General features: G+C 43.6%; 50 protein-coding genes and 2 pseudogenes (1 of these 52 only partly in view). 27 read left to right on the top strand and 25 right to left on the bottom strand.

Annotated features, from left to right (window positions below; genetic code table 11):
• The 12 genes from LYNGBM3L_RS03685 to LYNGBM3L_RS39595 all read left to right on the top strand — a co-directional run.
• Nucleotides 1-404, top strand: partial view of a glycosyltransferase gene (locus LYNGBM3L_RS03685; protein WP_008179253.1) — the 3' end only. It extends 808 nt beyond the left edge of the window; only the last 404 of its 1,212 coding nucleotides appear in the window; its start codon lies off the left edge, out of view; its stop codon occupies nt 402-404.
• A gap of 50 nt (nt 405-454) precedes the next feature.
• On the top strand, nt 455-1,369 hold the full coding sequence (locus LYNGBM3L_RS03680; RefSeq protein WP_008179252.1) for a hypothetical protein: 915 nt from the start codon (nt 455-457) through the stop codon (nt 1,367-1,369).
• 317 nt (nt 1,370-1,686) lie between these two features.
• On the top strand, nt 1,687-2,535 hold the full coding sequence (locus LYNGBM3L_RS03675; RefSeq protein WP_008179250.1) for a class I SAM-dependent methyltransferase: 849 nt from the start codon (nt 1,687-1,689) through the stop codon (nt 2,533-2,535).
• On the top strand, nt 2,532-3,782 hold the full coding sequence (locus tag LYNGBM3L_RS03670; protein ID WP_008179248.1) for a glycosyltransferase family 4 protein: 1,251 nt from the start codon (nt 2,532-2,534) through the stop codon (nt 3,780-3,782). The genes LYNGBM3L_RS03675 and LYNGBM3L_RS03670 overlap by 4 nt, the downstream gene beginning before the upstream one ends.
• Nucleotides 3,783-4,044: 262 nt before the next feature.
• Nucleotides 4,045-5,280 (top strand): O-antigen ligase family protein, encoded by a 1,236-nt coding sequence (locus LYNGBM3L_RS03665; protein ID WP_008179246.1) that lies wholly within the window; start codon nt 4,045-4,047, stop codon nt 5,278-5,280.
• Between the two features lie 259 nt (nt 5,281-5,539).
• Nucleotides 5,540-6,559 carry a glycosyltransferase family 2 protein gene (locus LYNGBM3L_RS03660; RefSeq protein ID WP_008179244.1) on the top strand — a complete coding sequence of 340 codons (1,020 nt, stop codon included), beginning with the start codon at nt 5,540-5,542 and terminating at the stop codon, nt 6,557-6,559.
• 168 nt (nt 6,560-6,727) lie between these two features.
• Nucleotides 6,728-7,915 carry a glycosyltransferase family 4 protein gene (locus tag LYNGBM3L_RS03655; protein WP_008179242.1) on the top strand — a complete coding sequence of 396 codons (1,188 nt, stop codon included), beginning with the start codon at nt 6,728-6,730 and terminating at the stop codon, nt 7,913-7,915.
• Nucleotides 7,916-8,088: 173 nt separating this feature from the next.
• Nucleotides 8,089-9,384, top strand: a complete 1,296-nt coding sequence (locus LYNGBM3L_RS33610; protein WP_008179240.1) for a glycosyltransferase family 4 protein — start codon at nt 8,089-8,091, stop codon at nt 9,382-9,384.
• A 182-nt stretch (nt 9,385-9,566) separates the two neighbouring features.
• Nucleotides 9,567-10,727 carry a glycosyltransferase family 4 protein gene (locus LYNGBM3L_RS03645; RefSeq protein ID WP_008179237.1) on the top strand — a complete coding sequence of 387 codons (1,161 nt, stop codon included), beginning with the start codon at nt 9,567-9,569 and terminating at the stop codon, nt 10,725-10,727.
• Nucleotides 10,728-10,795: 68 nt separating this feature from the next.
• Nucleotides 10,796-10,903 carry a four helix bundle protein gene (locus LYNGBM3L_RS48340; protein WP_008179236.1) on the top strand — a complete coding sequence of 36 codons (108 nt, stop codon included), beginning with the start codon at nt 10,796-10,798 and terminating at the stop codon, nt 10,901-10,903.
• A gap of 1,137 nt (nt 10,904-12,040) precedes the next feature.
• Nucleotides 12,041-12,940, top strand: coding sequence for a phytanoyl-CoA dioxygenase family protein (locus LYNGBM3L_RS03640; RefSeq protein ID WP_008179234.1), 900 nt, complete (start codon nt 12,041-12,043; stop codon nt 12,938-12,940).
• 29 nt (nt 12,941-12,969) lie between these two features.
• Nucleotides 12,970-13,221: a hypothetical protein gene (locus LYNGBM3L_RS39595; RefSeq protein WP_131826982.1), complete on the top strand. Its 252-nt coding sequence runs from the start codon at nt 12,970-12,972 to the stop codon at nt 13,219-13,221.
• 552 nt (nt 13,222-13,773) lie between these two features.
• On the opposite strand, the gene LYNGBM3L_RS39590 is transcribed toward LYNGBM3L_RS39595, so the two are convergent.
• Nucleotides 13,774-14,013 (bottom strand): hypothetical protein, encoded by a 240-nt coding sequence (locus LYNGBM3L_RS39590; RefSeq protein WP_131826983.1) that lies wholly within the window; start codon nt 14,011-14,013, stop codon nt 13,774-13,776.
• A gap of 15 nt (nt 14,014-14,028) precedes the next feature.
• Here LYNGBM3L_RS39590 and mraY point away from each other — a divergent pair, with 15 nt between their 5' ends.
• Nucleotides 14,029-15,138, top strand: coding sequence for a phospho-N-acetylmuramoyl-pentapeptide-transferase (gene mraY / locus LYNGBM3L_RS03630; protein ID WP_008179230.1), 1,110 nt, complete (start codon nt 14,029-14,031; stop codon nt 15,136-15,138).
• A gap of 649 nt (nt 15,139-15,787) precedes the next feature.
• On the opposite strand, the gene LYNGBM3L_RS03625 is transcribed toward mraY, so the two are convergent.
• The 3 genes and pseudogenes from LYNGBM3L_RS03625 to LYNGBM3L_RS03620 all read right to left on the bottom strand — a co-directional run.
• The gene (locus LYNGBM3L_RS03625; protein WP_008179228.1) at nt 15,788-16,042 is read right to left on the bottom strand and encodes a hypothetical protein; all 255 of its coding nucleotides are present in this window, start codon (nt 16,040-16,042) and stop codon (nt 15,788-15,790) included.
• A 136-nt stretch (nt 16,043-16,178) separates the two neighbouring features.
• A complete protein-coding gene (locus LYNGBM3L_RS39585) occupies nt 16,179-16,514 on the bottom strand; it encodes a hypothetical protein (RefSeq protein WP_131826985.1) in 336 nt (111 codons plus the stop codon).
• 526 nt (nt 16,515-17,040) lie between these two features.
• Nucleotides 17,041-18,013, bottom strand: a pseudogene (locus LYNGBM3L_RS03620) (transposase family protein); the annotation flags it as partial.
• 212 nt (nt 18,014-18,225) lie between these two features.
• Here LYNGBM3L_RS03620 and LYNGBM3L_RS45410 point away from each other — a divergent pair.
• Nucleotides 18,226-18,399: a hypothetical protein gene (locus LYNGBM3L_RS45410; RefSeq protein ID WP_008179224.1), complete on the top strand. Its 174-nt coding sequence runs from the start codon at nt 18,226-18,228 to the stop codon at nt 18,397-18,399.
• A gap of 56 nt (nt 18,400-18,455) precedes the next feature.
• On the opposite strand, the gene LYNGBM3L_RS39580 is transcribed toward LYNGBM3L_RS45410, so the two are convergent.
• A complete protein-coding gene (locus LYNGBM3L_RS39580) occupies nt 18,456-18,659 on the bottom strand; it encodes a hypothetical protein (RefSeq protein ID WP_008179222.1) in 204 nt (67 codons plus the stop codon).
• A gap of 229 nt (nt 18,660-18,888) precedes the next feature.
• On the opposite strand from LYNGBM3L_RS39580, the gene LYNGBM3L_RS03615 reads away from it, so the two are divergent.
• From LYNGBM3L_RS03615 to cbiM, 3 genes are all read left to right on the top strand, one after another.
• Complete coding sequence (locus LYNGBM3L_RS03615) at nt 18,889-19,698, top strand: hypothetical protein (RefSeq protein WP_008179220.1); 810 nt, start codon at nt 18,889-18,891, stop codon at nt 19,696-19,698.
• A gap of 261 nt (nt 19,699-19,959) precedes the next feature.
• Nucleotides 19,960-20,454 (top strand): carboxypeptidase-like regulatory domain-containing protein, encoded by a 495-nt coding sequence (locus LYNGBM3L_RS03610; protein WP_008179218.1) that lies wholly within the window; start codon nt 19,960-19,962, stop codon nt 20,452-20,454.
• Nucleotides 20,441-21,118 carry a cobalt transporter CbiM gene (gene cbiM, locus LYNGBM3L_RS03605; RefSeq protein ID WP_008179215.1) on the top strand — a complete coding sequence of 226 codons (678 nt, stop codon included), beginning with the start codon at nt 20,441-20,443 and terminating at the stop codon, nt 21,116-21,118. The genes LYNGBM3L_RS03610 and cbiM overlap by 14 nt, the downstream gene beginning before the upstream one ends.
• 75 nt (nt 21,119-21,193) lie before the next feature.
• Here cbiM and psaK read toward each other — a convergent pair whose 3' ends face one another.
• Nucleotides 21,194-21,484, bottom strand: a complete 291-nt coding sequence (gene psaK, locus LYNGBM3L_RS03600; protein WP_008179213.1) for a photosystem I reaction center subunit PsaK — start codon at nt 21,482-21,484, stop codon at nt 21,194-21,196.
• A 482-nt stretch (nt 21,485-21,966) separates the two neighbouring features.
• Here psaK and LYNGBM3L_RS03595 point away from each other — a divergent pair, with 482 nt between their 5' ends.
• Both LYNGBM3L_RS03595 and LYNGBM3L_RS03590 read left to right on the top strand, forming a co-directional pair.
• Nucleotides 21,967-22,308 (top strand): TMEM165/GDT1 family protein, encoded by a 342-nt coding sequence (locus LYNGBM3L_RS03595; RefSeq protein WP_324293447.1) that lies wholly within the window; start codon nt 21,967-21,969, stop codon nt 22,306-22,308.
• A gap of 147 nt (nt 22,309-22,455) precedes the next feature.
• The gene (locus LYNGBM3L_RS03590; RefSeq protein ID WP_008179209.1) at nt 22,456-22,743 is read left to right on the top strand and encodes a TMEM165/GDT1 family protein; all 288 of its coding nucleotides are present in this window, start codon (nt 22,456-22,458) and stop codon (nt 22,741-22,743) included.
• Between the two features lie 96 nt (nt 22,744-22,839).
• Here the strand turns inward: LYNGBM3L_RS03590 and LYNGBM3L_RS03585 are convergent, their stop codons facing one another.
• From LYNGBM3L_RS03585 to LYNGBM3L_RS48335, 3 genes are all read right to left on the bottom strand, one after another.
• Nucleotides 22,840-23,355 carry a DUF4149 domain-containing protein gene (locus LYNGBM3L_RS03585; protein WP_008179207.1) on the bottom strand — a complete coding sequence of 172 codons (516 nt, stop codon included), beginning with the start codon at nt 23,353-23,355 and terminating at the stop codon, nt 22,840-22,842.
• A 173-nt stretch (nt 23,356-23,528) separates the two neighbouring features.
• A complete protein-coding gene (locus LYNGBM3L_RS03580; protein ID WP_008179206.1) occupies nt 23,529-24,716 on the bottom strand; it encodes a 1-acyl-sn-glycerol-3-phosphate acyltransferase in 1,188 nt (395 codons plus the stop codon).
• 29 nt (nt 24,717-24,745) lie between these two features.
• The gene (locus LYNGBM3L_RS48335; RefSeq protein WP_267871979.1) at nt 24,746-24,871 is read right to left on the bottom strand and encodes a hypothetical protein; all 126 of its coding nucleotides are present in this window, start codon (nt 24,869-24,871) and stop codon (nt 24,746-24,748) included.
• An 83-nt stretch (nt 24,872-24,954) separates the two neighbouring features.
• On the opposite strand from LYNGBM3L_RS48335, the gene LYNGBM3L_RS03575 reads away from it, so the two are divergent.
• Together LYNGBM3L_RS03575 and LYNGBM3L_RS03570 are read left to right on the top strand one after the other, a co-directional pair.
• Nucleotides 24,955-25,620: a DUF2808 domain-containing protein gene (locus LYNGBM3L_RS03575; protein ID WP_008179204.1), complete on the top strand. Its 666-nt coding sequence runs from the start codon at nt 24,955-24,957 to the stop codon at nt 25,618-25,620.
• A gap of 149 nt (nt 25,621-25,769) precedes the next feature.
• On the top strand, nt 25,770-26,567 hold the full coding sequence (locus tag LYNGBM3L_RS03570; RefSeq protein ID WP_008179202.1) for a PhzF family phenazine biosynthesis protein: 798 nt from the start codon (nt 25,770-25,772) through the stop codon (nt 26,565-26,567).
• A gap of 240 nt (nt 26,568-26,807) precedes the next feature.
• Here LYNGBM3L_RS03570 and LYNGBM3L_RS03565 read toward each other — a convergent pair whose 3' ends face one another.
• Both LYNGBM3L_RS03565 and LYNGBM3L_RS03560 read right to left on the bottom strand, forming a co-directional pair.
• On the bottom strand, nt 26,808-28,121 hold the full coding sequence (locus LYNGBM3L_RS03565) for a quinone-dependent dihydroorotate dehydrogenase (protein ID WP_438941755.1): 1,314 nt from the start codon (nt 28,119-28,121) through the stop codon (nt 26,808-26,810).
• 317 nt (nt 28,122-28,438) lie between these two features.
• A complete protein-coding gene (locus LYNGBM3L_RS03560) occupies nt 28,439-28,912 on the bottom strand; it encodes a Fur family transcriptional regulator (RefSeq protein ID WP_008179196.1) in 474 nt (157 codons plus the stop codon).
• Between the two features lie 252 nt (nt 28,913-29,164).
• Here LYNGBM3L_RS03560 and LYNGBM3L_RS42720 point away from each other — a divergent pair, with 252 nt between their 5' ends.
• Together LYNGBM3L_RS42720 and LYNGBM3L_RS03550 are read left to right on the top strand one after the other, a co-directional pair.
• Nucleotides 29,165-29,332, top strand: a complete 168-nt coding sequence (locus LYNGBM3L_RS42720) for a hypothetical protein (RefSeq protein WP_154659664.1) — start codon at nt 29,165-29,167, stop codon at nt 29,330-29,332.
• Between the two features lie 1,061 nt (nt 29,333-30,393).
• Entirely contained in the window at nt 30,394-32,709 is a 2,316-nt protein-coding gene (locus LYNGBM3L_RS03550) for a DUF8189 domain-containing protein (protein WP_202799147.1), read from the top strand.
• Nucleotides 32,710-32,899: 190 nt separating this feature from the next.
• Here LYNGBM3L_RS03550 and LYNGBM3L_RS03545 read toward each other — a convergent pair whose 3' ends face one another.
• The 4 genes from LYNGBM3L_RS03545 to LYNGBM3L_RS44870 form a co-directional block, all read right to left on the bottom strand.
• Nucleotides 32,900-37,276: an nSTAND1 domain-containing NTPase gene (locus LYNGBM3L_RS03545; RefSeq protein WP_008179186.1), complete on the bottom strand. Its 4,377-nt coding sequence runs from the start codon at nt 37,274-37,276 to the stop codon at nt 32,900-32,902.
• Nucleotides 37,277-37,282: 6 nt separating this feature from the next.
• Nucleotides 37,283-37,441, bottom strand: coding sequence for a hypothetical protein (locus tag LYNGBM3L_RS44875; protein ID WP_161603124.1), 159 nt, complete (start codon nt 37,439-37,441; stop codon nt 37,283-37,285).
• 500 nt (nt 37,442-37,941) lie between these two features.
• On the bottom strand, nt 37,942-38,217 hold the full coding sequence (locus LYNGBM3L_RS42715) for a hypothetical protein (RefSeq protein ID WP_154659663.1): 276 nt from the start codon (nt 38,215-38,217) through the stop codon (nt 37,942-37,944).
• Between the two features lie 420 nt (nt 38,218-38,637).
• Nucleotides 38,638-38,844 (bottom strand): hypothetical protein, encoded by a 207-nt coding sequence (locus LYNGBM3L_RS44870; protein ID WP_008179178.1) that lies wholly within the window; start codon nt 38,842-38,844, stop codon nt 38,638-38,640.
• Between the two features lie 308 nt (nt 38,845-39,152).
• Here LYNGBM3L_RS44870 and LYNGBM3L_RS03530 point away from each other — a divergent pair, with 308 nt between their 5' ends.
• From LYNGBM3L_RS03530 to LYNGBM3L_RS03515, 4 genes are all read left to right on the top strand, one after another.
• On the top strand, nt 39,153-44,420 hold the full coding sequence (locus LYNGBM3L_RS03530; RefSeq protein ID WP_202799146.1) for an ATP-binding sensor histidine kinase: 5,268 nt from the start codon (nt 39,153-39,155) through the stop codon (nt 44,418-44,420).
• A 100-nt stretch (nt 44,421-44,520) separates the two neighbouring features.
• Entirely contained in the window at nt 44,521-45,624 is a 1,104-nt protein-coding gene (locus LYNGBM3L_RS03525; protein WP_008179171.1) for a hybrid sensor histidine kinase/response regulator, read from the top strand.
• 598 nt (nt 45,625-46,222) lie between these two features.
• Nucleotides 46,223-46,690 carry a universal stress protein gene (locus LYNGBM3L_RS03520; protein ID WP_008179165.1) on the top strand — a complete coding sequence of 156 codons (468 nt, stop codon included), beginning with the start codon at nt 46,223-46,225 and terminating at the stop codon, nt 46,688-46,690.
• A 247-nt stretch (nt 46,691-46,937) separates the two neighbouring features.
• Entirely contained in the window at nt 46,938-48,731 is a 1,794-nt protein-coding gene (locus tag LYNGBM3L_RS03515; protein ID WP_008179163.1) for a sodium:solute symporter family transporter, read from the top strand.
• A gap of 117 nt (nt 48,732-48,848) precedes the next feature.
• Here LYNGBM3L_RS03515 and LYNGBM3L_RS03510 read toward each other — a convergent pair.
• From LYNGBM3L_RS03510 to LYNGBM3L_RS03470, 10 genes and pseudogenes are all read right to left on the bottom strand, one after another.
• A pseudogene (locus tag LYNGBM3L_RS03510) lies at nt 48,849-49,223 on the bottom strand (peptidase M48); the annotation flags it as partial.
• Nucleotides 49,224-49,328: 105 nt separating this feature from the next.
• Nucleotides 49,329-50,525, bottom strand: a complete 1,197-nt coding sequence (locus LYNGBM3L_RS03505; protein ID WP_008179160.1) for an RNA-guided endonuclease InsQ/TnpB family protein — start codon at nt 50,523-50,525, stop codon at nt 49,329-49,331.
• Between the two features lie 49 nt (nt 50,526-50,574).
• Nucleotides 50,575-51,222, bottom strand: a complete 648-nt coding sequence (locus LYNGBM3L_RS03500; RefSeq protein WP_008179158.1) for a hypothetical protein — start codon at nt 51,220-51,222, stop codon at nt 50,575-50,577.
• 549 nt (nt 51,223-51,771) lie between these two features.
• Nucleotides 51,772-52,119, bottom strand: a complete 348-nt coding sequence (locus LYNGBM3L_RS03495) for a cupin domain-containing protein (protein WP_008179156.1) — start codon at nt 52,117-52,119, stop codon at nt 51,772-51,774.
• 8 nt (nt 52,120-52,127) lie between these two features.
• On the bottom strand, nt 52,128-53,114 hold the full coding sequence (locus tag LYNGBM3L_RS03490) for an endonuclease/exonuclease/phosphatase family protein (protein ID WP_008179155.1): 987 nt from the start codon (nt 53,112-53,114) through the stop codon (nt 52,128-52,130).
• A gap of 228 nt (nt 53,115-53,342) precedes the next feature.
• Complete coding sequence (locus LYNGBM3L_RS03485) at nt 53,343-54,854, bottom strand: GUN4 domain-containing protein (RefSeq protein WP_008179151.1); 1,512 nt, start codon at nt 54,852-54,854, stop codon at nt 53,343-53,345.
• A gap of 286 nt (nt 54,855-55,140) precedes the next feature.
• Nucleotides 55,141-56,034, bottom strand: a complete 894-nt coding sequence (locus LYNGBM3L_RS03480) for a phosphodiester glycosidase family protein (protein ID WP_008179149.1) — start codon at nt 56,032-56,034, stop codon at nt 55,141-55,143.
• Between the two features lie 100 nt (nt 56,035-56,134).
• Nucleotides 56,135-56,617, bottom strand: coding sequence for a VOC family protein (locus LYNGBM3L_RS03475; protein WP_008179147.1), 483 nt, complete (start codon nt 56,615-56,617; stop codon nt 56,135-56,137).
• Nucleotides 56,577-56,738: a hypothetical protein gene (locus LYNGBM3L_RS42710; protein ID WP_154659662.1), complete on the bottom strand. Its 162-nt coding sequence runs from the start codon at nt 56,736-56,738 to the stop codon at nt 56,577-56,579. Before LYNGBM3L_RS42710 ends, LYNGBM3L_RS03475 begins: the two co-directional genes overlap by 41 nt.
• A gap of 29 nt (nt 56,739-56,767) precedes the next feature.
• The gene (locus tag LYNGBM3L_RS03470; protein WP_008179144.1) at nt 56,768-57,586 is read right to left on the bottom strand and encodes a uroporphyrinogen-III synthase; all 819 of its coding nucleotides are present in this window, start codon (nt 57,584-57,586) and stop codon (nt 56,768-56,770) included.
• Nucleotides 57,587-57,671 lie beyond the last annotated feature (85 nt).

The following is a 57,671-nucleotide window of genomic DNA, read 5'->3' as shown; positions in this document are numbered from 1 at the left end:
GACTCCAGACTATTCTTAACTTAAAGTTACCTAACTGCTTTTTTTATTTTGAGCGTATTCCTGATGAAGCAAAATTTAACGCTTTAGTTAGTAATTGCGATATCTTATTTGCTGCCTATAATAACTTCCCCCACAGTAGCAATATCCTGACTAAAGCAGCAGTCTTTGAAAAACCTGTGATTGTGAGCAGCAACTTTTGTATGGCAGAGAGAGTTCGCAAATTTAAATTGGGTTTAAGTATCAATGAGGGGGATGTGCTGCAATGTATTTATGCTATCGGTCGCCTCTGTAGTCAACTGGAAAAATATAACCAAGAAGTGCAACCGGATTTTCAGGGTTATAGACGTCTTCACTCTACTGATCAGCTCATAGAGAAACTTCAGACTATTTTAAATAGTATTTAACAGGTCGCTATTGAAAACTAATAATTTCTAGATTAATTCTATAGATCGAGATGAAAACTCCAGTTGCGTTCATAATCTTCAAACGACCAGATACTACTGAGAGAGTATTTGAGGTAATTCGCCAAGCCAAACCTCCCAAACTTTTAGTCATTGCTGATGGACCTCGTGCCGATCGACCAGGTGAAGCAGAAAAGTGTGCTGCAGCTCGTGCAATTATTGAGCGCGTCGATTGGGATTGTGAGGTTTTGGAAAACTACTCTGATGTAAACATGGGCTGCTGTCAGAGAGTGTCAAGTGGCATAGACTGGGTTTTTAACACCGTTGAAGAAGCAATTATTCTTGAAGATGATTGTCTTCCACATCCCGATTTTTTTCCATTTTGTGAAAATCTCTTAGAGAGATATCGAGATGATGAGCGAATCATGCTCATTAGTGGTAGTAACTTTCTAGGTCAATGGAACTCTGATATTCAGAGTTATCATTTCTCATATTATACTGCAACTTGGGGTTGGGCTTCTTGGCGAAGGGCATGGAACTATTATGATATTAATATGAGTCTTTGGTCAAATCCTGAGATCAAAAATCGGATCAGGGATGTCTTGGCAAATAAAGAGCATTACAAAGCACTTAAAAAATCTTTTGAATATACACTAAACGGTAAGTATGATACTTGGGATTACCGATGGACTTTTGCAATACTTGCCCAGTCTGGATTATCAGTTGTTCCTGCTGTAAACCTGATTTCAAATATTGGTTTTGGTGAAGATGCAACTCATACCTTATCAACGGATAACGAACTAGCAAAACTTAAAACACTAAGTCTTAACTTTCCGATCCAATATAACAATTTTACAGCGGTAGATCGAGATTATGATAAAAACTATTACGAAAATTTTATTAAACGCTCGAAAATTAAAAAAATACAAAAAATATTAAAAAAGTTTTATAACCTAGGCAAAACTTGATGTCGCTGACAGCATTAAAATAAAGTTGAATTAACAATTATTTTCAAAAAAAGTTAATTCATTATATTTTTTGAAAATAATTTATTAGTTAATATTAAACTATAACTTGGTATGACAAATAAAAAATCCTGTTGAAAAGCATGATATCATTTTTTATTTATAGCATTGACAAATAAATCATCATTGGGGTTGATGATTTATGATAACACCAACTAATATTCAGATTGTTTTGATAAAGTCGTATCCAAACAATCCTTTGCCAAGAGGTCTTATGAACCAATAGTTATCTTGAGTGATGTGATTTTTATGGTAAGTATATGTTCAAACTAATAAATATAGGTTGTGGCTCTACATATTCTAATCATCCTGCGTGGACGAACGTTGATTTAGCACCACAATCATCCCATATTGATAATCATGATATCAGGAAAAATTTGCCCTACCCTGATGCTTATTTTGATGCTTGCTATAGTTCTCATGTAATAGAACACCTCAAGCAGCATGAAGCTGATCAACTTATGGCTGAGTGTTGGCGTGTTCTTAAGCCACGGGGAATAATTAGGGCAGTTGTCCCTGATCTAGAATCAATAGCTAGAAATTATATCTCTACTCTAGAACAGGTTGAGTCTGGTCTTACGGAAGCAGAGGCTAACTATGACTGGATAATGTTAGAACTTTATGACCAGACAGTTCGCCACGTTAAAGGTGGTGAAATGGCTAGTTATCTAGCTGACTCTAATCTTACTAATAAAGAGTTTATAGTATCTCGTATCGGTAGCAATGCCGATCTATTTTTGGATAAAAACTCTGAAAAACAATCATTGATAGAGCGACTAGCATCTAAGGATGCCTATTGGTTTTACAAAACCTTTAGAAGCTTTAATCTCAGAAATAGTATTGCCAAATATCTAGTGACTCTGATCGCAGGCAATGAAGCACGACGGGCATTTGAAGTAGGGTTGTTTCGGAATTCAGGTGAAATTCATTATTGGATGTATGACCGCTTTTCTTTACGACGACTGCTTGAGCGCTCAGGATTTGTGGAGGTGCGCGTTTGTAGTGCTGATTCAAGCCGTATTCAAGATTTTAATAGCTACGGTCTAGATATGGTTGATGGCAAAGTGCGTAAACCTGATTCACTATTCATGGAAGGTATTAAACCATGAAGACTCTAATTGTTAGTAGTTTCGATATATCTGGTGGAGCTGCTCGTGCTGCCTATCGATTACATCAGGGCTTGCAAAGCATTAATTTAGATTCCCAAATCCTAGTGCAGGAAAAATTTAGTCATGATCAAACAGTAATTGGACCGACAATCAAGTTGAAAGAGGGCCTAGCCAGGATGAGATGGACGTTTGGCGCTTTACCTCAAAAGCTTTACCCTCAACGGGAAGATACCACGTTTACTACCCAGTGGCTTCCCGATGCAGTTGTCCCCAAAGTTGCCCGACTTCAGCCCGATATTATTAATCTCCATTGGATTTGTGCTGGCTATGTGCAAATTGAAACCATTGCGAAACTAAAGCGACCGATTGTTTGGACTCTTCATGATATGTGGCCATTCACAGGGGGATGTCACTACAATCACGATTGCGATCGCTATACAGCCTCCTGTGGTGCTTGTCCTCAACTTCACAGCAGCAAAGACTGGGATTTATCCCGTTGGGTATGGCAGCGCAAAGCCAAGGCTTGGAGAAATCTTGACCTGACAGTTGTCGCCCTTAGCTCATGGTTAGCCAAATGTGCCAGTGCCAGTTCCCTTTTCCAGGATCTGCCCATTGAGCTAATTCCCAATGGGATTGATACTCAAAAGTACAGACCCATCCATCAGCAGGTAGCGCGAGAATTACTTAGTTTGCCCCAGGATAAGCAACTTATTCTGTTTGGAGCAGTAAATGCCACTAGTGACAAACGAAAAGGGTTTCAATTGTTACAACCAGCGCTGCAAGAGCTGAGCCAATCCGGGTGGCGAGATCAACTAGAGTTGGTTATTTTTGGTGACTCTCAGCCAGACAATCCACCTGAGTTTGGTTTTAAGACTCACTACTTAGGTACATTGAGCGATGATCTCTCCCTAGCACTAGTCTATGCAGCAGCAGATGTATTTGTTGCCCCTTCCCTTCAAGATAACTTGCCAAACACAGTGATGGAAGCGATCGCCTGTGGAACTCCTTGCGTCGCCTTCAACATTGGCGGGATGCCCGATCTGATTGAGCACCAGAAAAACGGCTATTTAGCCCAACCTTACAAAATTGAGGCTCTGGCTCAAGGAATTGCTTGGGTGCTAGAGAACACAGAGCGACATCAAAAACTATCCTACCGCGCCCGCGAGAAGGTAGAAAAAGAATTTACCTTGGAAATTCAAGCAAGACGCTACTTATCTCTTTTTAATGAAATTTTATCGGGGGTATAATTATAGCAGTTCTCAGGACGAGTGAGGGACATTACTTATCCCTTTAAGGCAATAGGCAATAGGCATGCTAGCAATAGTAAAGAGGGTTTTAAGCGATGCAGCGCGGTCTTGGGGGTTCCCCCCATCAGCGACTGCATCAAGACAGGGAATCAGTGTCAAAGAAGACTGTACCTCATAACTGCGAGCAACGCTATATAACTAATATGAGAGATATTATTCCTGAGATAACTAGGGCTATAAAAGTCGTATTAATAGATAGTTTATGGTGAATTTAAAAAGGTTATCGCCTAATCAATTAATAACTTTTTTTTTGCTAAAGTTAGAACCTTTTCTGATTGGCATCTGCTTATTTTCTGGCATGTTTCTTGACATACCAGGCTCTATACTTACGCTTTTAAAACTTGCTAGCTATCTAATCTTGTTTTTTTTACTTATTTGGCGATGGAAAAGAGTTGCATATGTTTTTACAAAGGATATACCTTTACTATGCTTAGTGGGGACTGCTGTGTGGTCGATTGCATGGTCTGCCGTTCCCGGTATTCCAGCATTACTTAGAGCTGTGTTACGTGCAACTGCCCTCGGAGGATACTTAGCAGCTCGCTATAACCCTAAGGAGCAAATGCGTCTTCTGGCATGGGTGCTAGGCATAGTGGCGATTCTAAGCTTATTGGTCACTCTAGGTAATGGCTTCGGGGGAGCTCCCGCTCAGGGTATCCTTAGGCATAAAAATCATTTGGCTCGTCTGATGTCCCTAAATGCCATAATGTCTTTATTGACCGCCCTCAACCACCGGAAATATCGCTGGGTAGGGTGGGCTGGATTTAGCTTGTCTGTTTTGATGCTCCTGCTTTCTCAAGGAAAATCAGCGTTGGTAATCTTTTTAGTTATGATTACCCTCCTGCCCCTTCACAAGTTTGTAAAACAGCACTATAAGTTACAAACTTTTCTTTACATGGTCTCAGCTCTACTGGCTTTTGTTGCATCTATATTAATTTTATGGAACCTGGAATTCATAGTAGTTGATACTCTAGGCAAAGATCTTGAATTTAACGGGCGTTTACCTATTTGGACTTTGTTATTTGAGAGAATTTTAGAACGACCTTGGTTAGGTTACGGTTTTGAGGGATTCTGGTCTTCCGACGCCGGTTACTCTGTAATCAACTCTACATGGCTTGCCCATGGAGGACATGGTCATTCTCATAGTGGTTATCTTGAGTTAGCTCTGCAACTTGGATTTTTAGGTGTTTTACTTTTTGTGGTTAGTTTATTGACGGCATTATTTAGGATAATTAAATTACTAAGCTTAAGGAAAAAAATAGAATTTTTATGGATGTTTCTCTACCTAATATTTTTCAGTATTGCTAACTTTAGCCTAGAACCATCAATTCTTGTCGAGGACATATTGTGGACTGTATACGTATCAACCGCTCTTTCCGCAGGTGTTTACCAGAGTCGAATTGTCAAAAATCGCCACTTAATGAAAGCTGCCCAAGTCTGATCTAGCATTTTTAGTTGAGATGTGAAACTAGATTTGATGGGTAAAGGGAACAGGGAGTAGGGAGCAGGGAGTAGGGAGCAGGGAGTAGGGAGTAGGGGAAATAAAATTGACTGTACCTCATAAGTACGATAAACGCTATCTACTAACTAAGTATTAAGTTTAATGAGATAATTTTAAATGCTATATCATTAAACTTATCCTGATAATTAAAAGTTTATTTTATTAATTTATTTCATTAATTTAAACGGGATAGTAAGCCATGACAAATTCAGAGCAAAGTACCATTTGTGAACAAGAAGCCCCTCACTTAGCCAAACTTCCGACCATTTCGATAGTTGTTCCTAACTATAATAGCGGAGCAACTATCGGTGCAACGTTGCAAAGCTTAATCGATCAGAACTATCCCAAGCTGGAAATCATTGTAGTGGATGGCGGCTCCACTGACAACAGTGTGGAGGTAATTAAGCAGTTTGAACCATACATTACCTGGTGGGTTAGTGAGAAGGACAATGGTCAATCTAATGCCATTAATAAAGGTTTTGCTAAGTGTAATGGTGATATCGTTAATTGGCTGTGCAGTGACGACCTCCTAGCACCAGATGCCTTGCACACAGTGGGCAAATACTTTGCCGAGTCACCTGATATTGATGTCCTAGTTGGTCGCAGCCAAATTGAATATAGGACTGAAAATTTAGGTCAACCACTCAAGGGAGCTAATTTTTGGATGAGCCTGTTTGGGCGAGTCTTGCCCTTAGGATTAGGCTCACGACCTATGATCAAGGATGCAGAAAACCAGATCTACATCAAAGCTCCTACACTCAAACAAATTGACTTAATCGCTGTTGCTTGTCCAATTCACCAACCTAGCTGCTTTTATCGGCGCAAGCTGCTTGATCGACCTCAACCTTTAAATGAAAGTTATGAGTACACCATGGATATTGAGCTATTTAATTATTTCTACTCCTGTGGTGTGCGCTGGCGCGTTATCGACGAGGTGCTAAGCATTGCTCCAGTAAGTGGTGATAATAAAACCAGCATTGCTGGTGTAAAAGCCACTTATGAATTAGAGCAGATATACAAAACTTACACCAAAGAATGGATCCCTCTAACCTATTGGCATAGACGACTACGTTATCCCTTGGAGGGTTTTATCAAACGTCATCGTGGCGGTATTTGGTTATACATAGTCGGACCAGTATGGGTTGCACTCACACTACTATTAGCTCCATTTTATGGTGTTGAAAAAGTTTGGGCACTCAGGTGGACAAAGTGGATTTGATTACCGATTTAACTACCTATTTAACCCTATAGCCTTGGTGAGGGCCTTAAAGTCAGGATTTACCCAAAACTGGACTTGAAACTCTATAGGTAGTAGGAGCACACGGCGTGTAACCATACAAGTAGAGTTACTGCAGCAGTCCTGAAAGTATTAAAATTATGAAAAATTATGATTAACTATCCGTCTTTACACATAATTAAAGACACAAGTCAAGACACAAGTCAAGACACAAATCAAGACAAAACTTTAGAACTTAAAACACAAAATCCTGTTTCTGTCGTGGCATGGCAGGTATTAATGTTAGGTGACAACCTTCAGATCAAGGGTGGTATCGCATCAGTGCAGAAACTTATTCTTCGTAATGCACCCTCTCACGTTCAAATTCAGCACATTCCTACTACCTGTACTGATGGGGAAAACGGATCAATTACTCGTAAGATCTTAGCTTTTGGGAAAGCTCTAGGCAAGTTGCTGTGGAAGTTATCAAGAAAAAAAGCTGATCTTATTCACGTGCATTTTTGTCAAAGGGGTAGCACGCTCCGGAAAATGATTTTGATGCTCGTTGCACTAGCGTTTGATGTCCCTGTAGTTTTGCACGCCCATGGTAGCGAGTATAAGTTGTTTTACACTGGGCTGCCTCAATGGGCTAAACGAATAATTAGCTCGCTGTTTCGACAATCTGCTTACTTGATTGTTCTATCACAGAGCTGGAAAAACTTTTACCAGTCTAGTTTCGGACTAAAAGCAGAACAGGTTGTAATCCTTCCTAACCCAGTAGAGTTCCCCTCGAAAATTCCAGAGCGCACAAGCTGCAACCAGATAATGTTGGTTTTTTTGGGACAAATCGGTCAACGCAAAGGAGTATTTGATCTGATCCGGGCATTTGCCTCCCTCCCTCCTGAACATAAAACCTGCTCAAAATTAATATTAGCAGGGGATGGAGAAGTAGAACAAGCCTGTCAATTAGTTGAGAGTCTGGATTTAGGAGACTATATCAAAGTCCCTGGCGGGATAGACTCAGGGCAACGGGATGCTCTTTTAGCAAAAGCTAACATATTTGTCTTGCCGTCTTACAACGAAGGTCTGCCGATGGCATTGCTGGAAGCAATGGGTTGGGGCTTACCTGTGATCACCACACCAGTAGGGGGGATACCCGAGGTAGTTACTCACGCAGAGAATGGACTAATCATAAATCCAGGGGATATTGAACAGCTATCAGATACCTTGAAGTCTCTGATTGAAAATAAGTCTTTGAGAATTTCCTTAGGAGCTAAAGCAAGAACGAGTGTTGTTCCCCTAGATGTCAAAAATTATTGGACTTCTATGAGCGAGGTCTATCGTTCAGTCTTAAAATAAAAACATAAATATATACATTAATATATATTTATAGGTATGTAGTTTGATGACTTCAGGCTTCTTCTGTCTAAAACTTACCTGGCTCAGATGTTGATAACAACAACTGCTCTAGATATCTAACCGATCTGGGTACAGCTCAGAAAATTAATTACCATTTTCGGAAAATATTTAAGATGAAAATACTGATATCTGCTTTCAATTGCAATCCTGAAAAAGGTTCTGAGGATGAACTTGGTTGGTCGTGGGTTCTTCAACTCTCACAGATGGGGCATGAAGTCTGGGTGATTACTGAAGCCAACAATCAGCCCAGTATTGAGCAATTCATCTCTAAAAACTCCCTCAATAATTTGAATTTTTATTACCATAATTTACCAGTTTTTTCCTTTAATAGGTGGATATTTAAAGGAAATAAATTTGGGATTATTGCTATGCGTATCACCGTTGAAATTCTTTTGTTCCACTGGCAGTGGGGTGCGTATCAGACTGCCAAATTATTGACCCAGCAAGTGGCATTTGATTGTGTGCATCATGTCACAAATAGCTGTGTGCGACGTTATAGCTTCATGGGTTTTCTAGGACTCCCTTTCATTTTGGGTCCACTAGCTGGTGGACTAAGAACACCTTGGCGTTTCAGGAAAAGCTACCCCTTGATGGGCAAAATCCTTGATTTTGGTCGTGACCTAGCCAATAGCTGGATTCAGTTTAATCCCCTGATGCACTTGACCTTTACTAAGGCATCAAAAATCTATCTTGACTCCGAGCAAACACGGTCGCTTATTCCAAAATTTTATCGCCATAAATCTGAAGTTATTTTTAATGTGCCTCCCTGTAGGATGACTACTATCCCTGAGGGAATTCAACGAAAGTCAACCGAAACAGAAACTTTCCGGGTTCTGTTTGTAGGACGGTTGTTGTTTTGGAAAGGTTTACATCTAGGGCTAAAAGCCTTTGCGCAGCTGCTCGATAAGATCCCGAATGCCCGTTTAACAGCCCTTGGCAGAGGTCCAGAAGAAAAGTGGCTGCAAGGACTCACCGAGCAGTTGGGAATCCAGAATGCTGTAGACTGGATATCTTGGATAGATCAGAAAGAATTGATTTCAGCCTATCTACACCATAATGTTTTTTTATTCCCAAGTCTCCATGAAACTTCCGGTACAGTTGTCATAGAAGCTTTGTCCTATGGCTTACCTGTAGTTTGCCTCGATTTAGGAGGACCAGGAGTGATAGTGGATGAAACCTGTGGACGGGTGATAAAAACGGATGGGTTGACGGAAGAAGCTATGATTCAGAGGCTTAGTGATGCCTTAGTAGAACTAGCAGAAAACTCAGAATTGCGACAGCAGTTGAGTGAAAGGGCATGGGCGCAACCAACTAAATTTGAATTTAAGAATGTTGTGGAACAAATATATAGCTCTTCGGTACTTGTTGAGAAAACCTTGAAGGAAGCACCCCTAGATGATAAAAGTTGATCAACTTTTTAAGTTATTAACAATACAATTATATTTTACATCACTTCGGCATCTATCATTAAAAGTATATTTAATGATTAGTTTTACTGATTTGATTAAGGAACTAAATTTTAATGACTTCATTTTCTAAAGTATTAATAATCGTCGAAAATCTACCTGTACCCTTTGACCGAAGGGTATGGATGGAAGCCACTAGCTTACAGAAAGCTGGCTATCAAGTTACTACAATTTCTCCCAAAGGGAATGGGTTTGACAAAGATTATGAAGTCATTGAAGGGATTCATATTTATCGCCATCCCCTACCACCGGAAGAAAGCTCCGTTACTGGCTATATTCGAGAGTACAGCTGGGCTATAAATTGGCAATTTCGCTTAGCTTGCCAAGTATGGCGAGAGCAGGGTTTTGACATTATCCACATTTGCAATCCCCCAGATTTAATCTTCCTAGTGGCGGGATGGTTTAAATTGTTTCGGGGCGTAAAAGTAATCTTCGATCACCACGATCTGGCTCCGGAGATGTACATCGCCAAGTATGGACGAAAAGATATCTTCTATCATGGTCTACGCTGGGCTGAGCGCTTAACTTATGCTACAGCAGACATGGTGATTTCAACCAACGAATCCCATCGCAAGGTCGCCCTTACCCGAGGGGGGAAGAAACCAGAGCAAGTATTTGTAGTGCGCAGTGGACCTGATCTGGCACGGTTTCGGATTATGCCCTCAAACCCGAGTTACCGCAGAGGTCGTCAATATCTGGTAGGTTATATGGGAGTGATGGGGGAACCAGAGGGCATTGACTATCTTCTGAGGGCAGTACGTTACATCGTGCAGGAAAAGAAGCGCCAAGATATTCACTTCATGCTCATTGGCAGTGGCCCTGCTGCTGAAACCCTCAAGGCTTTATCTAAAGAGCTTGACCTGACTGATTTTGTAGAATTCACAGGATTTCAGACCGGGGAAGCACTTTTAGAGCGGCTTTCCAGTTGCGATGTATGCGTGGAACCGTCTCCCACATCGGCTTACAACGAAAACTGTACTATGAATAAAATCTTGGAGTACATGGCCTTAGGCAAACCTATTGTTCAGTTTGACCTCCGAGAGGGAAGACGCTCTGCAGAGAATGCATCTGTTTATGCTACGCCTAATGACGAGCTGGAGTTTGCTGAGAAAATTCTGGAACTGCTCAATTCTCCTGAACTCAGAGAAAAAATGGGAGCAGAAGGTAGACGCAGGATGGAAGAGATGCTGGAGTGGCGTCATCAAGCCCCTAAACTTTTGGATGCTTATGGGAAAGTTTCCTTACCTTTGTCAGGGATTAGTATTAACTTAGGCACTAGGTATTAGGCTTGAGGCTTTAAGTATTAGGTAAGCATTCAGCAGTCAGCAGTCAGCAGTCAGCTTAATGCTTACGTTTGTCAGAAGCCGAACTAGCCCGTTTTCTTCAAATTGCTATGGGTTCAGCCAGTGAACTTGAATATCACCTGTTACTGGCAGAAGGTAAGCATTCAGCTATCAGCTAATGCGCTACCTCCCAGGGTCGAAGCCTTTGCCACGCACCCTACTTGAGGTGCTTATGCGCTACAGATGGTGCTACTTGAGGTGCTATCAGCTAATGCGCTACCTCCCAGGGTCGAAGCCTGTGCCACGCACGCGACTTGAGGTGCTTATGCGCTATGGGTACGGTTGAGGAGGAAAGCGTTAAGAATAAAAGAGGTAAGCATTAGTTTAATTTGAGCAAAGTCCCAGGGTCGAAGCCTGTGCCACAAAGCACCTCAAGTAGCGTGCGCCGATGCGCAATGCGCAATGGACTTTTCTGGTGACTTTCAATTATCATTAATCTCGAACTATTAAATTATATCGTTTGGGCCATGCGCACGCTACGGGAACGAGCTTTATTTTAAGCTGACCGCTGACCCCTGACGGCTGAATGCTTACGGCTGAAGATCTTAACTTAACTCTTAGCCAAAGACTATGAATCCCATCGCAGCAGAGGTATAGCGCTACGTGCCAGGCATGCTAGCATGCTAGCATGCTAGCAATAGCTGATTATAATAGCTTTTGCTGCTTTTATAAATGTCCTAACCTTAATGCGTAGTGCTATAACTCAGATTAAACTTTTGCTTACCTCTTTTATTCAAAGGTGCGCTTTCCGCATCTAATTATTAAATTCGCCACGGGTCGCACCTAAAAGCACCGATTGCGCTACTTGAGGTGCTGCGCGAACAGTAGCGTGCCCATAGCGCATAAGCACCTCAAGTAGCGTGGCCATTCGCGTAGCGTGGCCATAGGCCAAGGCCTTTGGCTGATAGTCGAAGCCTGTGCCACACTACTTGAGGTACTTTTGAATAAAATAAGCTGACTGCTGACTGCTGACTGCTGAATGCTGACCCTGATGCTAGGAATTGGGAATTGGTAGTTTACGATTACCCATTACCAAATAAAAAATATTTGGGAAATGATTAACCGGACTTTATAGTCGATGATAGGCTAGATATTTTATAGTCATAAGAGATAGTTATAAACTTAGCTTATTATAAACTTTTCACCGCAATATAAACTTCAAAATATTGATTTATTAAAATGCAATTATTCAGTATTAACCTATACATTTGATTATGGTATTCTATCAATTTAAGTAGAACTATGTTAGTGATTTTATGATTTTGATTGGTAATTCTTTGGGAAAAAAGACCAAACGTTTACCGGGAAAAATTAAGAGAGAGTCTTTCCGCATACCGATGCTACATAATTTCTACTATGGGGACTATCTCCTCCGACGAGAAAACCATTATAATTCCCTTCCTGCCCTAGCACCAGTAGATTTACCATTGTTGAATTATCTAAACAGACAAGGAACGTTTGTTACTTCTTTAGAAGAGTTAGGAATTTACTCTAAGGAACTGATAGATAATGCTGAGGATATATTACCAAAATTACGGGCATTGCCCATACCGAAAACTCAGTCTTATATAAACTATCGCGAAGAGCTAATTAGTTACCCACAAATTTTCAAGTGGGGACTTAACGAACGATTGCTTGATATTGTAGAAAATTACCTTGGTGTTCCAGTGTTCTTTGTTGGTGTAACCCTTCAAAGGAATATTGCCGATGGAAAACCAGTACATGTCAGGCAATGGCACGTAGATCCAGAAGACTATCGCATGGTGAAAATCATTATCTACTTGAATGATGTGGGGTTAGATGGTGGCCCTTTTGAATATATTCCCAGAAATTTAACCTCATCATTAGCTCAAACCCTGAACTACAATTATTACAGTTCTGGTTTTGTCTCGGATAAAGACATGGCAAGGATTGCGCCTAAATCTATCTGGAACCCTTGCTCAGGACCCTACGGCACAGTAATTTTTACTGACACACGCAGCATTTTCCATCGTCTGAAACCACCTACTGGATCAGAGCGATACTCAATGACTTTTGGCTACACTTCTAGACGACCGATCACAACCTTTGAGAGAATGATCTTCTCTAAAAACCAGTTGCAAGCCATTGCCAGCGGGCTAAGCCAACGACAACAAGATTGTCTCTTTTTAGATTAAAGCTGTGATCATCACAGTGGAGTTGCGCCATGATTAACCCAGCTGTTCGTAAGCATTCAGGGGTCAGCCGTCAGCCGTCAGCGGTCAGCCGTCAGCGGTCAGCCGTCAGCGGTCAGCCGTCAGCCAAAGGCTCACGCTACGCGAACAGCTTTGTGGAAATAACTCAGAGTGAAGTACCCCAACCTGCAACGCTCTCGGTTGGGGCTTCCAATTCTCAACTCAAATCAGGGACGGTCTTATTCGTCAAAAGGGTTTCCCGCGCGCGTCCCCGACGCCTCTAAAAGCCGCGCTAATATTGGTCTTACTCAGCGTCCACAGGCAGACATCCGCCTTCTAAGGACGTATAACTTTCACGACAGACTTACCTTGGAATTACAGCACTATGACTAACCAGCTGGGGCAAGTCTCTTCCCTGAGCTCCGCTAGTACTTTTATACCTTTTGGCCTAAAACTGATTGGATATTAGACCGTTTGCAAGGTAGCCTTTTAGTCGGTCAGGCGGGTCAGCAACCATAATTATTATAGCATGATTCGTCAAGATTTGTCACAACTTGTCGTTTCGCTATCCATCCCCAACCTGAACGTTCGCGTAGCCTGGCCAAAGGCCAGGTTGGGGAATTCCGCGAATCTTGTTAAACAAATGGTTAGCTGTTTTATTCAAAAGCTGAAAGCTGAAAGCTGATACGCGACACGCTGATAGCACCTCAAGTAGCACCATCTGTAGCCCATAAGCTGTTGGCGTAGCCTGCGCGTAGCCCATTAGCTGATACGCGACACGCTGATACGCGACACGCTGATAACTGAATGCTAACTGAATGCTTACGAGCTGACCATCACCATCTGTAGTGTTTCTGATCTCCCCAGACCTTGGTAGTGATCCGGTCATGGCGTGATGCGGTGATCCGGTCATCCTGTGATCCGGTCATAGCTTGATCATCTCGTAAATTTTCAAAAATCAGTCCTACCCTGAGCGATCGCAGACCTTTGATGTTAGGATTTGACTCGTAACCGTAAATTATACGGATATAAGCAAAGATACAGGGAATTGTATCTTTGTGAGGAGTGTTCAACAAAGGAATAAGAGGCTTGTGGTAGATTCTAAACGATTGTCTGGGCAGTTGTTCAACTTAACGGGAACTAAACTCCTATATATTCTATCAATCGGCTTAACTCTGGGTGCATTAATTCTGGATGGGACAGCAGCTCGCTCCCTGATCGCAGGTAACTCCATCACCATACCCCTGTTGATCTGTGCTCTGGTCACTACTGGGATTGGATATCGAGCAGTCCCCTTTCTACAAGCACTCAAAATGGGTCAGATTATTCGTCAAGAGGGTCCCCAATCCCATTTACAGAAAGCGGGTACCCCCACCATGGGTGGCATATTTTTTGTGCCGGTAGCGGTGGTGATTGCCCTGGTGTGGTCAGGATTATTCCTCCCACAGCAGGATTTTACCCCAGTCCTAGCGGTATCCCTAGCCACCCTTGGCTATCTGTTAATCGGCTGGGTGGACGATTGGCAAGTAGTCCAACGCCGTTCTAATAAAGGGATGTCACCGAGAATGAAACTGGCCTTACAAATTGTGGTCAGTTTACTGTTTTGTATATGGTTAGCACAAACGCAGCCAGCCAGTATCACTAACATCACCCTACCCTTGGGAATCGTCTTACCCTTGGGATTTTTGTTTTGGCCCCTGGGTATATTTGTGCTATTAGCAGAAAGTAATGCTACTAATCTTACCGATGGAGTGGATGGACTAGCAGCAGGAACCTGTGCGATCGCATTTTTAGGACTAGCTGCCCTGATTGCTCCAACCTCCCTTGGTTTAATGGTCTTCTGTGCTTGTATGAGTGGCAGTTGCCTGGGTTTTATTGCCCACAACTGCAATCCCGCCAAAGTCTTTATGGGGGATACCGGTTCTCTAGCCCTAGGAGGAGCACTAGCAGCAGTAGGACTTTTGACTGGGAACCTTTGGGGTTTATTTATAATTAGTGGTATTTTCTTCCTAGAAGCCGTCTCAGTGATTGCTCAAGTTAGTTACTATAAAGCCACCAAAGATGCCAATGGGGTGGGTAAACGTTTATTAAAAATGTCACCGTTCCACAATCATCTGGAACTTTCTGGCTGGTCAGAGACCCAGATAGTGGCGGTATTTTATTTAGTTAATGGGCTTCTGGTCTTGTTGTGTTTGGGGTAACCAACCTACAACAGCTAGCTCATAAACGGACTGGATCATTAGTGTGGAAAAATTCCTCCCCCCAATCTCGTTAAGGGGGGAGTTTTTGCTGAAGGTTTACCTGACTTGACGAATAGGTAATATTATCTCCGGTTGAATAGTTACACTTTGGCAAATCGAAAGCATTTGGCATTTGGCATTTGGCATTTGGCAGAAGAAAAGGAGTAATGTCTAAAGGGAAATGGTTTTTTATCATTAATTATCCGGACATGATATAAGCCGCGATCGCGAATTAGCCAACTCTAGCAACACTCAAGTATCAAAGGTCAACATTGAAACTGTTACCTTTCAGAGTTAATTTCCGTCACCACCCATAAATCAGGCAGTCTAGAGGAATTTACTTCAGTTTTTACTCCCGCTTCCCTTTTAAAAAAAATTCGGTCAAGTTTTGGTTAACGCCAATCCTTGACCGAATTATTTATTGCAATTTTCCACGCTTCACAGCCTAGCTGCACCTCAAGCCACTAGTGAAACCACCGAATCATGTTAGTTGTGCTCTACTTAGCCGGTCAATTGTCGGAATCCACAACACACTAAATTATCCTTGAAACTTGAGGCTTCGTCTTAGCCAGGGATTGGAATCCCTGGCAAATTACTATCTTAATCTAGCTTAATCTAGCAGCACATATCGAATCAAAATACTGATCACCTCTCCAGGATTTTCAGTAGGTTGAGGTGTGCTCCAATCATTAACCTGCGCGTAACCAACGGCATAAAGTGTAGAAATTGTGTTCCGAACAGCTTGGGGAGAACCACTTAAGATATGTTTGATTTGTTCCCGTCGTCGCTGTCCCTCACCAGAGGGCTTAGGCACACTAGGCTGGTTGGGATTATCACCAGGGTTGGGGACGAAATTTTGAGCCATAATGATTCGTTTCCTTTTGCTGAAAATTGCAATATATTTATTGTATACTTTGACGACGTTAAGGTCACTTATTTTTGAGATTAATTTAAATTAATTAATATTTTAAGGTTGAACAAAATATTGAATTGCTAATAAATTAGGGAGTCGGGAGTCGGGAGTCGGGAGTCGGGAATCGGGAATCGGGAATCGGGAATCGGGAATCGGGAGTCGGGAATCGGGAGTCGGGAATCGGGGTGGGGAAAATTGACTGGAGCTGATCACGATTACAGACGCGATCGCATATATCAAACAGTCGGGAGATCCCAGTCGGGGCGGGGAAAATTGACTGGACTATTTCACCAATACTTTCGCGATCGCATATATCAAACAGCTTTGTAGCACAGGCTTCGACGCTGTGACCTAAATCAGAGCCTAGAAACTCCTCAAAATATGTATCCAAATATACCAAAATATCCGGGATAATTCTCCCCATCTCCCCATTTACCCATTTCCCGACTCCCCTCGACTCCCGACTCCCGACTCCCTATTCCCTCTTCTCTGTTCTCTGTTCCCTATTCCCTGTTCCCTGTTCCCTGTTCCCTGCTCCGAACGCGCCCCGCGTGACCCACGGCCTCAGTCCCTGCTCCCTAAAGACCGCTATACTTCATTCTTTTTCTCCCACAACAAATAAAATAACAAAAGAAAAAACAGCAATAATTATGTCCCTAATTTCCCTAATTAGCTATTTATCTAATCGAATAATAATCCCATAGTATTCCAGGCAAAGGGCTGGCATCCAAAGGAAAAATGACGAATAACCAATTACTACTACCTAAAAGACACAAGGCATTTTTAATGTCCCTAAGCCTTTTAAAAACCCCTTGCATACCTAAAAAAAACCGCCTAGTATGTAATTGTGATTAGGAAATAATTAACCTGACACAAACCAAAAATAAATGGCTCTCCTAGATTAAGTGTGGTAAATTAGTATAAAAAATCTGAGGGGGTGACGAAATAAGCTAAAACGCAGATTCTATAAGCGACATAGCCCTTAAACCTCGTTGATAATACTTTCGTTTATTAGGATTTAATTTCATTAATTCGGTTACTAATTCTAGACAAACATCCTTAAACTTTATCCAGGTTTGACCATATAAACCAACGTAAAAACTGGACGGTGCGCGCCTCCAAGGCCGGGGAACCCGGCCTTGGGTCGCACCGCTATGTCTCCGCTCCATACGTCCATATTCTTTTACACGACCCACATAACTTTGGATTCCTTTACGTTTAATATGTTGACCTTTAAAAGTTGCAGAAGTATAAGCTATAGATATCAATAAAACTATAGAAATAAACCGTTTACCCTCAACTTTAGTGTTTTCTAAATTATAACCACCACTCTTGAAATCTCTAAACACTCTATATTAAATCTTTTTTTGTAAGCGGAAATTGCCAACTCTAATTTATCAAAGTTTGTCAAAATAAACCATCCTTCTTTGGCCTTGGCCTTTGGGCCACGCTGCGCGAATGGCCACGCTACGCGAACGGCGCTCTTCCTTTGAGTTTACGTTGCCACTTACCAGCAACATTAAAACTGGAAAAACCACGGGTTTTGGTAACTTTAACTCCTTGTCTTGATGCAGTCGCTCATGGGGTTTACCCCATGAGCGACTGCATCAAGAAGCGGGATAACTTTTGACAAGATTATTTGTTGTTCTGTTAAATTACTACTCCCTTTGGCAACAAAGTAAAATATACTGGAAACGCCCTTTTCTCCCAAATTAAGCTAACCATTAATAAATTGATGGAACCCCAATTCGTTCTATCAATTGCTAAATAAATTATTTGATTATCAGTAAAGTAGGTTTTCAATCAGTCTTCAACTATTGGCAACCAAACTTTGTCAAGTGTTAGATTGGGAGATCATAAAAATCTTTTAATTATTTTTATTATACTTTCAAATTTAATCGGTAAAGGGAGAGCATTGGCTAACTTTTATAAACTCACTTTTTTAATTGACTGTAAGAGATTGACGAAAATTTTTAAGGAAATATATTCGGCTAGAGTAAATTTCCTTGTTAGGTGGTTTTGGTATAATGTGGGTAACATTGTTAATAGGTAGGTTTTGTTGCAAATAAAAGACCTACCTTTTTTTACCATTTTATGGTACAATAGCGGTTTTTAATCTAGTAAGGTACAAGTTTTTGGGTTTTAGGGAGCAGGGACTTCGGAAGAGGGAAGAGGGAAGAGGGAAGAGGGAAGAGGGAAGAGGGAAGAGGGAAGAGGGAAGAGGTAAAAAAATATGTGTACCTCATGAGGATAAAAAGCGCTATATACCATTTTTTGATTCAGCAACGCCGGATTTCTTGGTGTTATGAGAAATCACGATTGGGTTTGATGATATAGCAATTTTCATTTTGGTGAGGTACTTTGCTTATCCTTTTAAGGCAGAGGGCAGAAGTAATAAGACATTAATTTTGAAGCTTTTAAAGGCAATGAGCTCCAATAAAGACTGTACCTCATAGGTATGATAAAAGCGGTTATAGCGTTTGAGATCTGAAGGGGTACATTCAATTTTCCCGCTTAGCCAGTCCCGACTCCCTCGGTGCGCTTTCCGTAGGCGAATTAAATTCGCCACGGGTCGCACCGCTCCCGACTCCCTCGGTGCGCTTGACCCGTAATTAAATTCGCCACGGGTCGCACCGCTCCCGACTCCCTTAATGGAGTGTGGCGAGATGGGGGAGAGGGGCATTGCACATTACCCCAAAATTCAGTTTTATTAAGTTTTGTATACTAATTAAGGTAAAAGCGAAGGTAGAAGCGATCGCATAATCATGATCACAAAGGTGCAAATATGGGTAAACATAATGGTTATAGCTGTCTTTTTCCTCTCAGGCTGTGGTGATGGTGACCCCAAGAGCGAGACTAAGCCTACAGCAGGGAATGGCAAGCTGCAATTTCGGGCTAACGGTGAAGACTTTGTCCGACAGGGCTTTGTTTCCAAAGACCGTTGGCAAATATCTTTCGATCGGGTTTACATCAACCTAGCGGACATGACAGCTTACCAAACTAACCCTCCCTTTAACCCCGATACAGTAAAGGAAATCTCAGTCCAAGAGAAAATTATCCTGCCCAATCCCAAAACCATCGATTTAGCGGAGGGGGGAGAGAATGCCGAGCCAATTCTGATTGGTGAGATAGCTGATGCACCAACTGGTCATTACAATGCTCTTTCCTGGAAAATGCTCAAAGCCAAGATTGGTTCAGCAATGGGTCAAACCTTAGTCATGGGTGGTAAAGCTAGTAAGCAGGGACAAACCATTGATTTTGTGATCAAACTCGACCAAGAGATTGAATACCGCTGTGGTGAATTCGTCGGTGATCAGCGCAAAGGGATTCTAGCCAAGGATGGGGAAGCTGAGATAGAAGCTACCTTCCACTTCGATCACATTTTTGGCGATAGTGATCTGACCGCCAATGACCCCCTCAACACTGGTGCGATCGGATTTGAGCCATTAGCTGCACTGGCTAAGGACGGCAAACTAGAGGTGACCATGGCTCAGCTTCAATCAGCACTCCCAGCTCGCACCTATCAGCAGCTTACTCAAGACATTCTGCCTAACCTAGGTCATGTCGGTGAAGGTCACTGTAAATCCACGCCAATTTCTAGGTCATGACGTACCCAACACCCTTACTCCAAACCCCGGAGTCTTATAACCTAGAGTCCTGATCAAGACAAGGAAAAATCGAGAGGTAGTGCTAGAAAAATCAAACCTGATCAGCTCTGACCCATCGCGCTTTGCATGACTCTTGAAGAGGGGGAGAGTGGGAGAGTGGGAGAGGGTCACAGAGATTGACGACTTTTCCGGAAAGTAAAAAATATGCCAATTAAATGCACACTAGCTTAACAGTCAACACTCAACAGTCAAGAATTAAGGATGAAGTGGAAAGGTTTGATGCTACTGAGCCTGGTTTCTGTCTTGAGTTGGTCAGTCAATGCTGAGGCTCACGGCACTAGGCTTGAATCTAAAACTATCGAGGCGATTGAGATTAATGCTAATTACGACACTGGTAAACCGATGTCCAATGCCCAAGTAACCATTTATGCTCCCAATAATCCTACCACCCCTTGGCAGACCGGGACTAGTGACACCAACGGCAGGTTTATCTTTGCTCCCGATTACGCTCAGCAGGGAAATTGGACAATTCAGGTGCGCCAAGCTGGTCACGGTGGCATGATTACTCTTACTCTTGGTGAGGAGAATTCTGCTGTAGCGGGTCAGTCATCAGCAGCGGGTAACTCCCTAATGATCTCATCAACCAGTCCTAGTTACACCCCTGTTCAGAGAATGCTCATGGCAGCTGCTGGTGTCTGGGGATTTGTGGGTACAGCACTCTTTTTCTTAGGGAGGAAAACTAATGCACATTCCTGATGGTATTCTCCCTGCTTCTGTCTGTCTTGCTGGTTATGCAGCTACTGGTGGACTCACTTGGTATGCCCTACGTCGAATTGATCAACATCAAAACCCCCAGGAGGCAATTCCCAGAGCGTCCTTACTGACTGCTGCCTTTTTTGTCGCATCCTCAATTCACCTCCCCATCCCACCAGCGAGTGTCCATTTCGTTCTCAATGGCTTGTTAGGGGCAATTTTAGGTTATTACGCCGTTCCTGCCATTCTGATTGGTTTGTTTTTTCAAGCAGTTATGTTCCAGCATGGTGGACTCTCCACCCTCGGGATAAATGCAGCCATGATCGCAGTATCAGCAATCTTGGCTTATCACCTGTTCCAATTGCGGCGGGTGTTTGGTAAAGGCAATCGAATTGTTACTGCTATCTTCAGCTTCTTGGCGGGTGCTGCTGGCTTGGGAGTGGCGACGCTAATATTCTTCGTCCTAGTCATTACCAATATTCCTGCTAATTTTAATGTGGCAGCAGAACGGATAGCAATTTACGGGCTAATGGTTGCCCATATTCCCCTGATGGTGATCGAGGGGTCGTTTTCAGCGGCAGTGGTGTTATTTTTGCAGCGAGTTCAACCAGAATTGCTAGGGGAATCGGGAAGGGGAAGCAAATACGATATCAAAAGTCAAAAATAATTTTAGACTAATTGGGGCTTCTGCCACTGCCCCCTCTCCCCTCTCTTCCCCTGAAGCTAAGTCCTTTTTAAGACCTTACAGAACACCACTAGTGGCTAGACCTAAGATGACACCAGCCCCTAGGATGTGACCCAGGCTAGTAGTTGCCAAGAGTTCAGGGATACCAAAATTGGCAAACAGTCCAGAGGCACCAGGTAAAGCTGGGCCTTGACCGGGGTTTTTGATGGCAAAGCGACCAACAGTAATCGCAAACAGATTACACAAAATCATTACTATCCCCACTGTGGGACTCCACTCTGGGGTCACCGGAACAGAGGTTTCCACAGCAGCTAACAAAATTGAGTTAATCAATGCAGTTTCTCCCATATTTGATAAATTGATCAGCAATCAAAGCAACTAAGCAATCAGTAATCAGCAATCAGCAATCAGCAATCAGCAATCAGCAATCAGCTTTTGAATAAAACAGGTAAGCTTTGGCCTGTGGCCACGCTACGGTAACGTTTAATCTGAGTTACGGCTGACGGCTGACAGCTGACAGCTGAATGCTTACCAAAGCAATCATAAGAATTTTCGGGGAGAAAAGTCTCAACTTGTTTTAAGAATTTACATTTAGGACTTACGCATTTGCACCCGTTGGTCCCCCAGAGGGGGACTTTGACATCATTACCCCTCCCGGTGCGCTTTCCGTTGGCGAATTTAATTCGCCACGGGTCGCACCGAAAAATTGGGGGGCTAGGGGGGCGAAATCAACTTAACCGCCTAAGTCCTGACATTTTGAGAGCGATCACAGCCTCAGAATTTATGTAAAGTTATGCAAATTTTGGTAAATTGTATAGAGTACCTATATCTTGAGCAGTTTTCCAGTGACTCAATCTGACCAGAGTCAGCCAGTAAAAGTAAACCAGATGGCTGTATGGGGAATCTTTAGTTCAACCTTCCTAACCATCTTTCTAGCGGAGATGGGAGACAAGACCCAATTGGCAACACTACTAATCACTGCTGAATCCCAGTCTCCATTGATTGTGTTTGTTGGTGCTGCCGCAGCACTGATATCTACTAGTTTGCTAGGTGTACTGATTGGTCATTGGCTCGCTAAGCGCTTCTCCCCTGAGATGATAGATACTGCTGCCGGAACACTTTTACTGTTGATATCAGTTATGCTTCTGTGGGATGCAATCAAACTGAATTAGTATTAGTTAGATGGTTGAAGGTTAGACGGTTGAAGGTTAGACGGTTGAAGGTTAGACGGTTGAAGGTTGTTCGCGTAGCGTGGCCGAAAGGCCAAGGTTGAAGGTTGGAGGTTTAAAGTTGAAGGTTAGATGCTTTAAGGTTAGACGATGGATTGGCAATTACTAGGACTAAGTTTCCTAACGGTATTTTTAGCTGAAATTGGAGACAAAAGCCAATTGGCAGCGATCGCACTCAGTGGTAGTCTCAATTCCCCCCGTACTGTGTTTTTGGGAACTATAGCGGCACTGATACTTGCTAGCTTTCTGGGAGTAGTAGCTGGGGGAGGGGTGGCTCATCTATTACCTACTCGTCTACTTAAAGCGATCGCAGCCATTGGCTTTGCTTTGATGGCATTACGGCTATTGTGGCCTTCAGAAGGAACGGTGGAGGATTGATCCCCCACCACCCCACCTCCCTTTCACCCGATTAACCTGACAATCATTTCGACGAGCATTAATCACCTCTGGGGTTAGGGGGAGTGTGGGAGCAGGTCACGAACACACCAATCTACGATAGTCTTGATAGCACCAGCTAAGTAGTGTAGTCCCTCCGATTAACTTGATTGCTTCTAGCAGCCAGTAGCCTTCATGCATTTGCACCATTCCTGCTGGCATGCCACTCACTGGCTCTAGAAGATTCAGTTGTAGAGCCATAGCGCTCATCTGGGGTGTCATGATGTAGGTATAAATGATTGCGATCCCTAGCATGAGCAGGGATAATAAAATAGACCAGCGTCTGACGTAATGATAAAGATTAGAACTACCACGCAGCACTAGGAGGCTAGCTAATATTAAAGCGCCACACAAAAGCTCAACACGATTAAATGTCCAGAAGATTGAATAGCCAGCTGTAGCAAAACTAGCTTGACTCATCATGCCAGCTGTAGACATGCATGGCATGATCACAAAGTCTATAACCAAACTGCTACTCAGCCAAAACCCTAAAGCAAACATGGCAATGGTTCGCCAGCGGCTTTGCTGTGAATCCACGCCAAAAACAGCGTTCATAAAATTTCCTCTACTTTCTATCCTGCTCTTAGCTTAACCAATTGTTTTTGGAAAAAGTGTGAAGTATTTTTGCAAACAAAAGTATTTTTGCAAACAAATTTTAAATTAATTGTCAGGACTAATCTCAAATCCAGTTGAGTAATACTGTAAGCATATGCGCGTAGCGCATATGCTTACGATAAATTTTCTTGAACTGTCTGTTGCAGTTGTTGGGTCAACATCTCCACTGTAGCTGCTCGGTTTTGTCTGTAGGACTCAAAATGCTCTTTGAGGTTTATGGGGTCTCCAATGCGGAGCTTCGCTTTCCGGTGTCCTTTCGGCAAAGGTCGATCAAACTTAAACACTTCCCGCTCTAGTCGAGTCAGGGTATCTAAAAAACGCTCTGGTGTAGGGGAGGCCGCAACATAACCATCGTAAATTGCATCAAAGTTCAGCAGGCGGAGAGTAGCTTGGTAAATTGATTCATAAGTCGTTTCATCAAACTGTTCTAACTCTTGAGCACGGGATTTTAAGACTGACTGAATTTTATACACTCGTTCTCGGATTGGTGTCATGGTTGCCGGTGTTAGCTCTAGCTTCTGTTCACACTCACTCAACAGATGAGTTTTGAGCTGGTTAATCCGTTGGTTCCAATCCATCTGAGTGGTTTGGTCTAGATTCAGGTCATATTCAGTCTCCAAGCGAAGAATTACTTGCTCAGCCACAGCCCGTAAACGCCCATAGAAGTTTGGTGCGATCGCATTAATGTTGAACGCCTTCTCTAGACGGGACAGGGTCTGATCAATCACTGGCTTCATGGAATCAGTGTAGTGGTACTTCAGACTTACCGGTACTAAATAGAGATTAGGAACAGGTTCACCCTGTTTGACCATTTGGTTCATTGCTTGTAGAGGCAGTTGAATAGCTCCCGTTCGGAAGGGCATAACCGTATCATTTTGATAAGAGCAGCCGCCTTCGGGGAAAATTACCAAATCACAACTCGGTTGCTTCAGTAACTTTAGGGTTTGGGCAATGCTGGCGCGATCGCCTAAACCCCGTCTAATCGAGTAGGCTCCCATCAGGGGCAGAAATTTTTTGTTCCATCCCCGGAAACTCTCGTAAGCCACAACATAGTGAAACAGTTGCCCTAACCGAGTTGATAACAGAAACAGAACCACCCCATCATCAAGGGTAGGATGATTCGGGAGATAAACCACCCGTTCCTCTTCCAACCGAGCCAGTTTCTCTAGGTCCGTAGACTCAACCACTAACTTCAGTTTATAAAAATTATCGGCGAGTAGATCAGAAAAGCTTTGACAGAGGCGGGTTAATACGGGATTGAGCCTAGGTGGATAGAATTGAGGGCTTGACAAAACAGACATAGGATGTATTCCAAGAGGAGATCGGAAGATCACGGAGATGGGGAAATAATAAATACTAGTTTGACTTTAAATACTTGATTTTGCCATTGTGCATGGTGCCATGCTTCCCCACCTTTACTCCCTTCGTGATTTTCCTCACTACAGACAGATGCCATAGTTGTACAGGATCAATTATGCTTTCCCTACTAACCTTTTACCTTAGAATTATCAAATAACAAGAATCATCACTAGTGTCAACATGTTAGATGGTGAAATCAAAGAAAAGACGGCCTCATATACCACCGCGTCACCCTTGATCCCAGCTCTAAAGAGATTGAGCTTCCGTGCGCCCCTTCTGTTTTCGGTAAACTTGCTCAAAATTACTATAGCCTTAGTCTTATCCTTAGTAATTTTGGATACTCCCTCAACCCAAGCCGTTCAGTTAGCGGATGGCAGAGTTTCATTTGAGAAATCTCCTAGGTTGTTGGATGCAGTAACTACCTTTAATCAAGCTGATGTTCGAGGAGGAACATACTATTTCACCGTGGACTTACCAGGGGATATAGGTGAACCACTCCAAAGATTAACCATTAATCAGCGTCAAGGAGGATATAAGATTCGATTCTATCCCGAGAAATCCTCAGCATTTGAAGGAACCTACCAAGACCGGGGTCAGCCGTTATCTCTGGGAAGGGTAACAAAAGACGACTCAACCAAAACAATTTCAGTTACCTTCGATCCACCAGTAAACCCAGGAAAAACCATTACAGTTGGGCTTCGTCCTGTTCGTAATCCACGATGGGGTGGTGTCTATCTGTTTGGGGTTACAGCTTTCCCCCCTGGAGATAGGCCCTATGGTTTATATTTAGGTGTTGGACGTTTACAGTTCTACTCTCCCGCCGGAGACAGGCTCAATTCTAGATAACATCTTCGGAAAATTTATGGCATGTTAATTGTTAATTAATTGTTAATTTTAAATTGTTAATGATCAAGTGACACTTAACAATTTAAAATTAACACAATCAATCATTTTAAAAATCCTTAACCAGACTTGATTTAACCTTTTGCCTGATTATGGGACAAACCATTATTCAAGTAGACGCTTTCACCAGTAAACCCTTTACAGGAAATCCTGCTGCTATCTGTGTTTTACCAACTGCCCAAGATGACAGCTGGATGCAAAACGTAGCCCGAGAGATGAATTTATCTGAAACCGCATTTCTAGTCAAGCAAGAGGATGGTTTCAATTTGCGTTGGTTTACACCAACAGTGGAAGTCTTCTTATGCGGTCACGCCACCCTAGCTAGTGCTCATGTTCTCTGGTCAGAGGGACATGTCTCCCCTGATCAAACGATTCGGTTCTACACCAAGAATGAATTGCTGATAGCTCAGCGCCAGGGTGAGTGGATTCAACTGGATTTCCCGGTGATTCCCTCAGAAGTTATCAGTACTCCAGAAGCACTCAGCCAAGCCTTAGGTGTACCCATCAAGTGGGTTGGGAAAAATTCCCTAGGCTATTTGGTGGAGGTCGAGTCGGAAGAGTTGGTCAAGCAGATGCAGCCCAATTTCCAACTGATGAAAACCTTACCTCTGTTTACAGTAACTGTTACTAGTTGGGCTGACAGTGATTCAGAATACGACTTTGTTTACCGATTCTTTGCCCCCAGAGTGGGAATTGATGAAGACCCAGTTACAGGTTCTGCCCATTGTTGTCTCGCTCCCTTCTGGCGCGAGCGCAATAGTAAAGATGAGTTCTTAGCCTACCAAGCCTCCTCTCGGGGTGGTGTAGTAAAGGTTAACTATACCGGTAGCGATCGCGTTTTTCTGAGTGGACAAGCAGTTACTATCCTGCGCTCAGAATTGGTAATCTGAATTTTTGAATTAAGAATGTAGAATTAAGAATTAAGAATGTAGAATGTAGAATTAAGAATGTAGAATTAAGAATGTAGAATTAAAAATGTAGAATGTAGAATTAAGAATGTAGAATTCTAAATTCGGCCTTCTAAATTCTGCATTCTAAATTCTGCATTCTGACAGACAACCTTGGCCAAAAGGCCACGCGATCGCGTTCAACCAAACAACCTTCAACCTTCAACCTTCAACCTTCAACCTTCAACCAGACCCAGAACCCACTGCCTCAGAAATTGAACTCATGCCTCTTTCCTCCAACTTCTGCAACAGCCCTTGCAGAATCTGCCTTACCATCCATGGACCGTTATAAATCCAACCCGTGTACACCTGAATTAGACTAGCACCTGCAGTAATCTTCTCCCAAGCATCCTCCGCCGTAAAAATCCCTCCAACCCCTATAATCGGTAAAGTTCCTTGAGTTTCCTGCCAGATAAATCGAATTACGTCTGTAGAACGTTGACGCAAAGGAGCTCCACTAATCCCCCCAGCTTCTTCCGTTACCGGTTTGCCCGTTGCCGCAATCCGTTGTGTTTTGAGCAGATCCCGACGGATGGTAGTGTTAGTAGCAATAATCCCAGCTAACCCATAGGTTTGGGCAAGCTCAAGCACATCTGCGATCGCATTCCACTCTAAATCCGGGGCAATCTTGACCAGAATCGGCTTTTGGGAAACGTTTTCCTGTTGCAGAGCATCTAAGATCAGACTAAGTTGAGTGGCATCCTGAAGCGATCGCAATCCTGGTGTATTCGGTGAACTCACATTCACCACAAAGTAATCCCCCAATTCCCTCAACAGGCCAAAACTCGACCGATAGTCATCTGCTGCCTCTGCTAGGGGTGTTACTTTAGATTTACCTAGATTAATGCCAATCGGAATAGTTAAACCTGAAGCTTGGATCCGGTTGAAAGTTGTTTGCCCAAGGCGTTCCCTACCGGTAGGTTGTTCGCCCTTGCCTTTCTCTTCCGGTAGGTTCTTTTCTAAACCTGCAACCTGTAACCTGTTAACCTTCAACGGTGGTTGTACCTGTAACCTGTTAACCTTCAACGGTGGTTGTACCTGTAACCTGTTAACCTTCAACGGTGGTTGTACCTGTAACCTGTTAACCTTCAACTGTTCTAATCGAGCAGCCATTGCTGTAGCTCCGAGATTATTAAATCCCATCCGATTCAGAGCAGCTTTGTCCTCTATCAAGCGAAATAGACGAGGACGAGGATTTCCCGGTTGACCATGAAAGGTTACAGTACCGAGTTCAGCAAAGCCAAACCCTAAGCTTCCCCAAATTCCAGCAGCCACACCATCTTTATCAAACCCTGCTGCTAAACCGAGAGGGTTGGGGAAGTTTACTCCCCAGAGGGTTTGTTCAAGGCGAGCATCATTTAGGCAAAACCTTTGCTGTAATTGACCCTGAAGCCAGTGACCTAGAGTAGATTTCTGATTCGATGACAGCCAGCTCAATAGCCCCAGAGTTCTATTGTGTAACCATTCTGGATCTGTCTTCAACCCAGAAAAGAGAATTGGACGAATGGTAGATTGGTAAATATCCATCGTAATGAGTCGGTCAGTAGCTCAGTGCTTAACAAAATACTCCACCATCTGGCTAGTTTTTATTAACAACTGTGGATTTACTTCAATTTTTAATTGCCCCATTCAAACGTCATACTTTGATTGATTCTTTGATTGATTAGTTGCGTTATGGCCAAACCATAAAAAAAAGTCTGTTTTTTCGGTAACTCAAATGACATTTTTTCACTGAAGTACAGTCAATTTTCGCAACCCCTACTCCCTACTCCCTACTCCCTACTCCCTACTCCCTACTCCCTACTCCCTACTCCCTACTCGCTTACCCCCTCCGAAGGGGAGTTAGGTGATTGGTCCTGACGGTAACCATAAAAATCAATCCGATATTCCGTAATCTTTACACCAGTTTGTTCCTCAATTTGCTTGAGCAAGTTTTCCGGTAGTTCTACATAAACATCAAGAATCTGGTTTGTATCCAGGCAATTGACATGGCTATGATTATCGCTGATATTGCCGTACAACCGTCCATCCGAGCGCTCAATACATTCAATAATACCTTGACTAGATAGGGCATCTAAATTCTGGTAAACAGAAGTATGACCAATATCTTTCCCTTGTTGATTCAATCGGTCATAAATGTCTCGCGCTGACAGATGGTCTTTAGCTTCCCATAACAGTTCTAGGATGAAGCGACGTTGACGACTCAGACGCATACCCAGGGTCTGACACTTATCGATAGCATCTTCTAGTGAACGAATTGGTTTAGCAGCTGCCGCTTCTTGTTGCATGACATGAGTTGATGAGTTTAACCAAAAGGAATCCCCTATAAATCTACTGATAGCTCAGCCAGCTATCCAGTTAATCCAGGGCAAGGCTCTTGTGTGATCGGGAACGTAAGTATTCAGCTATCAGCTATCAGCTATCAGCTATCAGCTATCAGCTATCAGCTATCAGCTATCAGCTATCAGCTATCAGCTATCAGCTATCAGCTATCAGCTATCAGCTATCAGCTAATGCGCACGCTACTTGAGGTGCTACAGATGGTGCTTTTGAATAAGCGATGCAGAGGTGCGACCCGTGGCGAATTTAATTACGGGTCAAACGCACCATTACGGTCTTGGGGAGGCAGCGCCGCCAAAGGGGGTTCCCCCCATGACCGCGCTGCCGTGGTTTCCCCCACTCGCGCTTGGGATCAAGACAACAGGTAAGCATTGGAATAATGCTGAGTTACTTTAGCTGACGGCTGACGGCTGACGGCTGACGGCTGACGGCTGAATGCTTACTCGGGAACCAGGAACGGGAAAAGGTAAACGGGGAATACTTTCTGTTCCCAAGTTCCCTATTTTCTAGTTTCTCCTTGACCTTGAATGAATGCCCCTGTTTCAATTTATTTTCAGTTAAATTTGGTAGCCGATACTTTTTAGCTACCAAAGTCTACCAAGAACGACTTTTGCCCGCCAATGCAAGATGCCATCGCATCCAGGGGGTATCTCCGCGCTTCTGTGACGGAATATCCCGCGAGCGCCATAAAAATGTCAAAAAAGTTCGTTCCACCGGGATTACAGCGCAACTATTAAACCCTTGGTTTTCGGCTTTAATTTAAGTTACATAATAATCCCTGTCGGTGTTACCCTAATTTAAGTCTAACAAATAATCAGAGTTTTTGGTAGACTCTGCGACATTTTCTCTAGCTGTTTACTAACCCTCAGCCTTATATCCTATATTCTACTACAAACTAGTGAACTAGCCCACCCTACAATCCACCAAGGTGGTGCTTCTGGTTTCAAACTCGATCTGCTTTGGTTAGCCATCGGACAAGGTACCTTGAGGGAGTTGCTGCAAGTATTCAACAACAGCCTCAACTTCTACTCGCCGTTGCCCCGGGGCATCAATATTATAGGAATCGAATTGCACAGCTGTATCCCCTTCAGCTTAGGTAACAGTCCAGATCCGAAAGCCTAGACCTAAAGATTAGATAACACAGTTCTGTTGGGGAGTAGGGATGTTTAACGTTTTCTTTGCAAGTTAAGGGGAAAGTCTCGACTAAGCCATTGCTCTTCACAGCAGCTAGTGCAGTAATGCAGCTGAGTTATAACGGAAGTATATCACCTTTACAAAAACTTTGAGAAAAAATCTGGAATTCTTCAGGGTCAATGGGTAGTTGACTGTATTGCTCAGAAACACTCACATCAACCTGATCCTGAAACAAAAGCTAAGACAGACTCCTCTCTATCGAGCCAATTATAAAACATCATCAGAAATTAGCACAATGGAAAACATAGAAAGTCACGAACCAATGGTTCCAGGTATGACTAATGGTGAAGCAACTACCAATGGCATGTCCTTAGGGGAAATGGCTGATGACCAGATTTCATCCTTTGACATGAATGCTGTATCCAGTCAAGGCAATATACCCACAGCAGTGCCAATGAGTTCATCTGCCCCAGATATTCCTATGGAAAACGTGCTGGTAGAAATGCGAGCACCTAAGGGTCAAGGCGCTAACTTGTTTTACATGGCAGGAAGTTTCAGGGTTCCTAGCTTCCAAATCGATTATGACTACGAGCCAGTATCGATGGATCCTGAGACACCGGAACTGGCCATGCAACTTCAAGCCTCTGATGAAGAGGTGATCGTTGTCAAGGGCAAAGTTGCTCAAAACCAAATTGCCGCCCTCGAAGCCCAACCTAATGTGATCAAAGTCTGGCCAGACACCCCGATCGAACCCTTCAGCACTACCACCTTACAGCAAGAGTATCCGATGGTAGAACCAATGGCAGGGTTTGGTAGCTGTCCGATTGGTTCTTGTGACTGTAACCCTGGGGCTGCTAAGGGAACTATGGCGGACGTAGCCAAATATCTTGGCGTTGATAAAATTCACGCTGCTGGTTATAAAGGTCAAGGTATTGTTGTTGGTGTCGTTGATGGCGGAATTACAGCAGCTGGTCGTCCTGTGCGTCCCGGAGAACCCTCCAAGCGAATTCGCAATGTCATTGGTGGCTACCACCGCAGCGTGGAATGGGGGACTCAAGCTCGCAGCTGGGGCGAACATGGCAATATGTGCGCTACAGATGTGTTGGGTATGGCTCCAGAAGCCAAGCTCTATGACTTTCCACTAGTAGGGAATGCCATCTCTAATGCCCTGGCTGCCTTCAATTGGGCAATCAAGCAGCATAAAACTGACGGCACACCCCACATTCTCACCAATAGCTGGGGAATTTACCAGGAACAGTGGGATAAGACTTATGCCAGAAATCCAAACCATCCCTTCACCCGCAAAGTTGTGGAAGCCATCAATCAAGGGATTCTAGTTCTGTTTGCCGCTGGTAACTGTGGTGGAACCTGTCCTGATGGTCGTTGTGCCTCAGATTTCGGTCCTGGTAAAAGTATCTGGGGCGCGAATGGTCATCCCCTAGTGATGACAGTGGGCGCAGTTAACAAGAATGAACAGTTTGTCGGCTATAGCAGCCAAGGACCAGCGGCTTTGTCCCCCCAAAAGCCTGACTTCTGTTCCATCACCCACTTCCGGGGTTACTTCCCCTGTGATAACGGTACCTCTGCTGCCACACCCATTGCTGCTGGAGTAGTAGCCTTGCTCAAGCAAGCCAAGCCGAGCTTGACTCAGCAGGAAGTTAAGAAACTCCTGGAGAGTACTGCTAAAAATATTGGTTCTCAGGGATGGGATCAGCATTCCGGTACTGGTATTATTCAGCCCAAGGTAGCTTTTGACAAAATCAAAACTCCCCCACCCCGTCCTCGCCCTCGCCCCAGTGACGGTACTTGGAGTGACTGGGAAAATTTAGGCGGCTATGGCATATATAGCCCAGCGGCTGCTTCCTGGGGACCTAACCGCATTGACACCTTTGTGATTGGTACTGACCACGCTATGTATCACAAGTGGTGGGATGGCTCGGCTTGGCGCGGCTGGGAAAACTTAGAGGGTTACATTATTTCTACACCCGCAGCAGTTTCTTGGGGAGCTAACCGCATTGACACCTTTGTGGTTGGTAGCAATAATTCCCTGTACCGCAAGTGGTGGGATGGCTCGGCTTGGCGTGGTTGGGAAAATCTAGGGGGCTACTGCCTGTATGCTCCAGCGGCTTCTTCCTGGGGACCTAACCGCATTGACACTTTTATCATTGGTACTGACCACGCCCTCTACCACAAGTGGTGGGATGGCTCGGCTTGGCGTGGTTGGGAAAACTTAGGGGGTTACTCTATTTCTGCACCCGCAGCAGTGTCTTGGGGGCCAAACCATATCGCTACCTTTACCATTGGTCGCGATCGCGCTCTATACTACAAGACCTGGAATGGTTCCATTTGGACTCCATGGGAAAAACTGGGAGGCTACTGTCAGTATGGTATAGCTGCTGTCTCCAGGGGAGTCAACCAGCTAGATTGTTTCGTGATTGGATCCATGGGCAAGGTCTATTGCCGTTCCTGGGATGGTTCTGCCTGGAAAAATTGGAAAAACCTAGGTGGTTACAGCATTGCTGGGCTAGCAGCAGCATCTTGGGGACCTGACCGCCTTGATGTTTTTGTAGTTGCTGGTGATCATGCTCTGCACCACAAGTGGATGGGTTGAGAGCAAGATTACTGATTAAGGAATTAAAGGTAAAGAATTAAAAATTAAGAATTAAAAATTAAGAATTACGGATTTTGAATTTTTAATTCTTAATTTTTAATTTTGAATGGTCGCGTTCGCGTAGGGTGACCTACGGTCAAGGGACTTGACGAATAGCTGCTACGGCCTTAAAAACTTTTATCTTTTGCAACTACTTCTTTAGATTGTCGCACAAGTGCTTATCGCTCTCCCTGACATTAGGATTATGCTGCAAATAATTGCGCACCGAATCGCAACTCCTCGCCATTAAAGAGTCTAAGTTTAAGTCTAGATTCCAGAGTTTGATCGTCTCGTCACTACTGCCAGAAGCCAAGGTCTGGCCATCGGAGCTGAAACTAACGCTATCGACATTGTCAATATGCCCCTGAAGGGTGACGATTTCGGTTCCTGTCTCTAGATTCCAGAGTTTGATCGTCTCGTCACTACTGCCAGAAGCCAAGGTCTGGCCATCCCGGCTGAAACTAACGCTATTGACATCGTTATCATGCCCGATCAGGGTGCGGATTACCTCGCCTGTCTTAGGATCCCAGAGTTTGATGGTGTTTTCACTACTGCTAGAAGCCGAAGCCAAGGTCTGGCCATCGGGGCTGAAACTGACGCTAGTGGCAACGCTATCATACATCTTGAGGGTGCGGATTTTCTTACCTGTCTCTAGATTCCAGAGTTTGATCGTAGTGTCATAACTGCCAGAAGCCAAGGTCTGGCCATCGGGGCTGAAACTGACGCTCAAGACAGTGTAAGTATGCCCGATCAGGGTGCGGATTTCCCTTCCCGTCTCTAGATCCCAGAGTTTGATGGTCTTGTCATAACTGCCAGAAGCTAAGGTCTGGCCATCGGGGCTGAAACTGACGCTCTCGACAGCTTCAGTATGCCCGATCAGGGTGCGGATTACCTTGCCTGTCTTAGGATCCCAGAGTTTGATGGTCTTGTCATCACTGACAGAAGCTAAGGTCTGGCCATCCCGGCTGAAACTGATGCTATTTAAAAAGTCATCATGCCCCACGAGGGTGCGGATTACCTCGCCTGTCTTAGGATCCCAGAGTTTGATGGTGTTGTCAAAACTGCCAGAAGCCAAGGTCTGGCCATCGCGGCTGAAACTGACGCTATGGACAACGTGATCATGCCCCTTGAGGGTGCGGATTTCCCTTCTCGTCTCTAGATTCCAGAGTTTGATCGTGTTGTCATCACTGCCAGAAGCCAAGGTCTGGCCATCGGGGCTGAAACTGACGCTCATGACATCGTCATTATGCCCGATCAGGGTGCGGATTACCTCGCCTGTCTTAGGATCCCAGAGTTTTATGATGTGGTCACTACCGCCAGAAGCCAAGGTCTGGCCATCCCGGCTGAAACTGACGCTCCTGAAAAAGTGATCATGCCCCTGGAGGGTGTGGATTTCGGCTCCTGTCTCTAGATTCCAGAGTTTGATGGTGTGGTCATCACTTTCAGAAGCCAAGGTCTGGCCATCCCGGCTGAAACTGACGCTATTGACACGGCCAGTATGCCCGATCAGGGTGCGGATTACCTCGCCTGTCTTAGGATCCCAGAGTTTGATGGTGTTGTCAGTACTGCCAGAAGCCAAGGTCTGGCCATCCCGGCTGAAACTGACGCTCATGACAGTTTCAGTATGCCCGATCAGGGTGCGGATTGTCTTGCCTGTCTCTAGATTCCAGAGTTTGATCGTGTTGTCATCACTGCCAGAAGCCAAGGTCTGGCCATCCCGGCTGAAACTGACGCTCCTGACAACTTCAGTATGCCCGATCAGGGTGCGGATTACCTTGCCTGTCTTAGGATCCCAGAGTTTGATCGTGTTGTCATAACTGCCAGAAGCCAAGGTCTGGCCATCCCGGCTGAAACTGACGCTATGGACAGTTTCAGTATGCCCGATCAGGGTGCGGATTTCCTCGCCTGTCTCTAGATTCCAGAGTTTGATCGTGTTGTCATCACTGCCAGAAGCCAAGGTCTGACCATCCCGGCTGAAACTGACGCTCGTGACATTCTGATCATTCCCCTGCAAGTGGTTGCGTTCGCTGCCTTCATAAAGAACTTTCTGCAGGGCACTCATCACCTGTGGGTCGCTTTTCTTGTGTTTTTGTAGGATTTTTCCTGCCCTAATCGCCTCCACGAAAGCCTCCATTTCTTTATGTTCAGCAAACAGGGACAAAGAATAGCGACCGAGAGAATTGGCATTATTAAGTTCAGAGTTTCTCCATTGGTTCCAAAGCGCAGCACTGAAAATCATTGCCCCCAAAAGAACTGAGCCAGCGATGCTCCAACCCACCATTGTGTTACGGCGTTTTTTTCTAACACTGCGCCGCACGAAATCAACTTCTACCTGGTTTAACCAGTTATCATCCGATAAATATACCTTTTTCAACAAATCCAGACGAGGGTTAGCATTCCAAAGAAACTTTGCCTGTTGCTGGCTTTTCCACTCCTGGGCTACGGTCGTCAACCGCCGTTGCAGAAGTAGGCTTTCCTCCTCCTGTTGCTTCCATCCCAGCAATCTTTGCCATCCCCGTACTAAAGCATCATGGGCAGGTTCGACATAGGGCTTACCCTCACTATCTTGTCCTTCTACTAATAACCGTGCTGTGCTAAAACGCTCAATTACTTCCTTAACTAAACCATTTTTTGCTGGTGGATATTCTAGTTCCGATAAAGGTACCCGCCTACGGGCTAACTCACCCCCACCTAGTGCCACCATCCGCAGCATCACATGACGGATTACTTGGTCATAAGCGGGATTTTCATTAACTAGCGCCTCATATTCTTGATCAGCCCTTTGAGTTAGCGATCGCATTACTCCCCCCAATTCCTGATAATCGGCTTGAGTCAACGCCCGGTCAATAGTAATACCCCTGTATTGTGCCTCCCGTTGCCGCCTTAAATACTTGAGGAATAATTCACTCAATGCAAAAGACAGCAGGGGTAATGCTCCGGGCATATCCGCCACTTCATCAATTAATTTTTCTACTAATTCGTGGGGTTGAAAATACATTACCCGTGCTTGAGCCGGTTTTTCAATGGCTTCCTTTAGTTCCCCTCGTGTCATCGCCGGTACAATAAATCGTCCGCTGTGCCAACGCTTTGTAAGCACAGTGTTTTCCACGTTATAGTCTGTGGGGACAAACTTTAAGCCAGCATCCCTGACTTGGGGTTCAAAGTCAGACCGTAAGGTTAATACTACCCGTAATTTATCCCCATGGCCATTGATGGCTGTGAGTATCTGTTGGAAAAACTCCTTACGCTGATCTAAGTTTTGACAGAGTGTAATAATTTCTTCGCTTTGGTCAATAAACAGTAATAACTTAGAGTTGGGGTTATTTTTCCCCCAAACATCAATGCTCATTGCCAGGTTCTGCTGTGGGTTTTGTGGCTCAACATTAGGTAACTTAGCATTACATAGCACATTATTTAATGCTGGCAAGGGAGTCTCACCAGGACGGATGGGTGGCAAAATACACCATTTCTCAGTATTATCTTGCCGTAGTTTGGGAATTAATCCTGCTTTTACCAAGCTAGATTTACCGGAACCGGAAGCACCCAACACCACTGTCAGGGGATTAGCTTTGACAAAATCTTCTAACTTTTCTACTAGTAATGTTCTACCGAAAAACAGTGAACTGTGTTTCTCGTCAAAGGAGTTTAAACCGCGATAGGGATTTTTTGACTCATCTAATGGTGGTGCGGGTGGTAAGTTAAGTTCATGTCCCGGAGAAAGAAAGATATATTCTCCCTTATCGTGCTTATTTAAACACCAAATACCAGGGGTTTGTCGCAGACGGTATTTTTCTGTAGGTATTTCTACTCGATCCCGTAAATATAAATATAATTTTGTGGCTGTAATTACCCCATCTCCAGCCGGTTTACCATTGGTAGCAGGAGGATAGATATCTGCTGCCCCTTCTAGGGCTTCTAATAATGCACTAGCAAAAGGGGAATGATTACCGACTTGACTGCGTTCGCTATCTAAATTAAAGTTATCGAGGGCTTTTTGGTCAGAAGCTGAAGAAGTAATAATTTGCCAGGCTGGGTCACTAATAAAACGGTCGTATCGTTCTTGGTGAATTACTTCTGGCGAGGTTAATAAATCCCTAGTACTCGACCATTTAAAAGCACCAGCAAAACAGCAGTCGAGGATACCCAAGAAATGACGACAGGGTAATTGACTTAAAGCATCGTGTAACTTCGTCATGGGCAGATAACTATTAGTATCCCCCAGTAAAGCATCTTGAGGAATTAAGTAACCAGCCGGACCATCATCCCCATTGAGAGCGACTCCATGACCAGCAAAGTAAAATAATAAGCGGTCATTTTCAGTGACTTTTTCGGGTAAGGTTTTTTCTAAAAATTTGTTAAAGTTAGACAGAGTTGCCACTTCGTCTAGGCATTCCCAGACTTCGTAATCATGCTTTTTGCGGAGAATTTCCACTAATTTTTTGGCATCGTTTACGGCAGTGTTCAGGGGAGAAATGCCGTTTGTGTAGTTATTGATACCGATGATCAAGGCGAGATTGCGGGAGAACATGTTATTCTACAAGCACTTAGAAAGATAACTTGAATACTCTTGATTGTTAGCATCAAATTTTGGCAAATATATTTTTTTATAGCAGTCGCCAGCGATGCAGCGCGGTCTTGGGGAGCCAGTGCGGTCTTGGGGGTCTCCCCCATGAGCAACTGGCGTGGTTTCCACGGGGCTTACAAGGTGCGGACGCAGGTTCCGCACACAGCCCCTCCCCATGAGCGACTGCATCAAGACAGGGCAGTTAGAACATGACAAAAGTATTAAACCTAAGTAAGCGCAAGACTTTGACTCTCTTGGTGCGCATTCTGATGGTGATTAGAAATCACCAGGGTCGCACCGCTTCTGACTTCTGACTTCTGACTTCTGACTTCTGCTATATGTGGGCGGTATAATCACGCTCACACAGCAGTGGGATGCTCCCTATTTATTCCCCAAGATAATCTTTTGACTTTACGCAGAAATTAGTATTTTCGTAATAAATCTTTACCTATTGAGTTTGCAGGGTAACCTCATATTATTTTGTATTACAAACTACAGATAAAAGTTTTTTGATAGTATGTAAAACCGGAAATCTGCTGAATCAATGTCAATAAGCGGCCTCCATTATCAATAATCCCGAGATGATTGATAATCTGATTTGAGAAAACCGTTTTGAAAAATCCTAATGGCTAAAACCCTAGTAATATCATGTCGGCATAATTACCCTTAATAAAAATTTCCCCCATCTGACCATCTGACCATCTGACCATCTCCCGAGACTTCCCACCCTCCCCACCCTCCCTCACTTGGGTAGGTTTTTTACCTAGCAGGGCGAGTACGTACTGGCATTGGGAATAAATTTCGGAAAATATGTCGGAAAATCTCCCAGAATTTCCACCGATTACCGACCCATCTCCCGCTCTTCCCCTCCTGGTCGGGGTTAGGGGTGGGTTCCGATTAGCCATTCCCCATTCCCCATTCCCCATTCCCCATTACCCATTACCCATTACCCATTCCCCATTCCCCATTCCCCATTACCCATTCCCTATTACCTATCTCCAAAGTAAAAAACCTACCCTTGTCAGCCCCGCGCCCGGGTCCCAAAATTGATGGGTATTCAACCAGACTTGATATATAGCAGTCGCCAGGGCAGTTAGGACATGACAAAAGTCTCACACCCTTTGTAAGCGATGCAGCGCGGTCTTGGGGGTTTCCCCCATGAGCGACTGCATCAAGAAGCGCAAGAGTTTGACTTCTGACAAATGACTTCTGACTTTTGACTTCTGCTATAAGTCGGTCAATCATGCTTCGCTCTTCCGAGTAGTAAACAGACTTTTCAAACACCATTCGATCAACCAAGTGATTAACTGGAGGTGATCTGAGTGTTACCTGAGTAGCATTTCCGGGAATTCTAGAGATGTAATCCCTAAAATAGGCTGTAGGAAACTATGCTGTATGGAAATTCTCAATTGAATGCAAGACAACTGACCTAAAGGTCGGGTAAAAGCAGAATGGGCAAAGGAAAAAGGGACAATAGCACTCCACCCTTCTCCCTTGACCGTTGAATTTTTCCTGACTAGGGCGGTAAGCATTCAGCGGTCAGCGGTCAGCGGTCAGCTAATCAACGGTCGGTAGTAAACAAGCTGGGGGTGCTGGTACGGCTGCTTGAAAATCTCTGCTGGTTTTACTGATCCGACCCAGTCCAGTTAAAGATTAATCTTCGGGTGGGCAGTGCCTACCAACGCCCTTTGCAAGGTTCATTATCTGTCTGGTGCACTGCCCACCCGACATCAACTACAGGAACTACTTGAGCCAAATCAGAAGCGCCATCACCAAGATTAAACAAGATTAAATCAGTATAGCTATCACAATTACTATATCTAAAAACTTCAAGGGAGAGATGATGTTACAATTCCCAAACTATCAAATTAAACTTCTAGAAGAACTAGAAGCTGGTGTTAGTACAGTTGTTTATCGCGGCTATCACCAGCAACAGCAAAGACCAGTTATTATTAAACTTATCAAATCGGACTATCCCTCCCTTAAAGAGATTAGCAGCTTACGACAAGAATATACAATCTCCCAAGCTATTGATTGTGAAGGCATTGTCAAATGCTACGGTCTGGAAAACGATAATAATGGATTGGCGTTGATATTTGAAGATTTTGGGGGTCAATCCCTCAAGCACTTGATCAACTCTCACACCATGACTATCAAGGACTTTCTGCGGATAGCTATTTCTCTAGTAGAAACCTTGGATGAGCTGCACAAAGTCCCGATTATTCATAAAGATATTAACCCCTCTAATATCATCATCAATCCGGAAACAGGACAAGTTAAAATCACTGACTTGGGCATTGCCTCGCGCCTGTCTCTAGAGAATCCCACCACTAGCAATCCTAATTGGCTGGAAGGGACTCTTGCCTATATTTCACCGGAGCAAACCGGGAGGATGAACCGCTCCATTGACTACCGCAGCGACTTCTATTCCTTAGGTGCCACCTTTTACGAAATGCTAACGGATCGGGTACCCTTTATCACCACCGATCCCATGGAATTGATTCACCATCATCTGGCTCAATATCCTGTCCCTCCTCATCAGCTTAATCCAGAAATTAGTGAAGTAGTTTCATTGATTGTGATGAAACTCCTAAGGAAAAATGCTGAAGACCGATACCAAAGTGCTGCTGGACTAAAGGTTGACCTAGAAACCTGTCTATCCCAACTACAAACCACCGGAAAAATTGAAACCTTCACTCCCGGGACCTATGACATCGGGAGCCGACTGCTCATCCCTCAAAAACTCTATGGTCGGGAAGGGGAAGTAGCCACCCTGATGGAGGCCTTTGAACGAGTCAGTGTTGGAGCCACTGAGTTGATGCTGGTATCCGGTTACTCAGGGATTGGTAAAACCTCAGTGGTCAATGAAGTTCATAAACCAATTGTCAAAGCGCGAGGGTATTTTATTAGTGGTAAATTTGACCAGTTTAAGCGGAATAGTCCTTACGCTGCCCTGCTGGAGGCATTTAGGGGATTAATTCGGCAACTGTTGACAGAACCGGCTCAAACACTAGGGATTTGGAAACAGAATTTATTACATGCTCTGGGTGCCAATGGCAAGGTCATTATTGATGTCATTCCCGAAGTGGAACTGATTATCGGTGAACAGCCGGAAGTGCCCCAACTCGGAGCATCGGAATCCCAAAACCGATTTTTACGGGTGTTTCAACAATTCATCGGTGTCTTTGCCCAACCCCAACATCCCCTGGTGCTCTTCCTTGATGATTTACAGTGGGCAGATTTAGCTTCATTAACGTTGCTCCAGACCTTAATGACGAACTGCGATCGCAACTATTTGTTAATCATTGGAGCTTATCGAGATAACGAAGTCAGTCCGACCCATCCCTTGATTCAAACCATTGAGAAAATTCAAGAAACTGACTCGGTCATAGATCAGATCAAGATTGAGCCGTTACGGAAACAATACGTTCAGCAATTAGTAGCTGATACTCTCAATGACACCCAAGGGAAAAACCAGACCAAACCCCTAGCAGAGCTATTATTCCATAAAACCCAAGGTAATCCCTTCTTCTTGACCCAACTGCTCAAAACCCTCTATTCAGAAAACTTGCTGAGTTATGACGTCACCAGTGGCAGCTGGCAGTGGGATATTGATCAAATTCAAGCCATTGGCATCACTGATTATAACGTGGTGGAACTGATTGCCAGAAGTATTGGCAAGCTACAAGAAACCACCCAGCAGGTTTTAAAATTGGCAGCTTGTCTGGGCAATCAGTTTAACTTAGAGATGCTAGCCATTGTCAATGAAGACTCAACCATTATCACTGCTACTCAGCTCTGGGAGGCACTACAGATCGGTTTGATTCTGCCGTTGAGTGATAGTTACAAAATTCCTCTGCTATTTGAACAGGAGGAATCCGCAGATTTTGGCCTCAGTGATGTCAAGGTTAACTACAAATTTTTACATGACCGGGTGCAGCAAGCCGCCTACTCTCTGATTCCCGAATCTGACCAACAAGCAACCCACCTAAAAATTGGCAAATTACTGCTGAACCATACCACTCCAGAGGCACGGGAAGAGAATATCTTTGCCTTGGTTAACCAACTCAATTTTGGCACGGACTTACTCACCGCTCAGTGGGAAAAAGATGAGCTAGCTCAACTCAATCTGATCGCGGGTCAGAAAGCCAAGGCCGCAGCCGCTTATGCCAGCGCTCTCAAGTATCTGAATGTAGGTCTAGGACTCCTACCAGCAGATACCTGGACTGACAACTATGACTTCACCCTTGCTTTGTATCTAGAAGTGGTGGAAGCGGAATACCTCAACAGCAATTTTGACCAATCAAACCTCTTGGCTAGAGTGGCTCTGGAACAAGCCAAAACCCAATTAGATCAAGTCAAGGTGTATGAACTAAAAATCCACGGTTATATTGCTCAAAACCAAATGCAAGTCGCCCTGGATACGGGGCTACAGGTTCTAGACATGCTCGGGATTCCACTGGAGCAAGACCCCCCCAAAGACCTGATTAGTGAGGATTTGGCTGACCTACCAGAAATGACTGACCTGACTAAACTAGCAGCCATGGGGATCTTAAAGTCTGTAGGAACCCCTGCTTTTGTTGCTAATCCGGCATTGTATCCACTGCTGATCTTTACACAAATCAATCTATGTATCAACCATGGGAATTCACATCTGTCCACGGACACGTATATTAATTACGCCATGATCCTGTGTGGATTTATGGGAGATATCGATGGTGGCTATAAATTTGGTCAACTGTCTTTGATGCTGTTGGAGCAATTCGATGCTAAGGAGTTGAAATCAATAGTATTAGATATGTTTAACGGTCATATCAGACACTGGAAAGAGCATCTGAAGGAAACCCTAAACCCCTTACTAGAGGCGTTTAACAGCGGTCTTGAAACCGGAGAGCTAACCTATTCCGGTTTTGCTGCCCTCAACTACTGTACCAACCTATTGTTTGTGGGAGATGATCTCGACCTTGCTGCTCAGAAGTATGGGCAGTATCTGGAGTGGCTGCAAAAAAGGAAGCTAGACTATCATGTTATTTATGGTCAAATCGGCAAACAATTAACCTTAAATTTACTCGGTAAATCTGACGATCCCTGTCAGTTAATTGGGGAAGACTTTAATGAATTAGAAATGCTTCCCATTTTAAGAGAACAGAATAATGGAACGTCTCTGTTTTATCTATATCTTGCCAAATCGATTCTGTTTTATTGGTTTAAACAACCCGAGCAAGCTATTGCTCAGGCCAGGGCAGCAGAGCAATACGCACAATCTGTCGCTGGCTTGATTCTTGTTGCTGAGCACAATTTCTACTATTCTCTAGCGCTTTTGGCTCACTATCCCCATGTCGAGCCACAGCAGCAAGGTGAATACCTGACCGAAGTAGCAGCTAATCAGGAAACCCTGAAAACCTGGGCATACCATGCTCCATCAAACTTCAAACATAAATACGAGCTAGTGGAGGCAGAGAAAGCACGAGTTTTAGGGCAACACTGGCAAGCCATGGAACGTTATGACCAAGGGATTGAAGGAGCAGCGGACCAGGACTATATCCAGGAAGAAGCACTAGCCAATGAACTAGCAGCAGAGTTTTATCTCTCTTGTGGCAAACGAAAGATCGCCCAGGCTTACTTGACTGATGCCTACTATGGATACAGTCGCTGGGGAGCTCTGGCAAAAGTGAGAGACTTAGAATCAAGATACCCCCAACTCCTTAGCAAAATTACCGCCCAACCAACAACGAAAGTTCCACTAGATTCCATAACCAACTCAACGATAGCAGTAAGTTTAAACGCCCTGGATTTATCTGACGTGATCAAGGCATCTCAAGCCATTTCAGAAGAAATAGTTTTCGAGAATTTACTGGACAAATTGATGCAGATTCTCCTGACTAATGCTGGAGCGAAAAAGGGGTTTATCATTTTGTCAAAAGACGATAAATTGATTATAGAAGCGGCAGGAACAGTGGTTAATAATGGAGTAACATTCCGGGAGTCAATCCCAGTTACCATTACTCAGCATTTGCCCATATCCGTGATTAATTATGTGGCTATCACTAAAGAAAATTTACTTTTAAATAATCTTGTTAATAACTCTACTTTTGCTGATGATATATACATCATAAATAATCAGCCCAAGTCAGCTGTGTGTTTGCCACTTCTCCGGAAAAACAATCTGATTGGTATGGTGTACTTAGAAAATAATATGGTTTCTGGAAATTTTACCAATGAACACCTAGAAGTGTTAAGCCTTCTGTGTAATCAAGCGGCAATTTCTTTGGAAAATGCTACGCTTTACCAGACTTTGCACGAAGTTCAAGTTAGGGAGCGACTGGAAAAACAGATTCGCAAATCTCTGGAAAGAGAAAAGGAACTCACTGAACTCAAATCTCGATTTATCTCTATGACTTCCCACGAGTTCCGCACCCCCCTAACCACTATTATGGGGGTTACTGAAATCTTCAAATATTACAGCCAGAATTGGACTGATGAGAAAAAACAAAACTATCTAGATCGGATTCAAGTCAATGTCAAACATATGCTCCACATGTTGGATGACGTGTTGGTAGTCAATAAAGCTAATGCTGGAAAACTAAAATTTAACCCTGCACCATTAAATTTACTTGAATTCTGTCGTGATTTAGTCGAAGATATCGAACTAGGTATTGACACCCAACAAAGCATTGTTTTTTCTATTCAATGTGAATGCCCAGAGGTTAATTTTGATGAAAAACTGCTCAGACACATCTTGATAAATTTGCTCTCAAATGCCACTAAATATTCCCCCAATGACAGCACCATAAACTTTGACTTGATTTGTCAGCAAGAAGAGGTTATATTCAAGATTAAAGACCAGGGTATTGGTATCCCAGAAGAAGACCAAAAGCAACTGTTTGAGTCATTTCATCGATGCAATAATGTGGGTAATATTCCAGGAACTGGACTTGGACTTGCAATTGTAAAACAGTCTGTGGAAGTACACGGTGGTGAAATTACGGTAAATAGCCAAGTTGGTATTGGGACAACCTTTACTGTCACCATTCCACTGTACTCCCCTGCAGTACCAGAGCAAGTACAAAGACCGAGAGCTGTTTGCCAGTTGGCAGTTGGCAGTTGATCCTAATAGTAATTAGGATTATGCCTAGAACAAAGGATTAATTTTACTTAGTCTTTAAAAGCGTTTATCAATGTTAAGTTGTTTAAGGATAAAATGATCTATGTCGCAGATTTTAGTTATTGAAGACGAGGAAGATATCCGTAGCATTGTTGTTGAAATACTTCGGGCAGAAAATTTCGATGTTATTCAAGCAGAAAATGGTGAAATAGGTGTGGAATTGGCGAAAAAAGAAAGTCCTGATTTGATTATTTGCGATATTAAAATGCCGAAACTGGATGGTTATGGTGTAATGATTCAGTTACAAGAAATTCCATCCACCCAGACAATTACCTTGATTTTTCTTACGGCTAAATCTACAAAATCTGATCTGCGTATGGGGATGGAACTGGGCGCAGATGATTATCTGACCAAGCCATTTACTAGAGATGAATTATTAGGAGCAGTCACAACCCGCATAGCCAAGCAGATGGCTTTTGAGCAAGAATCTCAGAAACAGGTCGATGAATTGCGAGATTGCATTACTCATGCACTACCTCATGAGTTGCGTACTCCTCTCAATGGTATTTTGAATCTTGCCCAATTCCTCATAGAAGACTATGATACTATAGATCGTGATGAAGCTATGGACATGCTTCAGCAAATTTGTGTCTCTGGGGAACGTTTATATCGGCTCACCCATAATTTTTTACTCTATGCAGAACTAGCGCGAATCGAGCAACAACCTAAGCAAGCCAGGAAGCTGATTAATTATGGAGAGCAAAGTTTTACTAGAACAATTATCCAAGACCTTGCTATGCAAAAATTTAAGAAGGTAAACCGGAAAGACGATTTGCACTTAGAACTGCAAGAAGCAGTTGTAAAAATTTCCCAATCAAAATTCACTAAAATTGTTGAAGAAATCATTGATAATGCCTTGAAGTTTTCCGACCTTGGTAAGCCGATTCAGATTCAGAGTTATTTTCAGGATAATCACTTGAATCTTTTGGTGATCGATCAGGGACGAGGCATGACACCAACTCAAATTGCTAAACTCGGAGCCTATATGCAATTTGATCGTAAACTATACGAACAACAAGGCTCTGGATTAGGGTTGATTATTGCCAAACTGCTAACTGAATTACACGGTGGAGAATTAAACATAAGCAGTTTCCCAGTAAAACAAACAATTGTCCATATTATGCTTCCAGGAAAATTATCAATTTAAGGATTGATTGTTGATTGTTGATTGTTGATTACTAAAGTTTTTTTTAAACTTTAATTGCTCAGGGTTCATCTATAATATCACGTATCCTCTAAGAGGTTGTCTGAAAAGTCTCATTTGCTACATCCAAGCCCCCTAAATCCCCCAATTTTGGGGGACTTCTACCAGCAAATTGATTCTTGTTCCCCCCAGAATTGGGGGGCTAGGGGGGCAAAATTCAGTATCAAAAAACTTTTCAGATATCCTCTAAGCATATGCGCTACTTGAGGTGCAGTCAGCTATCAGCTATAGCAAAGGGAACAGGGAATAGGGAATAGGGAATAGGGAATAGGGAGTAGGGAGTAGGGAGTAGGGAATATGGCATCAAAAATTCTCACACACAATTGATTGAGGTACTCTATAGTAACTGCTTGTGCAGCATGAAGCTATGGCGTTAGCTGACTGCTGATAGCTGATAGCACCTCAAGTAGCACCATCTGTAGCGCATTAGCTGAATGCTTACGTGTTAGTTTTTTGGTCAAAAGTCCGTTGTCATTTGTTATTGGTATCGAGTGTCCATAGCCTCAACACCTGCAGAAGACTCTTGTGTTATACAATACCAATGCGCTTCGGACTTGATATCATGCAAAACTTTCTTGTCGCCATTGATTTTTCCGAGATCACACCAGTAGTGATTGCCCAAGCCGAGTCTTTAGCAGCGGCAACCAAGAGCAAATTATGGCTAATCCACATTGCTGAACCTGAGCCTGATTTTGTTGGCTATCAAACTGGACCTCAGACCGAGCGAGATTATATAGCTCACAAGTTTCGCAAGGAGCATCGCCAGCTACAAAAGTGGGCAGAAAATTCACGCCAAAAAGGTATTGATGCGGCAGCCTTGCTGATCCAAGGACCAATAGTTGAGACAATTTTGGCACAAGCACAGAAATTAGCAGTCGATTTAATTGTGGTCGGTTCTCATGGACACAGCGGTCTCTACAAAGCTTTAGTGGGCAGCATCAGCGAGGGAATTTTACAGAAAGCTGATTGTCCAGTGATGGTGATTCCTGGACGCCTAAAAACGGTCTAGTAGCGATTCAGCAAGGGCACAGAGAGTTTTCCCCATGAGCTTGTAGGGTGGGCAAAAACAGTTTGGTTTTTTTGAGTATTCTAGATTATATTACTTTGCCCACCCTACTGTAATTGGTATTTATTTGACACTCAAGCTTGTCGGGTGGGCAAAAACAGTTTGTTTTTTTTGAGTATTCTAGATAATATTACTTTGCCCACCCTACTGTAATTAGGTTTTTTTTAATTAATCCTTCATAATAAAATTCATGCATCCAGTTGATTACATCATTGTTACTATTTACCTGATTTGCATAGTTGTTTTTGGGGTTATTCTTCAACGGAAAGCATCTGAGGGTATAGAATCCTACTTTTTGGGAAATCGCAATCTGCCCTGGTGGGTTTTGGGGGCTTCTGGAATGGCGTCCAATACTGACTTGGCTGGCACGATGGTGATCAGCGCCTTAATTTATGCTCTGGGAACGAAGGGATTTTTGATCGAGATCCGGGGTGGCGTTGTCTTAATTATGGCTATTTTTATGATATTCATGGGCAAGTGGAACCGACGGGCAAATGTAATGACTTTGGCGGAATGGATGCACTTGCGCTTCGGCTCAGGAAGGGAAGGCAATACGGCTCGGATCATAAGTGCTGTTGCTAATATTATCTTTGCGATTGGCTCAATGAGTTACTTTTCGGTTGGGGGGGGCAAATTCTTGGGGGAATTTCTGGGTATTGATGACCGCTATGCTTCGATATTTTTGATTTTGCTCGCCCTGGTATACACGGCTGTTAGCGGTTTTTACGGCGTGGTATGGACGGATGTATTTCAAGGTATTTTGATTTTTATTGCGATTATCTATATTTGTGCGATCGCATTCTCTACGGCAACTATCCCGGATACCTTCTCGGTCTCGATTCCTGGGGCTGAGCAATTACAAACCTGGAATTTCACGGAGTGGAGCAGCATCTCGCCCCCAATCACAGTTGATCTACCGGGAGACTATGCCATATTCAATTTGTTCGGTGGCGTAATTTTATTCTATCTGTTCAAAGAAATTATGGTAGGGTTTGGCGGCGGGGGTGGCTATATGATCCAACGCTATTTTGCCGCTAAAAGCGATCGCGAAGCCGGGTTACTGTCCCTATTTTGGATAATCTTGCTTTCTTTTCGTTGGCCCTTGGTTACAGCCTTTGCAGTATTGGGTATCCATTACGGAACCACTAAAGCGGTAATTGCTGACCCTGAACTTATCTTACCAACGGTGATCGCAGAATATGTGCCAGTGGGGATAAAAGGGTTGCTGATCGCTTGTTTTATTGCAGCAGCTATGTCTACCTTTGACTCCATCATCAATGCTAGTGCTGCTTACTGGGTTAAGGATATTTATCAAGCTTATATCAATCCCCAAGCCTCTAGCCAACAACTGATTGTTCAAAGCCGCTGGGCATCAATTGTAATTGTAGTGGTGGGATTGCTATTTAGTTTCAATATCACCAATATCAATGATATTTGGGGATGGCTAACCCTGGGACTAGGTGCTGGACTGTCTATTCCTCTGGTGTTGAGATGGTACTGGTGGCGCTTTAATGGATATGGATTTGCCCTTGGGACAGTGGCGGGGATGGTAGCAGCTATTTTAACCAAGGCAATAGTAATACCCAACTTAAATTACGCTCAATTTCAGGAATATGCGCTGTTTCTCATTCCCAGCATTTGCTCATTACTAGGATGTATCCTAGGGACATTTTTAACTGAGCCAACTGACCGGGAGGTGATGGATAATTTCTATCGAGTGACTCGACCGTTTGGGTTTTGGGGAGTAATCCGTCAAAACCTCCCAGCTAATAGTCAGGCAAAAATCAGGAACGAGAATCGGCGGGATATTCTATCGACATTGATCGGGATTCCTTGGCAGATAGTCTTGTTTTTAATGGGAATCATGTTGATGATGAAACGTTGGGATAATTTTGGAATCCTGTTATTTTTATTTATTATCCTATCTATTTGTTTGTACTTTAATTGGTTTAGACACCTATCAAAAGAGGTGAGACTAGATTAAGTTTTAAAGTATAACAAAGGGAATAGGGAATAGGGAATAGGGAACAGTAGCAAAGACCGCGCTAGATCGCGCTAATCGCTGCACCGCTCCCGACTCCCGAAACAACCGGAGATGATATCAAAGGACAAAGAAAAGTCCAAAACCCAAAATAATTGCTCCAACTGCAACAGTCAATGACCAGAAACGATGGTAGCTGTTGACAGTGGTGTTATTGTTTTCCAAGTGGATCAAGTCTAGCCAAGGGGCAATTCCTCTGCGGAACCAGCCAACTACATTAACTTGGGAGCCAATTAAGTTCTGCACCTTACTGCTACCAAAGAGGAAGTTACCGATTGGACCAAAGCGAGAAGCATAGCGCGTATAAATCATCCCACTGCGGTCTTGAAGCTTGAGATCGGAACCAAATTTATAGCCAGCATCGCCGCGACCAATTAACTCACCTTGGAGTTTCACTGGACGACCACGCAAAGGACTGGCGTAGGGGTCACACAGTGAACTACCCCAACTTACTCCGTTGTTCGCGAAGCGTGGCCTACGGCCAAGTTGGGGCTTCCAGCTTCACGGAAGAATGCCGAAGGTGCGCTTTCCGTCGGCGAATTAAATTCGCCACGGGTCGCACCTCAACCTGGGCGGACGTCCGCGTCTTGGTCTTACTTCTTCTCCCCTGGCGTTGACCTCCCCCGTCCCAGAGGAGGATAGCACTCTGATTCCTTCTGCTCTAATGTTCTTTGCCGCATTACCATCTCTATCGTGGTGAGTTCCACAACTTGGACAAGTCCAAGCTCTTACATCAAGCAGCAACTCCTTGATTTGGTAATGACAATTAGAGCAGGTTTTAGAGCTGGGGAACCACCGGTTTATCTCAACCAATACCTTTCCTTCTTTTTCACACTTATAAGACAAGAAGTTTACAAAAGTTCCCCAACCCAGATCAGATATTGCTTTAGCTAATTTGTGGTTACGAACCATGCCCTTGACATTCAGGTTTTCGACTACCACCACTTGGTTGTTGTCAACTATTTTTCTAGACAACTTGTGCAGGTAGTCTTGGCGGACATTTCCAATCTGTTCGTATACCTTAGCTACAATCTTTCTAGCCTTCCTACGTCCATTACTACCCTTCTTCTTTCGGGCAGCAATACGCTGCTTTTTGGCTAATTTTCGTTCGTATTTGGCTAAGTGTCTTGGATTGGCAAATTTAGAGGTCTTTTCGCCATCATAGGTAATAGCAAAATCCTTGATACCTAAATCAATCCCAATAACCTTTCCGTCTGTGGAAGGTTTTACATTGTCTGAGTCGTACTCCATCAGCACAGAAGCGTAGTATTTCCCAGATGGAGTTTTGCTAACTGTAACAGTCTTGATTTCTCCGTCTAGTGGTCGGTGGATTATTGCCTTGACAATTCCTAGTTTTCCAGGAAATTTAAGACAGTCACCTACGCGGCATACACGCTGTGGGTATTGAATTGATTGGCGATGATGATATGATTTAAATCTAGGATATTTGGCTCTCCCCTCAAAAAAGTGATATGCACGGCTAAGATTTAGACTCACAGATTGCAATACTTGAGAGTAGCAATCTTTTAGCCATTCAGTTTCTTTATCTTTTTTGAGTTTTGGTAGTATAGAATTGAGGGCAGCGCGAGACAATCCAAAGCCTGTTTCTTTGTAGGTTTCTATACACTGATTCAGTGCATAATTCCACCACCAGCGAGCACAACCAAAGTGCTGAGCAAGTATATGAATTTGCTCCTGTGTGGGGTAAATTCTGACCTTGACTGCCTGATGTCTCACTGCTTTTACCTTGTTTATCGACCTTATGTACCATTATATATATTTTGTGTTACATTGTCAACCCATTGCTAAATACTCTTGTTCCCATAGCGTGGCCTACGGCAAGGGGTCTATCCATCCCCATCCCTATGCACGGATGGGGATGGATAGACCCCTCTTGCCTCCCAGATTTGTTAAAAATTAGGGTGATGGCAACTGAGATGATTAATCCAGTAACAGGATTGTTACTATTCAGGATTAGCAGCAAACTCAGAGATAAGACTAATACCATCCCAAATAGTAAAGAGATGGTAACACCAGAGGCAAGGGCAAGATTACTGGCAATGCCTTTCATGGCTAACCTGATTCCAGTTTGCGCCACTCTTCCGGCTTTGTGACGGGATTTTGACATGGCTTTCGCTGTTGTTTTTGTTAGGGTTGTTTTTGTTGACTTTGAAGTGAGGGTGGCCAGACATTTTTTTGCCCAATTGCTGACCTGGGAATTTGGGTGATTTTCTAACTTCCGACAGAGGGCGATCGCTTTTTTGTTCTCACCATTGCCGCTATAGGCTTTCACCAGAGCTGCTTGGGCTTGACTATACTCTTGAGAATGGTGATCGCGAGAATGTTGGCAATAGTGGCAATAGTCTTCTAGCCATTGCACCGCCTCTGCATAACGTTTTTGTTGGAGAGCATTTAATCCATTTTCTAGTGACATCGGCGTCTTATGATCATCTCCTAGTTCACTCGGGTCCTACACTTCTATGAACTGTCTATGAACTGTCATTGAAGGTAGTCTGGTCTTGGTTGGGCTTATATAAACTATTCCCATCTAGGGAGAGAGTTTCCTGATTTAGAGTGATTTCGGAAATATAAATTTACTAGAGTTAAGGGAAAATGAGACGACAATAAATAGCGATCGCATTTCCCCATCACAACAGTAACCTCTAGTAAGTAATCAGGGCTAGCTAATCAAGTTATGAAACGTTTTACAAAACTTAATACTTTAGGATCATACTTGAAGGGCGATTACTCTATAGCGTTTCTGATACCTGATCTATTTGAGAAATGCTATAAGCGGGTTTAGAGTCCAGTTTTGGGCGTTGCTGAATCTTCGAATGAATAGGAGTAGAGTGGGCATCCTGCCCGCCCGAAGATTGTAACGGGCAAGATGCCCGTTCCACGCCTGATGCCCATTCCACAAAAGTCTTGAAATCATTCCATTATTAAGCAACGCCCAGTTTTGCGTAAGTCCTGAAAATTTTGCCTACGTCTGCTGCTGTTGCAAATTGCCATGAACGGCTAGCCAAATGCAGGGTGGCTCAGCACTGGTATATTCAACTCGATGCTTTTGATGAGCTTTAATAAATAGATAATCCCCTGCTTTGAGCTTGACACTGGAACCGTCAAGGTAGGCAAGGGTTGCTTGCCCTTGTAAGAGGATTACCCATTCGTCTTGGTCTTGGTCATACCACTCTCCGGTTGGTGTAGTTTGTCCAGTGGAGATGATGCGCTCGATTAATACGCTCTGGCTAGATATCAACGGTTCAAACAGTTCTTCGGTAGGAAGTTCAGGAGGTAAGTTGAAAATGTTAGCTATCTCTTCAGTGTTCATACATCACCTTATGAATCAAGTTCGATGGAGACAACGACCTGTCCGTGATCAGATTGCCAAGTCTCAATTTTCTCTTCACTCAAAGTTTCGTCGATCAGATGATCATTGAAAAGGGAGACATACCCAACTCTGCCAATGCGTTTGGGATTTTGAACCACGAATTCCTGACTAACCAGGATGTGATCTAGGCTCTCGTGGTGGCCATTATGGATGTGGGTGTAGTAGAAGTCACCATAGTTTTGTCGAGCTTGAATGTCTTTGACGTAATACAACAACACATCCCAGATGATCTGCTTTTGCTGAAACCAGAGTTTTCTCAAAGGAGGCTCTCCAGAAACGATTTGAGAGGTTATAGCCAGACCACTATCATTGACATCACCCATAACTATTACCGGATGATCCCTGTGCTGAAGCTTATCCATCAAAATTACCCGCAAAGCTGTTGCTTCAGCTGCTCGGAGGATTAGAGATCTCGCTTGTCCTTTGGCTTGTTCAATTGGGTCGTTGCGGTCTACTCCATCTGGGATGATCGGACGCTTGGACTTGAGGTGAATTACAAAAACTGTACAATCAATCGTGTCACTCAGCTTGAGATGTGCTTCCAACACTGGTCGAGAAAAACGCTTGAGTGGGATGTCTGTTCCTTGGATATCCAGGCATGCCGTAGTGGGAAAATCTTTGATGACGTTGTATTCAAGCACTGGAAACCTGGAGGTCAGGGCAACAACTGGACTTTTACCCGTAGGGTTTGCGAACACAGTGGTGGCATTGTCATAAACTTGGCTCTGAGCCAGTGCTTGTTGGAGAGCTTCTTTATGAAATACCTCTTGAAAGCCAACAATGTCAGCTTTCATCTTCTTCAGTTGTTCAGCGATCCAGGTGGTCTTAAGAGCGTACTCTGTTTGGGTATATATCTTTTTTCTATAGTATAGGACATCTGGTAGCACTAAGTTGCATAGGTTAAAGGTTCCAACTTTGAAACGGTTTCGATTCATGATTCTTATTTGTGCTGAGAATTATTTCTCCAGCTTGGCATTTCCTCAACCTAAGCGTTCAGCTGTCAGCTATCAGCTAATAGGTCCGATGCGTCGAAGCCTGTGCCACACTGTCTTGATGCAAAGCGCGAGTGGGGGAAACCCCCAAGACCAGGCTGCACCTCAAGTAGCGTGCCCATAAGCTGATACGCGACACGCTGACGGCTGATAGCTGAATACTTACAAACGCTATAACCAACACTCCTCAAGGTGAGAGAATAAATTAACCCTCATCCTCCAAATCGATAATACTCCCAAATTCATGCCATCACGACCAACCAGAGTTGGCAGGTGACCCACTGGAGCCCAGATTACGGAAAATGTAAGGTCTTCATAATTTTTCCATCGTCTTCTGAGGTGCAATCCTTTGCGCTGTCGCCATCCCACACTATGACCAAATTGTTGATAAAGCTGAGTTTGATACGCTAATATGTTAGGGAAATAATTACTGCGGGAAATACTGTTTGGGTTGTAATAGGAACTCAAAACATACACGCTTCGGTTGAATTCTAGTTTATCAACGTTATTCTCGTCACTATCAAGTTTTCCCCCAAGCTTCTGCCAAATTTCTTTTTGCAAACTGAAGCCGAATTGCCCACTGCTATACTTTAGCCAAAGCTGCTCAATGGTGTGTAGATCGGTGCAGGGAAAATTCTTGATTGACTCAGGATCGAGATTGTTGTCTTCTTCTCGATCAACTGCTTTAACCATTAGAGCAAAGGTTTCCTGATCGGCTTCTTTCCATTTACCGGCTTTGAGTAAATCTCGCAAGTTAGAGTAGTCTATGCCTTGATCAGAAATGAGTTGGTCAGGTTGGTGTAGGTCAACAGTTATCCCCAACTCTTTGTGTTTTTTATTTAATGTATATTGAACAATTTCAGGAATCTTACCATACCGTTCATAGTTTTCCACAATTTTGCGATACTTGGCTTCGATTTTGCGATACTCACTATCGGGATCATCCTTGGGGTCTTTATTCATTAAAATAGTCAGTAAAATATCCAACCCTTTATTATCGAGAAACAGAGCTGGCTCGATCTGGGGCTTAATAGTCTGGACTTTTTCGGTGGCATAGTTATGTAATTCACGAACATAGATTAAGCCAGCCCCATCTCGGTCTGCTGCACCAGTTTCAATGCCTTCGACTAAGTACTGGGTGTAAAGGGAACAATGAGGTGCTTCCTGTTCAAAAGAGGTTTGTGTAGTTGTGGAGGAGGTGAGAACTGCTCGCCCTGGAGCACTGAGTTCTTCCTTGAGATTGACACTCACAGGTTCTGTCAGCGAACCATCAGCGGAAGCACTATAGTAATCACACTCAAGAATTACTATTTGTTGCTGAGCATCACTACGACTAAATTGCTGGTGTAAAAAAGAAGCGGGTAATGCAGTACCTTCAAGGTTATCTTTAGTCGTGATGCTAGTTGTTAAATACAGTTTACCATCCTGATTAATAATTCCTTGGCCAGAGAAAAAAACTAGGGCTAAGTCATTGACACCACATTGGTCAACTAGGTTCTGAATTGCCTCTTTTAGGTTGACCATATTGGGATTGAGCAGCAAGTCTACCCGATTAAAATCCCCTAGGGTTTTCTCTTGTAAAACTCGCTGCATTGCTTGCACATCATGGGAGGCAGCTTGATGGGTAGTTAAACCTTCTGCATACTGATCAACCGCGATCAGCAGTGCTACTTTCTTAGCCATTTACTTTTTCACTAATGCCATCTATTATCTTCTTATAGCATTTCTAAAATAGGTGAGGTACACAAGTTTTGGATTTTAGGGAATAGGGAATCGGGAATCGGGAATCGGGAATAGGAAAACGGGAATAGGTCAAAAATCCTGTGTACCTCATAAAGAGGAGAACTGCTATATAATAATTAAGGACTGATTATATTTTCAGATCGTTCCGACTCCCGACTCCCTCGGTGCGCTTACAGTCGTCGAATTAAATTCGCCACGGGTCGCACCGCTCCCGACTCCCTACTAGTCACGGGTCTTGGTTAACCATTAGAATCGATTTAATTTTTCGTTTGATTCGATTTCCGTTTTTGTCCACTCTCCCATAAATGGTTTTGCCGTTATAATAAAGAGCGGAGGAGCTTCCTCCATCTAGATTCATGGCTTTTTCCACCCCAGCAGTTTTCAGGAAGGTAGCTAGGGCCCTGAACGACATACCGGAATTTCTGGGAGCTTCTGGTTTTTGAGCGACCATGACTAACAAAATGCTGCCATCAGGAGTAATACCGACTGCACTTCTAGCATTGAGTCGGCTGCTCCCTAGGGCATCTCGTATGACTTTGCCATTTTCTACAGCTACAAAACCTTCGGTGACTGATGTAATTTGTGGAACCAGCAACGGACCACTGCCTAGGGCATCTAATAATTGACAACCGGGGGGGGTCGGTTCACTGTGTAGGGTAATATCATAGCGGACTGTTGACCCACAACGGTATCGCCGAAATTCTGATCGATTGAGAATTTTATCCATGTAGGGCTGTAAGTTGGGATTTTGGATTAGCCCCTGGTTGTCACGGGGATCTGCTACTAGTTGCCCTTGCTTGATTACGATTGAGGTGGTCTTCTGATTTTTTGGGTCAAAAAAACCGCCGTTGATGGCAGCTACAGCTTGGTGCTTTTGGGCTAAATCTTCTAAGGTGATTAACTGTTCCGATATGGCTGGAGTAACGGAAAATCCACTTTCAGCTGGAATTAATAAGGTATGAACCACACTAAAGTCTAGAGGATGGGATTGGTATTTGATCTGTTTCTGGGGTGGCGAAACATCTGAAGAGAGGGCATCGGGTGGCTGGTGATTCCGGATAGATAACCACCCAATGGCTAAACCAATGGCAATCAAGCTCAGCCCAAGGATTTTTCTCACGTTCTTTTAGAAGCAATAACTATAGCAAAGGGAACAGCGGATCTGGGAGTCGGGAATAGCGATGCAGAGGTGCGACTCCCTATTCCCTTCGCTAAATTACTCAACCAGATGTCACATCATAAAGCATAATCCGATGACCGTCGTAATCGCAGAATGCTTGCTCAGTGAAATTGAGGTTTGGTGGTCTAGTAAAGTAATTGGGCTCAATGGTTTCAAGGCCGAGTTCACGGATTTTCTCAATGGTTAGGGTCAGGTCTTTTACTCTGACCACCAGGGCTAAACGATAGGGAGTGGTAGGGGTGGGTAATTCAATTCCCTTGACTTCGGTCAGGGCTAGGGCTCTAGGTTCGTCTTCTGTACTGAGTGATGCAAATTTGAGCTGAGCACTTTTGGGAAACTGAAACACTTGGTAGAGGTAAGAGTCTGGGGATGCTTCAGCCAGATAGTCGAGCTTAAATCCTAGGATATCTTGGTAAATGGTGAATGCTCGTTCGAGATCAGCAACTACCAAGCAGGGGCGCTTGATGTGAAGCCGATCTAGATTAGGGGTATTGGGGTTGACTGAGGGCTGATTGGTTTCCATTCACCCACCTAAATTTCCCTTCGCTAATTATATAGCAAAGGGAATCGGGAATCGGGAATCGGGAATCGGGAATCGGGAATCGGGAGTAAGAAGTACGGAATATGGCATCAAAAATTATCACAATTTATTTAGGATTACGATAGCTGAAAGTTAGCTATTAAAAAAGTTTGCGATCGCATTCGCAAATCCCTCAAAGGAGCGGTAATTTTTAGATACAATAGAGACAGTTAACCCCAAGTTTTCAGTATTAGCAGCGGTATAGGGACCAAAGCAAGCAATGACACAATGGTTATAATCCTGGGGGGAGTTTACCATTGTCAAAAAAGCGGTCACTTCTGCGGTGCTACTAAAAGCAATAACATCTATCTTGCCTTGACGAATCAGATTCAATTCTACATCATAGATAGTTTTATCCAAAATTCGGGTTTGATAGGTCAATACTGGACTGACTTTTATGCCCAATTCCTGTAAACCGGAAATAAAATTGGGAATGACATTAGGTTCTGGTATCCCGACCACCTTTGGAATAGGAACTAATATAGTTTTCTGATCAATAGTTGGATAGTTAGACAATTCAGTAACCATTCCGGTTGGGCTAGCTTCAGCCGGAACTAAATCAGCTGTTACTCCAAAATCCGACAATCTTTCGGCATCTTTTCCAATGGCAGATAGTTGACAATTTTTCAGCACAGATTTAGAAATACCCAAGGATGCCATGCGGGCAAAAAAAGCGTCTATTCCGTTGCGACTAGTAAAGGCAATCCAATCAAATTTACTTATTTCCCTGAGAGCAGCATCTAATTCAGGATAATTTTCTAACAAACAGGTTTCAATGGTTGGCATCACTATGGGAAGTCCACCCTGGTTAATGATTTGTTGAGATAACCGAGACCCATAGGTTCTTGGTGCTGTTACAATGATTCTTTTGCCATAGAGAGGGAGTTGATTTGATGGAGATAGAGGATGCATCTTTTGATTATCAATCTATATCAAGACAGGGAACAGGGAACAGGGAACAGGGAATAGGTAACAGGGAATAGGAAAAAAAAACTGT

This window comes from Moorena producens 3L (genome assembly GCF_000211815.1).
In the GTDB taxonomy this organism is placed as follows: domain Bacteria; phylum Cyanobacteriota; class Cyanobacteriia; order Cyanobacteriales; family Coleofasciculaceae; genus Moorena; species Moorena producens.
Note: the sequence above shows the minus strand (reverse complement) of the source record. Positions and strands in the feature narration are given on the sequence as shown.

Coding starts and splice junctions, on each gene's coding strand:
- LYNGBM3L_RS03530 (WP_202799146.1), top strand. CDS start 39,153: ATGATGTTACAATTCCCAAACTATCAAATTAAACTTCTAGAAGAACTA.
- LYNGBM3L_RS03520 (WP_008179165.1), top strand. CDS start 46,223: ATGCGCTTCGGACTTGATATCATGCAAAACTTTCTTGTCGCCATTGAT.
- LYNGBM3L_RS03640 (WP_008179234.1), top strand. CDS start 12,041: ATGATTTTGATTGGTAATTCTTTGGGAAAAAAGACCAAACGTTTACCG.
- LYNGBM3L_RS03495 (WP_008179156.1), bottom strand. CDS start 52,119: ATGAACACTGAAGAGATAGCTAACATTTTCAACTTACCTCCTGAACTT.
- LYNGBM3L_RS03515 (WP_008179163.1), top strand. CDS start 46,938: ATGCATCCAGTTGATTACATCATTGTTACTATTTACCTGATTTGCATA.
- LYNGBM3L_RS03470 (WP_008179144.1), bottom strand. CDS start 57,586: ATGCATCCTCTATCTCCATCAAATCAACTCCCTCTCTATGGCAAAAGA.
- LYNGBM3L_RS42715 (WP_154659663.1), bottom strand. CDS start 38,217: ATGGCTAATCGGAACCCACCCCTAACCCCGACCAGGAGGGGAAGAGCG.
- LYNGBM3L_RS03625 (WP_008179228.1), bottom strand. CDS start 16,042: ATGGCTCAAAATTTCGTCCCCAACCCTGGTGATAATCCCAACCAGCCT.
- LYNGBM3L_RS03580 (WP_008179206.1), bottom strand. CDS start 24,716: ATGTCTGTTTTGTCAAGCCCTCAATTCTATCCACCTAGGCTCAATCCC.
- LYNGBM3L_RS03545 (WP_008179186.1), bottom strand. CDS start 37,276: ATGTTCTCCCGCAATCTCGCCTTGATCATCGGTATCAATAACTACACA.
- LYNGBM3L_RS03570 (WP_008179202.1), top strand. CDS start 25,770: ATGGGACAAACCATTATTCAAGTAGACGCTTTCACCAGTAAACCCTTT.
- cbiM (WP_008179215.1), top strand. CDS start 20,441: ATGCACATTCCTGATGGTATTCTCCCTGCTTCTGTCTGTCTTGCTGGT.
- LYNGBM3L_RS03475 (WP_008179147.1), bottom strand. CDS start 56,617: ATGGAAACCAATCAGCCCTCAGTCAACCCCAATACCCCTAATCTAGAT.
- LYNGBM3L_RS48335 (WP_267871979.1), bottom strand. CDS start 24,871: ATGGCATCTGTCTGTAGTGAGGAAAATCACGAAGGGAGTAAAGGTGGG.
- LYNGBM3L_RS03525 (WP_008179171.1), top strand. CDS start 44,521: ATGTCGCAGATTTTAGTTATTGAAGACGAGGAAGATATCCGTAGCATT.
- LYNGBM3L_RS03490 (WP_008179155.1), bottom strand. CDS start 53,114: ATGAATCGAAACCGTTTCAAAGTTGGAACCTTTAACCTATGCAACTTA.
- LYNGBM3L_RS03645 (WP_008179237.1), top strand. CDS start 9,567: ATGGAAGCCACTAGCTTACAGAAAGCTGGCTATCAAGTTACTACAATT.
- LYNGBM3L_RS42720 (WP_154659664.1), top strand. CDS start 29,165: ATGGTGCTTTTGAATAAGCGATGCAGAGGTGCGACCCGTGGCGAATTT.
- LYNGBM3L_RS03550 (WP_202799147.1), top strand. CDS start 30,394: ATGGAAAACATAGAAAGTCACGAACCAATGGTTCCAGGTATGACTAAT.
- psaK (WP_008179213.1), bottom strand. CDS start 21,484: ATGGGAGAAACTGCATTGATTAACTCAATTTTGTTAGCTGCTGTGGAA.
- LYNGBM3L_RS39595 (WP_131826982.1), top strand. CDS start 12,970: ATGATTAACCCAGCTGTTCGTAAGCATTCAGGGGTCAGCCGTCAGCCG.
- LYNGBM3L_RS03675 (WP_008179250.1), top strand. CDS start 1,687: ATGTTCAAACTAATAAATATAGGTTGTGGCTCTACATATTCTAATCAT.
- LYNGBM3L_RS03670 (WP_008179248.1), top strand. CDS start 2,532: ATGAAGACTCTAATTGTTAGTAGTTTCGATATATCTGGTGGAGCTGCT.
- LYNGBM3L_RS33610 (WP_008179240.1), top strand. CDS start 8,089: ATGAAAATACTGATATCTGCTTTCAATTGCAATCCTGAAAAAGGTTCT.
- LYNGBM3L_RS03575 (WP_008179204.1), top strand. CDS start 24,955: ATGTTAGATGGTGAAATCAAAGAAAAGACGGCCTCATATACCACCGCG.
- LYNGBM3L_RS03660 (WP_008179244.1), top strand. CDS start 5,540: ATGACAAATTCAGAGCAAAGTACCATTTGTGAACAAGAAGCCCCTCAC.
- LYNGBM3L_RS03500 (WP_008179158.1), bottom strand. CDS start 51,222: ATGTCACTAGAAAATGGATTAAATGCTCTCCAACAAAAACGTTATGCA.
- LYNGBM3L_RS39585 (WP_131826985.1), bottom strand. CDS start 16,514: ATGGGGAGAATTATCCCGGATATTTTGGTATATTTGGATACATATTTT.
- LYNGBM3L_RS03610 (WP_008179218.1), top strand. CDS start 19,960: ATGAAGTGGAAAGGTTTGATGCTACTGAGCCTGGTTTCTGTCTTGAGT.
- LYNGBM3L_RS03590 (WP_008179209.1), top strand. CDS start 22,456: ATGGATTGGCAATTACTAGGACTAAGTTTCCTAACGGTATTTTTAGCT.
- LYNGBM3L_RS03655 (WP_008179242.1), top strand. CDS start 6,728: ATGATTAACTATCCGTCTTTACACATAATTAAAGACACAAGTCAAGAC.
- LYNGBM3L_RS03560 (WP_008179196.1), bottom strand. CDS start 28,912: ATGCAACAAGAAGCGGCAGCTGCTAAACCAATTCGTTCACTAGAAGAT.
- LYNGBM3L_RS44870 (WP_008179178.1), bottom strand. CDS start 38,844: ATGCTTACCGCCCTAGTCAGGAAAAATTCAACGGTCAAGGGAGAAGGG.
- LYNGBM3L_RS03485 (WP_008179151.1), bottom strand. CDS start 54,854: ATGGCTAAGAAAGTAGCACTGCTGATCGCGGTTGATCAGTATGCAGAA.
- LYNGBM3L_RS03665 (WP_008179246.1), top strand. CDS start 4,045: ATGGTGAATTTAAAAAGGTTATCGCCTAATCAATTAATAACTTTTTTT.
- LYNGBM3L_RS03680 (WP_008179252.1), top strand. CDS start 455: ATGAAAACTCCAGTTGCGTTCATAATCTTCAAACGACCAGATACTACT.
- LYNGBM3L_RS03615 (WP_008179220.1), top strand. CDS start 18,889: ATGGTTATAGCTGTCTTTTTCCTCTCAGGCTGTGGTGATGGTGACCCC.
- LYNGBM3L_RS03585 (WP_008179207.1), bottom strand. CDS start 23,355: ATGAACGCTGTTTTTGGCGTGGATTCACAGCAAAGCCGCTGGCGAACC.